This window comes from Rhodoferax sp. U2-2l, assembly GCF_020594515.1.
GTDB lineage: Bacteria > Pseudomonadota > Gammaproteobacteria > Burkholderiales > Burkholderiaceae_C > Rhodoferax.
The window spans coordinates 57,293-114,530 of record NZ_JAJCTH010000002.1 but is presented as its reverse complement, the minus strand read 5'-3'; the positions used below and the strand labels follow the sequence as shown (position 1 = coordinate 114,530).

At 61.3% G+C, this 57,238-nt stretch carries 51 protein-coding genes (2 of these 51 cut by a window edge); 28 read left to right on the top strand and 23 right to left on the bottom strand.

Going from position 1 to position 57,238, the window contains the following annotated elements; all coding sequences use genetic code 11:
* Positions 1-235, bottom strand: partial view of a glucose-1-phosphate adenylyltransferase gene (gene glgC / locus LHU53_RS02215; RefSeq protein ID WP_227330445.1) — the 5' end (the start) only. 1,037 nt of this gene lie to the left of the window's left edge; 235 of the gene's 1,272 nt are visible here — the first part of the coding sequence; the start codon lies at positions 233-235; the stop codon falls past the left edge of the window.
* Positions 236-279: 44 nt separating this feature from the next.
* Complete coding sequence (locus LHU53_RS02210) at positions 280-1,941, bottom strand: alpha-D-glucose phosphate-specific phosphoglucomutase (protein WP_227330444.1); 1,662 nt, start codon at positions 1,939-1,941, stop codon at positions 280-282.
* Positions 1,942-2,199: 258 nt separating this feature from the next.
* On the opposite strand from LHU53_RS02210, the gene LHU53_RS02205 reads away from it, so the two are divergent.
* From LHU53_RS02205 to LHU53_RS02185, 5 genes are all read left to right on the top strand, one after another.
* Entirely contained in the window at positions 2,200-3,831 is a 1,632-nt protein-coding gene (locus LHU53_RS02205; RefSeq protein WP_227330443.1) for a peptide chain release factor 3, read from the top strand.
* A gap of 65 nt (positions 3,832-3,896) precedes the next feature.
* Positions 3,897-4,751 (top strand): HAD-IIB family hydrolase, encoded by an 855-nt coding sequence (locus LHU53_RS02200; protein ID WP_227330442.1) that lies wholly within the window; start codon positions 3,897-3,899, stop codon positions 4,749-4,751.
* A 15-nt stretch (positions 4,752-4,766) separates the two neighbouring features.
* The gene (locus LHU53_RS02195) at positions 4,767-5,957 is read left to right on the top strand and encodes an MFS transporter (RefSeq protein WP_227330441.1); all 1,191 of its coding nucleotides are present in this window, start codon (positions 4,767-4,769) and stop codon (positions 5,955-5,957) included.
* Positions 5,958-5,971: 14 nt separating this feature from the next.
* Positions 5,972-6,433 carry a DUF2721 domain-containing protein gene (locus tag LHU53_RS02190; RefSeq protein WP_227330440.1) on the top strand — a complete coding sequence of 154 codons (462 nt, stop codon included), beginning with the start codon at positions 5,972-5,974 and terminating at the stop codon, positions 6,431-6,433.
* Positions 6,434-6,469: 36 nt separating this feature from the next.
* On the top strand, positions 6,470-8,347 hold the full coding sequence (locus tag LHU53_RS02185) for a putative nucleotidyltransferase substrate binding domain-containing protein (RefSeq protein ID WP_227330439.1): 1,878 nt from the start codon (positions 6,470-6,472) through the stop codon (positions 8,345-8,347).
* Positions 8,348-8,384: 37 nt separating this feature from the next.
* Here the strand turns inward: LHU53_RS02185 and LHU53_RS02180 are convergent, their stop codons facing one another.
* From LHU53_RS02180 to LHU53_RS02150, 7 genes are all read right to left on the bottom strand, one after another.
* On the bottom strand, positions 8,385-10,550 hold the full coding sequence (locus tag LHU53_RS02180; protein ID WP_227330438.1) for an exonuclease domain-containing protein: 2,166 nt from the start codon (positions 10,548-10,550) through the stop codon (positions 8,385-8,387).
* Positions 10,547-10,921: a response regulator transcription factor gene (locus LHU53_RS02175; protein WP_227330437.1), complete on the bottom strand. Its 375-nt coding sequence runs from the start codon at positions 10,919-10,921 to the stop codon at positions 10,547-10,549. Before LHU53_RS02175 ends, LHU53_RS02180 begins: the two co-directional genes overlap by 4 nt.
* Before the next feature lie 14 nt (positions 10,922-10,935).
* Positions 10,936-13,656 carry a sensor histidine kinase gene (locus LHU53_RS02170; RefSeq protein ID WP_227330436.1) on the bottom strand — a complete coding sequence of 907 codons (2,721 nt, stop codon included), beginning with the start codon at positions 13,654-13,656 and terminating at the stop codon, positions 10,936-10,938.
* 2 nt (positions 13,657-13,658) lie between these two features.
* Positions 13,659-13,871, bottom strand: coding sequence for a hypothetical protein (locus LHU53_RS02165; RefSeq protein WP_227330435.1), 213 nt, complete (start codon positions 13,869-13,871; stop codon positions 13,659-13,661).
* 27 nt (positions 13,872-13,898) lie between these two features.
* On the bottom strand, positions 13,899-14,252 hold the full coding sequence (locus LHU53_RS02160; RefSeq protein WP_227330434.1) for a hypothetical protein: 354 nt from the start codon (positions 14,250-14,252) through the stop codon (positions 13,899-13,901).
* 163 nt (positions 14,253-14,415) lie between these two features.
* Complete coding sequence (locus tag LHU53_RS02155; RefSeq protein ID WP_227330433.1) at positions 14,416-16,221, bottom strand: sodium:solute symporter family protein; 1,806 nt, start codon at positions 16,219-16,221, stop codon at positions 14,416-14,418.
* A gap of 10 nt (positions 16,222-16,231) precedes the next feature.
* Positions 16,232-16,492 carry a DUF4212 domain-containing protein gene (locus LHU53_RS02150; protein ID WP_227330432.1) on the bottom strand — a complete coding sequence of 87 codons (261 nt, stop codon included), beginning with the start codon at positions 16,490-16,492 and terminating at the stop codon, positions 16,232-16,234.
* A gap of 251 nt (positions 16,493-16,743) precedes the next feature.
* Here LHU53_RS02150 and LHU53_RS02145 point away from each other — a divergent pair, with 251 nt between their 5' ends.
* From LHU53_RS02145 to LHU53_RS02135, 3 genes are all read left to right on the top strand, one after another.
* Complete coding sequence (locus tag LHU53_RS02145; RefSeq protein ID WP_227330431.1) at positions 16,744-17,052, top strand: DUF485 domain-containing protein; 309 nt, start codon at positions 16,744-16,746, stop codon at positions 17,050-17,052.
* Complete coding sequence (locus LHU53_RS02140) at positions 17,049-18,779, top strand: cation acetate symporter (protein ID WP_227330430.1); 1,731 nt, start codon at positions 17,049-17,051, stop codon at positions 18,777-18,779. The genes LHU53_RS02145 and LHU53_RS02140 overlap by 4 nt, the downstream gene beginning before the upstream one ends.
* A gap of 96 nt (positions 18,780-18,875) precedes the next feature.
* Positions 18,876-20,690, top strand: a complete 1,815-nt coding sequence (locus tag LHU53_RS02135) for a putative nucleotidyltransferase substrate binding domain-containing protein (protein ID WP_227330429.1) — start codon at positions 18,876-18,878, stop codon at positions 20,688-20,690.
* On the opposite strand, the gene LHU53_RS02130 is transcribed toward LHU53_RS02135, so the two are convergent.
* Positions 20,650-21,516, bottom strand: a complete 867-nt coding sequence (locus tag LHU53_RS02130; RefSeq protein WP_227330428.1) for an alpha/beta fold hydrolase — start codon at positions 21,514-21,516, stop codon at positions 20,650-20,652. The genes LHU53_RS02135 and LHU53_RS02130 overlap by 41 nt on opposite strands.
* A gap of 10 nt (positions 21,517-21,526) precedes the next feature.
* Positions 21,527-22,573 (bottom strand): histone deacetylase family protein, encoded by a 1,047-nt coding sequence (locus tag LHU53_RS02125; RefSeq protein ID WP_227330641.1) that lies wholly within the window; start codon positions 22,571-22,573, stop codon positions 21,527-21,529.
* 198 nt (positions 22,574-22,771) lie between these two features.
* Here LHU53_RS02125 and LHU53_RS02120 point away from each other — a divergent pair, with 198 nt between their 5' ends.
* Together LHU53_RS02120 and LHU53_RS02115 are read left to right on the top strand one after the other, a co-directional pair.
* A complete protein-coding gene (locus LHU53_RS02120; RefSeq protein WP_227330427.1) occupies positions 22,772-23,032 on the top strand; it encodes a type II toxin-antitoxin system prevent-host-death family antitoxin in 261 nt (86 codons plus the stop codon).
* A gap of 8 nt (positions 23,033-23,040) precedes the next feature.
* Positions 23,041-23,454, top strand: coding sequence for a type II toxin-antitoxin system VapC family toxin (locus tag LHU53_RS02115; protein WP_227330426.1), 414 nt, complete (start codon positions 23,041-23,043; stop codon positions 23,452-23,454).
* A 456-nt stretch (positions 23,455-23,910) separates the two neighbouring features.
* On the opposite strand, the gene LHU53_RS02110 is transcribed toward LHU53_RS02115, so the two are convergent.
* The 4 genes from LHU53_RS02110 to uvrA all read right to left on the bottom strand — a co-directional run bounded on the left by LHU53_RS02110 (position 23,911) and on the right by uvrA (position 32,512).
* Positions 23,911-24,894, bottom strand: a complete 984-nt coding sequence (locus LHU53_RS02110) for a DUF3644 domain-containing protein (RefSeq protein ID WP_227330425.1) — start codon at positions 24,892-24,894, stop codon at positions 23,911-23,913.
* Positions 24,891-25,094 (bottom strand): hypothetical protein, encoded by a 204-nt coding sequence (locus LHU53_RS02105; protein ID WP_227330424.1) that lies wholly within the window; start codon positions 25,092-25,094, stop codon positions 24,891-24,893. Before LHU53_RS02105 ends, LHU53_RS02110 begins: the two co-directional genes overlap by 4 nt.
* A 132-nt stretch (positions 25,095-25,226) precedes the next feature.
* Positions 25,227-26,195 (bottom strand): bile acid:sodium symporter family protein, encoded by a 969-nt coding sequence (locus LHU53_RS02100; RefSeq protein WP_227330423.1) that lies wholly within the window; start codon positions 26,193-26,195, stop codon positions 25,227-25,229.
* Positions 26,196-26,305: 110 nt separating this feature from the next.
* The gene (gene uvrA / locus LHU53_RS02095; RefSeq protein ID WP_227330422.1) at positions 26,306-32,512 is read right to left on the bottom strand and encodes an excinuclease ABC subunit UvrA; all 6,207 of its coding nucleotides are present in this window, start codon (positions 32,510-32,512) and stop codon (positions 26,306-26,308) included.
* Positions 32,513-32,694: 182 nt separating this feature from the next.
* Between uvrA and LHU53_RS02090 the strand changes: the two genes are divergently transcribed.
* The gene (locus LHU53_RS02090) at positions 32,695-33,396 is read left to right on the top strand and encodes a hypothetical protein (RefSeq protein WP_227330421.1); all 702 of its coding nucleotides are present in this window, start codon (positions 32,695-32,697) and stop codon (positions 33,394-33,396) included.
* A gap of 23 nt (positions 33,397-33,419) precedes the next feature.
* On the opposite strand, the gene LHU53_RS02085 is transcribed toward LHU53_RS02090, so the two are convergent.
* Together LHU53_RS02085 and LHU53_RS02080 are read right to left on the bottom strand one after the other, a co-directional pair.
* Entirely contained in the window at positions 33,420-33,695 is a 276-nt protein-coding gene (locus tag LHU53_RS02085; protein ID WP_227330420.1) for a hypothetical protein, read from the bottom strand.
* A 380-nt stretch (positions 33,696-34,075) separates the two neighbouring features.
* Complete coding sequence (locus tag LHU53_RS02080) at positions 34,076-35,116, bottom strand: porin (RefSeq protein ID WP_227330419.1); 1,041 nt, start codon at positions 35,114-35,116, stop codon at positions 34,076-34,078.
* Between the two features lie 296 nt (positions 35,117-35,412).
* Between LHU53_RS02080 and LHU53_RS02075 the strand changes: the two genes are divergently transcribed.
* Entirely contained in the window at positions 35,413-35,649 is a 237-nt protein-coding gene (locus tag LHU53_RS02075; protein ID WP_227330418.1) for an antitoxin, read from the top strand.
* Positions 35,646-36,056, top strand: coding sequence for a type II toxin-antitoxin system VapC family toxin (locus tag LHU53_RS02070; RefSeq protein ID WP_227330417.1), 411 nt, complete (start codon positions 35,646-35,648; stop codon positions 36,054-36,056). The genes LHU53_RS02075 and LHU53_RS02070 overlap by 4 nt, the downstream gene beginning before the upstream one ends.
* Positions 36,057-36,368: 312 nt before the next feature.
* On the opposite strand, the gene LHU53_RS02065 is transcribed toward LHU53_RS02070, so the two are convergent.
* A complete protein-coding gene (locus LHU53_RS02065; protein WP_227330416.1) occupies positions 36,369-37,376 on the bottom strand; it encodes a porin in 1,008 nt (335 codons plus the stop codon).
* A 383-nt stretch (positions 37,377-37,759) separates the two neighbouring features.
* Here LHU53_RS02065 and LHU53_RS02060 point away from each other — a divergent pair, with 383 nt between their 5' ends.
* Entirely contained in the window at positions 37,760-39,088 is a 1,329-nt protein-coding gene (locus LHU53_RS02060; protein WP_227330415.1) for a porin, read from the top strand.
* A gap of 145 nt (positions 39,089-39,233) precedes the next feature.
* Entirely contained in the window at positions 39,234-39,854 is a 621-nt protein-coding gene (gene coq7 / locus LHU53_RS02055; protein WP_227330414.1) for a 2-polyprenyl-3-methyl-6-methoxy-1,4-benzoquinone monooxygenase, read from the top strand.
* 17 nt (positions 39,855-39,871) lie between these two features.
* On the opposite strand, the gene LHU53_RS02050 is transcribed toward coq7, so the two are convergent.
* A complete protein-coding gene (locus LHU53_RS02050) occupies positions 39,872-40,321 on the bottom strand; it encodes an OsmC family protein (protein WP_227330413.1) in 450 nt (149 codons plus the stop codon).
* A 45-nt stretch (positions 40,322-40,366) separates the two neighbouring features.
* Here LHU53_RS02050 and LHU53_RS02045 point away from each other — a divergent pair, with 45 nt between their 5' ends.
* From LHU53_RS02045 to LHU53_RS02025, 5 genes are read left to right on the top strand one after another with little or no spacing between them, the layout of a single operon-like run.
* Positions 40,367-40,663: an Arc family DNA-binding protein gene (locus tag LHU53_RS02045; RefSeq protein WP_370632198.1), complete on the top strand. Its 297-nt coding sequence runs from the start codon at positions 40,367-40,369 to the stop codon at positions 40,661-40,663.
* Positions 40,660-41,085 carry a type II toxin-antitoxin system VapC family toxin gene (locus LHU53_RS02040; RefSeq protein WP_227330412.1) on the top strand — a complete coding sequence of 142 codons (426 nt, stop codon included), beginning with the start codon at positions 40,660-40,662 and terminating at the stop codon, positions 41,083-41,085. The genes LHU53_RS02045 and LHU53_RS02040 overlap by 4 nt, the downstream gene beginning before the upstream one ends.
* Before the next feature lie 51 nt (positions 41,086-41,136).
* Positions 41,137-42,714, top strand: coding sequence for a threonine ammonia-lyase, biosynthetic (gene ilvA / locus LHU53_RS02035; protein WP_227330411.1), 1,578 nt, complete (start codon positions 41,137-41,139; stop codon positions 42,712-42,714).
* A gap of 52 nt (positions 42,715-42,766) precedes the next feature.
* Entirely contained in the window at positions 42,767-43,666 is a 900-nt protein-coding gene (locus tag LHU53_RS02030) for a 5'-nucleotidase (RefSeq protein WP_227330410.1), read from the top strand.
* A gap of 8 nt (positions 43,667-43,674) precedes the next feature.
* Positions 43,675-45,462, top strand: coding sequence for an ABC transporter ATP-binding protein/permease (locus tag LHU53_RS02025; RefSeq protein ID WP_227330409.1), 1,788 nt, complete (start codon positions 43,675-43,677; stop codon positions 45,460-45,462).
* Positions 45,463-45,465: 3 nt separating this feature from the next.
* On the opposite strand, the gene LHU53_RS02020 is transcribed toward LHU53_RS02025, so the two are convergent.
* Positions 45,466-45,966, bottom strand: coding sequence for a hypothetical protein (locus tag LHU53_RS02020; RefSeq protein WP_227330408.1), 501 nt, complete (start codon positions 45,964-45,966; stop codon positions 45,466-45,468).
* A gap of 161 nt (positions 45,967-46,127) precedes the next feature.
* On the opposite strand from LHU53_RS02020, the gene LHU53_RS02015 reads away from it, so the two are divergent.
* Complete coding sequence (locus tag LHU53_RS02015) at positions 46,128-47,018, top strand: alpha/beta fold hydrolase (protein WP_227330407.1); 891 nt, start codon at positions 46,128-46,130, stop codon at positions 47,016-47,018.
* Here the strand turns inward: LHU53_RS02015 and LHU53_RS02010 are convergent.
* The 3 genes from LHU53_RS02010 to LHU53_RS02000 are packed head-to-tail and all read right to left on the bottom strand — an operon-like array spanning position 46,985 to position 50,716.
* A complete protein-coding gene (locus tag LHU53_RS02010; protein WP_227330406.1) occupies positions 46,985-48,265 on the bottom strand; it encodes a Coenzyme F420 hydrogenase/dehydrogenase, beta subunit C-terminal domain in 1,281 nt (426 codons plus the stop codon). The two genes, LHU53_RS02015 and LHU53_RS02010, sit on opposite strands and share 34 nt — an antisense overlap.
* A gap of 53 nt (positions 48,266-48,318) precedes the next feature.
* Positions 48,319-50,067 (bottom strand): alpha/beta hydrolase, encoded by a 1,749-nt coding sequence (locus tag LHU53_RS02005; RefSeq protein ID WP_227330405.1) that lies wholly within the window; start codon positions 50,065-50,067, stop codon positions 48,319-48,321.
* A complete protein-coding gene (locus tag LHU53_RS02000) occupies positions 50,060-50,716 on the bottom strand; it encodes a methyltransferase domain-containing protein (protein WP_227330404.1) in 657 nt (218 codons plus the stop codon). Before LHU53_RS02000 ends, LHU53_RS02005 begins: the two co-directional genes overlap by 8 nt.
* 113 nt (positions 50,717-50,829) lie before the next feature.
* Between LHU53_RS02000 and LHU53_RS01995 the strand changes: the two genes are divergently transcribed.
* The 7 genes from LHU53_RS01995 to LHU53_RS01965 all read left to right on the top strand — a co-directional run.
* Positions 50,830-51,630: an amino acid ABC transporter substrate-binding protein gene (locus tag LHU53_RS01995; RefSeq protein WP_370632208.1), complete on the top strand. Its 801-nt coding sequence runs from the start codon at positions 50,830-50,832 to the stop codon at positions 51,628-51,630.
* A gap of 177 nt (positions 51,631-51,807) precedes the next feature.
* Positions 51,808-52,461, top strand: coding sequence for an amino acid ABC transporter permease (locus tag LHU53_RS01990; RefSeq protein WP_227330403.1), 654 nt, complete (start codon positions 51,808-51,810; stop codon positions 52,459-52,461).
* Positions 52,462-52,465: 4 nt separating this feature from the next.
* The gene (locus tag LHU53_RS01985; RefSeq protein WP_227330638.1) at positions 52,466-53,218 is read left to right on the top strand and encodes an amino acid ABC transporter ATP-binding protein; all 753 of its coding nucleotides are present in this window, start codon (positions 52,466-52,468) and stop codon (positions 53,216-53,218) included.
* A 365-nt stretch (positions 53,219-53,583) separates the two neighbouring features.
* Complete coding sequence (pflB, locus tag LHU53_RS01980) at positions 53,584-55,809, top strand: formate C-acetyltransferase (protein WP_227330402.1); 2,226 nt, start codon at positions 53,584-53,586, stop codon at positions 55,807-55,809.
* A 14-nt stretch (positions 55,810-55,823) separates the two neighbouring features.
* Positions 55,824-56,627 carry a pyruvate formate-lyase-activating protein gene (pflA, locus tag LHU53_RS01975; protein ID WP_227330401.1) on the top strand — a complete coding sequence of 268 codons (804 nt, stop codon included), beginning with the start codon at positions 55,824-55,826 and terminating at the stop codon, positions 56,625-56,627.
* A 10-nt stretch (positions 56,628-56,637) separates the two neighbouring features.
* Entirely contained in the window at positions 56,638-57,105 is a 468-nt protein-coding gene (locus LHU53_RS01970) for a cyclic nucleotide-binding/CBS domain-containing protein (protein WP_227330400.1), read from the top strand.
* Positions 57,102-57,238: the 5' portion of an OFA family MFS transporter gene (locus LHU53_RS01965; RefSeq protein WP_227330399.1), read on the top strand. Its footprint extends 1,102 nt past the window's final position; 137 of the gene's 1,239 nt are visible here — the first part of the coding sequence; the start codon lies at positions 57,102-57,104; its stop codon lies off the right edge, out of view. Before LHU53_RS01970 ends, LHU53_RS01965 begins: the two co-directional genes overlap by 4 nt.

The window sequence follows — 57,238 nt, the reverse complement described above, 5'->3', positions numbered from 1 at the left end:
TCAAAGAATGAGATTTGTACTGGGTCACCACCGCCATGCGGCGAATGCCCGAGTTCAGGCAGTTGGACAGGGCGAAGTCGATGATGCGGAACTTGCCCCCGAAGTACACGGCTGGCTTGGCGCGCGAATCCGTCAACTGCTTCAGCCTGGAACCCCGACCACCGGCCAGCACCAACGCTACCGTGTGTCGCACCAACTGGTGGGTCTCGGGGGTCTTCTCAATCTCATTCAGCATGTCTTGTCCTTGCTTAAAGTTTATCGATGTGATTCAGTGATGCATCAGGTGGCCACGGTAGGGCCGGCCATGCCGGTGCGTTGGTGCACGTGCGCCACCTGCTCGGCCACCGCCACCAGCTCGGCCAGGGCTTGCTGCACGGGCGTGTCCTGGCGGGCCGGGTCGGCCTCGTAGCGCTCCAGATAAATGCGCAGCGTGGCCCCTTCGGTGCCGGTGCCGGACAAACGGAAGATGACACGGGCGCCATCGTCAAAAATGAGCCGTACCCCCTGTTTGGCCGACACCGAGCCGTCCACCGGGTCGGTGTAGGCAAAGTCATCAGCCAGCGCCACGCGGCGCGCGCCAAACGGCTGGCCTGGCAAACCGGGCAGGCTGGCCCGCAGGTCGGCCATCAGCGCGTCAGCGACGGCGGTGGGAATGGCCTCGTAGTCATGCCGCGAGTAATAGTTGCGGCCATAGGTGGCCCAGTGCTCCCGCACCAGCGACTCCACCGAGTGACCGGTGGCACCTTGCAAACTCATCCAGAACAAAACCGCCCACAAGCCGTCTTTTTCGCGCACATGGCTGGAGCCGGTGCCATAACTCTCTTCGCCACACAGCGAGACACGGCCCGCGTCGAGCAGGTTGCCAAAAAACTTCCAGCCGGTGGGGGTCTCAAAACAGTCGATGCCCAGCGCTTTGGCGACCCGGTCCACCGCGGCCGAGGTGGGCATGGAGCGGGCCACGCCGAGCAAACCGTTTTGGTAGCCCGGAATCAGCTTGGCATGCGCCGTCATGAGGGCCAGGCTGTCGGATGGCGTGACAACAAAGTTGCGCCCCAGCACCATGTTGCGGTCGGCGTCGCCATCCATCGCCGCGCCAAAATCGGGCGCATCTGCGGCCATCATGTGGGCAATCAGGTCTTCGGCGTTGACCGGGTTCGGGTCCGGGTGCAGGCCGCCAAAATCTTCCAGCGGCGTGGCGTTGACCACGGTGCCCGCTGGCGCCCCCAGTTCACCTTCCAGAATCGCGGTGGCATACGGGCCGCCCACCGCGTTCATGGCATCCACCCGCATGGTGAAGCCTTTTTGGAACATGCCGCGCAGCATGTCAAAGTCGAACAGGCCGCGCATGACGGCGGCGTAATCGGCCACCGGGTCGATCACATCCACCTGCATCTGCTCCAGCTGGCAGACGCCCAGGGTGTTGATGTCCAGGTCTGGCGCGTCGCTCAGGCGCACCTGGGTCAAGACCTGGGTGCGGGCATACACCGCCTCGGTCAACGTCTCGTTGGCCGGGCCGCCGTTGCCGGCGTTGTACTTGATGCCAAAGTCGCCGTCCGGCCCGCCCGGGTTGTGGCTGGCTGATAAAACGATGCCGCCAAAGGCCTGACGCTGCCGGATCACCGCGCTGACCGCCGGGGTCGACAAAATGCCGCCCTGGCCCAGCAGCACACGCTGCACACCGTTGGCCGCGGCCAGCTTCAAAATGGTTTGCACCGCCACGCGGTTGTGAAACCGGCCATCGCCCCCGAGCACCAGGGTCTGGCCGTGCAACGCGGTGCCCACCGAGCCATCTGCCGCCACCCCGTTGAGCACATCCAACAGCGCCTGGACAAAGTTTTCCAGGTACATCGGCTGCATGAAAACCGTCACTTTTTTGCGAAGGCCAGAGGTGCCCGGGCGCTGCCCGGAAAAGACATGGGTGGACAGGGTTTGAATGGCCATGATGAGGATTTTTTCGAGTCTGCTGCTGTGGATGAAGCTACAAAAACAGGTGCACAGAGAGTGGCTTCTGGTTGGGCTGCAAGCTGAACTTGAGCGCTTCGAATTTAGCACCAATACGCTGCGGGGAACAATAGCCACAGCCCTTTAAAATAGACATATAACCCGCCTGCCCTTGACGTGGCTCAATGAAGTCAGCTTTAGCGCTAGCAGCCGGGTCTCCCCCATCAGACCCTGCTTCCCAGACCCGAGACATCCTTTGTGACTTACGCTTTTGAAACCCGCCGCCGCCGCACCTTTGCCATCATCTCGCACCCGGACGCGGGTAAAACCACCCTGACCGAAAAACTGCTGCTGTTTTCCGGTGCGATCCAGATCGCAGGCAGCGTGAAAGCCCGCAAAGCCAGCCGCCACGCCACCAGCGACTGGATGGAAATCGAGAAACAACGCGGCATCTCGGTGGCTTCCAGCGTGATGCAGATGGTGTACCGTGACTTTGTCATCAACCTGCTCGACACCCCCGGCCACAAGGACTTTTCCGAAGACACCTACCGCGTGCTGACCGCGGTGGACTCGGCCTTGATGGTGATCGACGCGGCCAACGGGGTCGAAGCCCAAACCCGCCGTCTGATCGAGGTTTGCCGCCAGCGCGACACGCCCATCATCACCTTCGTCAACAAGATGGACCGCGAGGTGCGCGACCCGCTGGACATCCTCGACGAGGTTGAGCGTGAACTGGGCATGCCCTGTGTGCCGATGACCTGGCCGGTGGGCCAGGGCAAACACTTCGGCGGCATCATCAACCTGCGCACCCAGACCATGACGGTGTTTGAGTCGGGCTCGGAGCGGCTGCCGCAAGACTTTGATGCGATGCCGCTGTCCGACCCCGATGCGTTGCAAAAACGCTTTGGCCATGACTGGGACACCGCGCTGGAGAGCATGGAACTGGCCACCGGCGCCTCCCCCGAGTTTGACCGCGAGGCCTTTTTGGCAGGCAAACAAACCCCGGTGTTTTTTGGCTCGGGTGTCAACAACTTCGGTGTGATGGAGGTGCTCGACGCGCTGGTCGACCTGGCGCCCTCACCGGGCCCGCGCACCAGCAGCTTTGTGGTCAACAAACAGCCGGTCGTCAAACAGGTGCAGCCCGAAGACGACGCCTTCAGTGGTGTGGTGTTCAAGGTGCAAGCCAACATGGACGCGAATCATCGCGACCGCATCGCTTTTGTGCGCATGGCCAGCGGCAAATACACGCCGGGTATGAAGCTCAAGGTGATGCGCACCGGCAAGGAGCTGCGCCCGACCAGCGTGGTCACCTTCATGAGCCAGCGCCGCGAGGCGGTGGAAGAAGCCTACGCGGGCGACATCGTCGGGTTCACCACCCACGGCGGTGTGCAGCTGGGCGACACCATCACCGACGGCTCGGTCAACCTGTTGTTCACCGGTCTGCCGTTTTTTGCGCCCGAAATGTTCAACACCGTGATCCTGAAAAACCCGTTGCGCACCAAACAGCTGCAACAAGGTCTGGCCCAGCTCGGTGAAGAAGGCGCGATCCAGGTGTTCCGGCCCGAAATGGGCGGCAACATGCTGCTGGGCGCGGTGGGCCAGCTGCAGTTTGAGGTGGTGCAACACCGCCTCAAGAGTGAATACGACGCCGATGTGCGGCTGGAGAGCAGCCAGTACACCGGTGCACGCTGGATCACCGCTGACACGCCGCAGGAACTCAAGGACTTTGTCAACGCCTACCCGCAGCGCATGGCGCGGGATGCCGCCGACACGCTGGCATTTTTGTGCACCAGCCCCTACGACGTGCGCCTGGCGCAGGAGCGTTTCCCCAAAATCCATTTCCACCCGCTGCGCGAACACGCCGGGCTGGCGCTGCAAAGCGCGCTCTGACGGATGAGGCGCGGCTTGCCCCTGCACTTGGCTGCGTGGTGGGTCGTCGCCCGCCATGACGCAGCATGAAACCCCTGTCTGACTGGCCGCTGGCCGAGCGCCAGCGCATCATCGGCGTCTTCACCGACATCGACGACACCCTCACCACCCACCAGGCCATCACCGCAGACGCGCTGCAGGCGCTGGCCCGCCTGAAGGCGGCCGGTCTGACGGTGATCCCGATCACCGGGCGACCGGTGGGCTGGTGTGCACCGCACGCGCGGGGCGATGCCGCGCGGGGGGCGCCGCCGTGGCCGGTGGATGCGATGGTGGCCGAGAACGGCGGCGTTGCCTGGGCGCCCGCTGGCGCCAGCACGGGCAGCCCGTCAGCCCACCCCGACGCCCATCACCCCCTGATCAAGACCTACTTTGCCCCAGCCGCCGAGCGCGCTGCCAACACACTCAGGATGCAGCAGGTGGCGCAGCGCATCCTGCGCGAGATCCCGGGCACGGCACTGTCGCGCGACTCAGCCGGGCGCGAGACCGATGTGGCCATCGATTACGCCGAGCACGTGCTGCTCGCGCCAGCGCAGGTGGCGCAGGTGGTGGCGTTGATGCAATCCGAGGGCATGCAAGCCACGGTGAGCAGCATCCACATCAACGGCTGGTACGGCAGCCACAACAAGCTGGAAGCCGCCCGCTGGATGGTGCGCACGCTGTTTGGCCGCGCGCTGGACGCCGAGTTGGACCGTTGGGTCTATGTGGGTGATTCGACCAACGACCAGGTGATGTTCGCGCAGTTCCCCCACAGCGTGGGCGTGGCCAACATCCACCACTTTGAGTCGCAATTGGTGCACTGGCCACGGTATGAAACACCCTCTGAGCGCGGCGCCGGGTTTGCCGAAGTGGCACGCGCCCTGCTGGCTGCCCGCGCTGCATGATGACAACGGCTGTCCATGACTGACGCGACCACACAGACCAAGCAACCCCAAGGCTCCCCGGTGGGCCTGTTGGCGGTGTTTGGCTCGACATTTTTTGAGCTGTGCGGCATCTTCATGTTGTCGCCGCTGCTGCTGTTGATGCTGAAAGACGCGCAGGTCTCCACCACCGTGGCCGGGTTGTTTGCCGCCACCACCTGGGGTGGGGTCTTCCTGATCACACCGTTTGCCTCCGGGTTGATTCGCCGCATCGGACGGCGCCAGACCATGTGGCTGGCATCCGCCGCGCCGCTGGTATCGGCCCTGGGGTTCATGCTGACCGAGGTGCTGTGGCTCTGGTTTGCGCTGCAGCTGCTGGCCGGTGTGGCCGGTGGCCTGCGCTGGGTGCTGGCCGAGGCCTTCATTGCCGAGTTTGCCCCGCCCCGCCACCTGGGCCGCACCATCGGCATCTACGCCACCCTGGTCGGGCTGACCTTTGTGGTCGGCCCGGCGCTGCTGGCCTGGGTCGGCACCAACAACAGCCACGCGTTATGGTGGGTGGTGGCGCTGTTGGGTGTGGGCCTGGCCTGGACGGCACTGATACCGCGCCTGCCACCCGACCACGACAGCCACACCGCCAGCGTCGGTCTGCCCGGGCTGTGGCGGGCGGTGCTGGCGCACCCGGTGATCATGCTGGCGGGTTTTCTGGGCGGCTTTTTTGAGCTGGGCCTGGCGTCCATCCTGCCGCTGTATGGTTTGTCGCTGGGCCTGAGCGCTTCTGCTGCCACCCTGCTGGTGGCAGTCAGTGGTGCAGGCGGCACCTTGGCGGCGCTGCCCTCGGGCATGGTGGCCGACCGCTTTGCCAATCCGGCGCGAGGGCGGCGCACCCTGATGACGGTGTGTGCCGCCTTGATATTGCTGTCCACCCTGGTGACGCCGTGGGCCGCAGAAGCTGGCAGCCTGATCTGGCCGATGGTGGCAGTCTGGGGCGCCGCCGGTGGCGCGCTCTACACCCTGGCCATGATCGACATTGGCGCCCGCGAAAAGGGCCTGACCCTGATCAACAGCACCGCCGTGCTGGTGCTGACCTACACTTTGGGCGGGCTCATGGCTTCGGCCTTGTCGGGCGCGCTGATCGAATGGTCGAGCGCGCTGGCGTTCCCGCTGCTGCTGACCGCCCTGGCGCTGGCAGGCTGTGCGGCCTTGCTGCGCCACACCCGGCGGTTTTAACAACTGGAGTCCACATGTTTTTTGCAACTGACGTCAGCACCGTCTCCCACGGCATCCAGCTGGCAGTGGCGCCGGTGTTTTTGCTGACCGCGGTGGCCGGCATGATCGGCACCGTGGCTGGCCGGCTGGCACGCATCATCGACCGCGCCCGCGCGCTCGAGGGGCGAATCGAGGCCGCACCCTTGGACAACCCGATGCACCACGCCTTTGACGAGCTCAAGCAGCTGCGCCTGCGCGGGCGGCTGGTGAACATTTGTATTGCCCTGCTGACCCTGTGCGCGATCCTGATCGGCCTGACCATCGTGGCGCTGTTTCTTGGTGAAACCACCGAGATCCAGAGTTTCAAGGTGGCCACCATCCTGTTCCTGGCGGGCGTGGGCAGTTTTCTGCTGGCGCTGGTGGGCTTTTTCACCGAGACGGTGATCGCCACCCGCATCCTCAAGTTCGGCCACGCCAGCCGACAAGCCAGGCCCTGACCGACCTCACACCCGCTTGCCACCCGTTGCGTCATCATGCCCCACAGCACCGCCAAAGCCACCTCCCTTTTGACCACCGCCCTGGCGCAGCACCCCGTCTGGCAACAGCTGCCAGCCAAAGAGCTCAAAAATCTCGAAGCCCAAGCCAGCCACCAAACGGCGGCCAGTGGCACCGTGCTGCTGGCGCAGGGCCAGCTGGCCAGCCGACTGGGGTTGGTGCTGCGCGGTGAACTGCAGCTGCACGACCCGGACCTGGGCCACGCGGTGCGCTTGGGTGCCGGTCAATTGTTGGGGTATGGCGCCACGCCGGCGCGCCAGTTGACGACCTGGCAGGCCACCACGCTGACTGACGTTGAGGTCGCCTGGTGGTCACCGGACGTGCTGCAGGCCGTGTGCGCCAAACACCCGGCGCTGCTGTGTTTTTTCCCCTCAGTCACGCCGCCAACCGCCCCATCGGAAACCCGGCCTGCAGAGGGTGACGCAGCCACCGCGCTGAACCTGATCAGCACCCCCATTCGCACACTGATCAAATGCGCCCCCATCACCCTGCCCCCGAGCAGCAGCATTCAGGCCACCGCGCAGCTGATGCGCGAGCGGGGCGTGTCGTCGGTGCTGCTGATGGACGCGGACCAGCTGGTGGGCCTGGTGACCGACCGCGACCTGCGCAACAAGGTGGTGGCCAACGCGCTGGACGTGACCCAGCCGGTAGCCAGCATCGCCACCCGCAGCCTGCTCACCGTGCAGGCCAACAGCCCGGCGTTTGAAGCCCTGTTGCTGCTGGCGCGCCACCACATCCACCACCTGCCGGTGCTCGATGGCAGCGAGTTGGTCGGCATGATCACCACCACCAACCTGACCGAACAACACGGTGCCTCGCCGGTGTATCTGGCCAGCGACATCTACAAACAGACCACGCTCGACGGGCTGCAAACCCTCAGCGGCCGGGTCAAACAACTGCAGCAGCAGCTGGCCGCGGCAGATGCCAGCGCCTACAGCACCGGCCACATCATCACCGCCATCACCGACGCGCTGACCGTGCGGCTGATCCAGCTGGCCGAGCAGCAGCTGGGTCCGGCGCCAGTGCCTTACCTGTGGGTGGCGGCGGGCAGCCAGGCGCGCAACGAACAAACCGCCAAGTCTGACCAGGACAACTGCCTGATCCTGGACGACAGTTATGACGAGGCGGCACACGGCGCCTATTTCAAGGCCTTTTCCAAGCTGGTGTGTGACGGCCTGGCCGCCTGCGGCTATGTGCATTGCCCCGGCGAGATGATGGCCATGACCGACACCTGGCGCCAGTCGCGCCGCGTGTGGGCCGAGTATTTCCGCAAGTGGATCGAGCAGCCCAAACCCAAGGCGCTGATGCTGACTTGCGTGTTTTTTGATCTGCGCGGCATTCACGGCCACACCGAGCTGCTGGAGAGCCTGCGTCAGGACGTGCTGGTGCACACCCAGGGCAACAGCCTGTTTCTGGCGCACATGGTCAGCAACGCACTCAAACACCGCCCGCCGCTGGGTATGTTTGGCAACATCACGCTCAGCAAAAACGGCGACAAGCCGCGCACCATCGACCTGAAACACAGCGGCATCGTGCCCATCGTGGACTTGGCGCGCATCTACGCGCTGGCCGCCGGGGTGCCGGTGGCCAACACGCATGACCGGCTGGAGGTGTCAGCCAACGCCGGTCAGGTCAGCGAACAAAGTGCCCGCGACCTGCGCGACGCGCTGGAGTTTCTGGCCAAGTTACGCATCGCCCACCAGGCCCGCCAGACGGCGCAGGGCCAGGCGGCCGACAACTTTTTGGCGCTCGAGGAGTTGTCCAACTTTGAACGCAGCCAGCTCAAAGACGCATTCGGCGTGGTGCAGACACTCCAAGAGGTGCTGAGCAAGCGGTACTCTGGCGGGCGGTTCTGAGACCAAGGTCGCGGGCAGGCTGACAGCCCGGGCACCCTCAGTATTTCAACCGGGCGTAATAGGTTTTTTGCGCCGCTTCACGCGCCTGGCGCAGGGTGTGGATGCCCATGGCCTGCAGCAGCGGGATCAGCCGCAGCCACACCTCGGCGGTGACCAGCGCGTCACCCAGCGCGGTGTGGCGGCCCAGCACCGTGATGTTGAAGCGCTCGGCAATGGCTTCGAGCCGGTGGGATTCCTGGTTCGGGTGCACCACCGCGGACAGCAGCAAGGTGTCGAGCACCGGGTGGTCAAACTTCAGGCCGGTGGCTTTTTCCTGCAGTTGCAGAAACTTCATGTCAAACGCGGCGTTGTGCGCCACCAGCACCGTGTCCTGGGCAAAGGCATAAAACGCCGGCAGCACCTCGGTGATGCCGGGTTTGCCGCTGACCATGTCTTGAGTGATGCCGTGGATCGGGATGGTGGCCGCCGGGATCAGGCGCCCGGGGTTGACCAGCTGCTCAAAACTTTCCTGGCGCAGCAGCTTGCCGTTGACACAGCGGGTGGCGCCCATCTGGATGATCTCGTCACCCTCCGACGGGTTCAGGCCGGTGGTTTCGGTGTCAAACACGGTGTAGGCCAGCTCGCTCAAGCGGCGGTCGTCCAGCGCACTGCTCTGGTCACTGGTCTGGAACAGGTCGAAGTCGTAATACTCGGGGCGGCTGTCGTTTTGCAGGATCTGTGTCGCTTCCAACTGCTCCTGGGCGCTGGCCAAGGGCAGCAGAAACCGGAAGAACGCCTCGTGGCGCACCCGCTCCCGCTCGAACCACATTTCGCCCCCATGGCGGGCCACCACATCGCGCACGGTCAGCGGGGTGCTCTCGTCGCCAAAGCGCATGCTGTCCATCTCCCAGCTCATCACTGTCTCGGTGCTCATGACCTGGCCGGTCCAGATCAGGTCGAGCTGGGCGCGCTGGCCGCTGGTCTGCAGGCGCAGGCGGAAAAACCGCACATCAAACTCGTCCACCAGCCGCATCGCCAGGTAGTCCAGCGCCTGGGTCAGGCTGAAGCTGTCCACCTTGAGCCAGAGGGCGGGGTCCAGGTTTTCCAGCGTCACCGGGCGCTGGTTGCGGGCCTCGATGCGCCGCTGGGTCGCCAGCAACACGTCGGCGCCCAGCATTTCTTCCAGCGGCCAGCGCGTCCTGAGGCCTTCGGTGGCCTTTTGGGTCATGCCGGTGATCCGGCTGCTCATGCTGGTGACCTCTTCGCGCACCACGCCCAGAAAACGCTCCCGCACGGCATCGTCCAGGTCGGGGTAGGCCAGCATCTCAACGGCCGCCTGGATGTTGGCCAAGGATGAGCGGCTGCCCTCGGTCAGGCCGTGCAACAACTGGTCGCGCACATGTTCTTCTTCAAAGGCCCGGGTCACGTTGTCGAGCATCAGCACAAAACCGCTGATCTCGGTCGCCCCCACCGACGCATCACCGCTGCGCACCGGCGCCATCTGCACCTTGAGCAATTGCCCGGCCTGGGTGGTGGTCACAAACTGAGCCGACGGGCTGGCCGCGCCCCGGTTGCAGCGCTGCTGGATGCTTTCCAGCGCGTGCGCCACCAACTGGCGGTCAAACACGGCGTAAATCGAGCGCCCGATACCCACCAGCTCAGAGCCACCGGCCAGCGCGGGGGCACTCGACATGGCCTTGAACTGCAGCCGGGCCCGGCTGTTGTAAAGAATGATGCGGCCGTCCAGGTTGCACACCACCACACTCTGGGTCAGCTCGGCCATCAGCGCAGCGAGCCGGTTTTTTTCCTGCTGCACACTCTGGCTGGCCTGGGCGATTTGGGCCGCCACGTCGGCGCGCAAGGCATCGCGCTGCGTGGCGAGTTCAAAAATGGCGTTCGCCAGCGCTTTGGTCTCTTTGGTGCCCTGGTGGTTCATTGGCGCGGCCTGGGGCGCGGCCAGCAACACCTGGGTCTGCTCCAGCAAGCGGGCCGGTGCCGTGGCGTAACGGCGGAACAACCAGCGCAAGGTCGCGGCAATGCAAAAGAGCCCGGCCACCCAGGTCAAGCCGATCAAGGCCATGCGCGGCGCCAACTGCTCGGCCACCAGGGCGCGCTGTTCTGGTGCCAGCGTCGAGGTGATCAACCCGATGGTGACCAGCAGCCAGACCAGCGTGGCGGCACCAATGACACCAATCGCCAGCAACAGGCGACGATCCACTTTCATGGCGCGCTGCCCAACATCGACGCCACTTTCTGCACCAGATCGCGGGTGGAGAAGGGTTTGGTCATGTAGGCATCGGCCCCCAAGGCCAGGCCCTTGGCCACGTCGGTGTCACGTCCTTTGGCAGTGAGCATCAAAATTTTGGTGGCTTGCAGGGCGTCGTTGGTGCGGACGTCCTGGCACACCTCAAAGCCGGTCTTTTTGGGCATCATCACATCGAGCAGCACCAGGTCGGGGCGTTCGCGCTCAATGGCCTCGATGGCTTCCTGGCCATCGCGCGCAATCACCACGGTGTAGCCCTCGCGCTTGAGCAAAAACTCCAGCGAGATCACGATGTTGGGCTCGTCGTCGACGACGAGTATTTTTGCTGTCATGTCTGTCTCCTGATTTATCGTTGCTTTGGCATGGAAAAACAAAACCGTGCCCCCTGCCCCGGCTCGGACGCCAACCACAGCCGCCCCCCAAAGTGTTCCACAATTTGGCGGCTGATTGGCAAACCCAGCCCGGTGCCTTGCGGACGGTTGGCGGCATCACCGCCCTGGCGGAACTTCTCGAACACCAGCGCCTGCTGCGCCGCCGGCACGCCGGGGCCGTTGTCTGCCACACACACCGTCACCTGTACATCGTCGTGGCTCAAGCTGACATCAACCCGACCACCCGGCACCGGCACAAACTTGGCCGCATTCGACAGCAGGTTGAGCATCACCTGCGTCAACCGGTCCGGGTCCGCCCAAAGCAGCAGCGGCTGATCGGGCGCGTTCACCGTGACCTGGGCTTGACGTTCACGGAATAACTCTGACGTGGTCACCACCGCCTGCTGAACCAGGGCCGCCAGATCCAACGCCTCGGTGTGCCAGTCGGCATGGCCGGACTCAATTTTGGCCATGTCCAGCACCTGGTTCACCAGCCGCGACAGGCGCTCGGTTTCACTCACGATGATGTCAATGAACTGGCGCCGCTGGGGGAGATCAATTTTCGGGTCGTCCCGCATCAGTTCAGCCAAGGCCCGGATGGAGGTCAGCGGCGTGCGCAGCTCATGGGTCACCGACGACATAAAGTCGTCTTTCAAGCGATCCAGGCCTTTGAGTTGCTCATTGGCCGCGCGTAACTGCAAGGTGGCGCGCTCCAGCGAGGCGGACTTTTCCTCCAGCTCCAGCGAATGGGCCCGCAGCTGGGACGTTTCTTCCAGGATGCGCAACACATCGTCCGGGGTCAGGGTGTCTTCTTCAACACTGCTGGCCACCAGCGCCCGGGCCGAGGCGCTGCCCACCGCACCGGCCAATTGGGTTTCCACAAATTGCACCAAGCGGGCATCGGGCGCCATCGTCTCGCGCCCACTGGCGCCGACCTGGCGGGCATAGTCGTCAAATATCTTGCCAGCACGCTCTGCCCCCAAAAACCGTTCGCACAAACGCAACAGGTCAGGCACCGTGGCACGGCCCCGCCAAAACACCGGTCGGGCGTGGCTGGTGCGCTCAAACACATCCACAAACAACAGCGCCTGGCTGGCTTCCTGACCTGAGGGGGCGCGCCACAGCGACACCCCCACATAGGCGCCCACATTCACCAGCAAACTCCAGAACAGCGAATGGGTCAGATGATCCAGCCCTTGCAAGCCCATCAACTGTTCGGGTCGCAGCCAGGCCCAACCCCAGAGGCCGTGCGTCAAAAAGGCATCACTGAGCCAACCAGACTTGGCCAAGGAAGGCAGCATCAGGGTGTAGCCCCACATCACAAAACCGGCCAGCAAGCCCGTCAACGCACCCAGACGTGTGGCCCCTTTCCAGTACAGGCCACCCAGCACCGCGGGGGCAAACTGCGCCACCGCCGCAAAGCTGATCAGGCCAATGCTGACCAGCGCATAGGCCTCCCCCGCCAGATGGAAATACGCATAACCCAAGACCAGCACCACCAGAATGGCAAGCCGCCGGATGGTCAACAGCACCCGCGTCAGGTCATGCCCGGCTTCCGAGCGAAACTGGGGGGTGCGCAGCAAGAGGGGCATCACCAGTTCGTTGCACACCATGGTCGAAACGGCGATGGTCTCCACAATCACCATGCCGGTAGCTGCCGACAAGCCCCCGATGAAGGCCAACAAGGCCAGGGCCGGCTGCCCCGCGGCCAGGGGCAAGGACAGCACAAAGTTGTCGGCATTGCTGGGGCCCGGCCCGGCGAGCAACAACCCGGCCAGGGCAATCGGCAGCACAAACAGGTTGATGGCCAGCAGGTAGAGCGGAAACACCCAGATCGCACGGCGCAAATGGCTCTCGCGCACGTTTTCCACCACCATGACCTGAAACTGCCGGGGCAGAAAAATCACCGACAGCATGGACAACATCGTCAAGGCAAACCACTGCGTCCAGGCAAACGGCGCGCCCTGCTCCAGCCGCAGCAATTTGGCCAGTTCGGGCACCGCCAGCGCTTGCCCGAACAAGTCACCCAGCCCGTTGAAGAGGCCATACACGACAAACAGCCCCACCGCCAGAAACGCGACGAGTTTCACCACCGACTCGAACGCGATGGCGGCCACCATGCCTTCATGGCGTTCCGCCGAATCCAGACGCCGGGCCCCAAACACCATGGTGAACCCGGCCAGCGCCAAGGCCATGTAAAACGTGCTGTCCTGCATCCAGTGCGCAGGCGTCACGGCGGCCCCATCGGGCCCGGCGGTGAGCAAGCCGTAACCAGCCGACACAGCCTTGAGTTGCAGGGCAATGTAGGGCACGATCCCCACCACCGTGATGACGGTCACCAGACCGGCCAGCAAGGGGCTTTTGCCATAGCGGCTGCCGATGAAGTCGGCGATCGAGGTGATGCGGTAGGTTTTGGCAATACGGATCATCTTGCGAATCACCAGCCAGCCCAGCACCATGGCCAGGGTTGGCCCCAAATAGATCGGCAAGAACCAGATGCCCCCCGAGGCCGCCCGCCCGACACTGCCAAAGTAAGTCCATGCGGTGCAATACACCGCCAGCGACAAGGCGTAGGTCCAGGGGTTGGCAACGATGGATCGCCCTTGCGACGCCCTCACATCGCCATAACGGGCCACCGCAAACAACACCATCAGGTAGGCGAAAGAAACCCCCATGACCAGCGCAGGTGACAACATGCTCAGTCGTCCCCCCAGTCAGCGGGGTGGCGCTCCATCAGCCAGGCCAGCACCGCAATCAGCACCCCCCACAGCGTGAACAAGGCCAACGGCAACAGGGGCACACCCAGCACCCACACTGCCACATCCCACAAGCCCAGCAACGGGAAATTCAGCAGCATCCAGCCGCAACAAAACAGCGCCACCAGGCGCTGTTTGATCAAGGTGCTGCCCATGGACGCTCGGTCAAACGGCCCACGCGCTCAGGCCTTGCCTTTGCGCCAACTGGCATGGGCGTGGCGGCTGAGGGCAAAACTGGCGAAAAACTTGCACCAGATGGTGCTGCCAGCCACCGCGCTCCAGGTGCTGTAGTCCCACGCCCCCAAAATCACGGCACCGATGACACAGACGATGACGGTACCCGCCACCAGATTGATGGCCATCTCGTAGGGGGCGAATCGTTGCGGGTCGGCAGGGGGCTCGCCGCGTTTGGTGGCCACCTCGGAAAAATCGCGCTTCATGACGATGCGCCAGGCGCGGCGCAGCCAGAAAAAGCCGATGGGAAAAAGTGCCAGGAACAAAATCCAGGTCATGGCCACACTGATGTCAAAAACCATTCACACACTCCAAGGTCAGTCAAACCACACACCAACCGACAAGCCCCGTTGGCGTCCGTCGTGAAAAAAAGCCCTGCCAGCATGGCTGACAGGGCCGGTCTTGTCAACCTGGTCTGCGCAACACACAGACCAGGCAGCCAGAGGGTGTCAACAACACACGCGTTCAGTGCGCGCCGTCCACCAGCTTGGAGCCACGGGGCACACGCACGGCTTCCACCATGTGCTGGATGTGCTCCGGCGGCTCAGCCGTGACCTTGTCGACCAGGAAGGCCACGGCAAAGTTCACCAAAGCACCCACTGCGCCAAAGGCTTCCGGGGTGATGCCGAAGAACGGGTTGGCGCCACCAATCAACGGCAGGAAGTCCGTGCCCTTGATGAAGAAGATGCCCTTGTGCGCAAACACATAGAACAAGGTGACGAACAGACCCGCCAACATACCGGCCATGGCGCCTTCCTTGTTCATCTTCTTCGAGAAGATGCCCATCATGATCGCCGGGAACAACGAGGACGCCGCGATACCGAAGGCCAGCGCCACCGTGCCCGCCGCAAAGCCCGGCGGGTTCAAGCCGAGCCAGCCAGAGATCACAATTGCCACCGCCATCGCCACCTTGCCTGCCAGCAGTTCACCCTTTTCCGAAATGTCCGGCACAAAGATGTTCTTGATCAGGTCGTGCGACACCGCGGCAGAGATGGCCATCAGCAAACCGGCAGCCGTTGACAGCGCAGCAGCCAAACCACCCGCGGCCACCAGACCAATCACCCAGTTGGGCAACAAGGCGATTTCCGGGTTGGCCAGCACGATGATGTCGGCGTTCACGGTCAGCTCATTGCCCTTCCAACCCGCTGCGTCGGCCTTGGCTTTGGCGGCTTCGTTCTTGGTGGCGTCGTTGTAGTACTGGATGCGGCCGTCGCCGTTTTTGTCCTCAAATTTCAGCAAGCCGGTCTTTTCCCAGCGCTTCATCCAGTCAGGACGCTCTTCCGCTTTGATGGACGCTTCAGGCGCATACAGGTCGCCGCCCTGGACCACGGCGGTATTCACCGTCGAGTGCAGGTTCAGCTTGGCCATGGCCGCCACAGCAGGTGCTGTGGTGTACAGGATGGCGATGAACACCAGCGCCCAGCCGGCGCTGGAGCGTGCGTCCTTCACAGTGGGCACCGTGAAGAATCGCATGATCACGTGGGGCAAGCCCGCCGTTCCGATCATCAGCGACAAGGTGTACATGAACATGTTGAGCGTGCTGCCCGCTGTGGTGGTGGTGTATTTGCCAAAACCGAGGTCAGTCACCACGGAGTCCAGTTTGGCCAACAGGGTCATGTCGGTGCCGCTCATGGTGCCCCCCAGCCCCAACTGCGGCAGGAAGTTGCCGGTGAGCTGCAGCGAGATGAAGATGGCCGGGATGGTGTAGGCAAATATCAACACCAAGTACTGCGCCACCTGGGTGTAGGTGATGCCTTTCATGCCGCCAAACACCGCGTACAGGAACACGATGCCCATCCCGACGTAAATGCCGACTTCGCTCGACACGCCCAGGAAGCGCGAGAACGCCACGCCCACCCCCGTCATCTGACCAATGATGTAGGTCAGCGAGGCGGTCAGCAGGCAGATCACCGCAATCATGGCCGCACCCTTGGAGTAGAAGCGGTCGCCAATGAACTGTGGCACGGTGAATTTGCCGAACTTTCGCAGATACGGTGCCAGCAACATGGCCAGCAACACGTAGCCGCCGGTCCAGCCCATCAGGAACAAGCCGCCGCCGTAACCCATGTTGGCAATCAAGCCGGCCATGGAGATGAAGGACGCGGCCGACATCCAGTCGGCGCCAGTGGCCATGCCGTTGAGCACCGGATGGACTGAGCCGCCCGCCGAGTAGAACTCGCTGGTGGAGCCGGCACGTGCCCAGATGGCAATGCCGATGTAGAGCGCAAAACTTGCGCCCACGATCAAATAAATGGTGGTTTGAAGATCCATGGTGTCGCCCTCAGTCTTCGTGAACGTCAAACTTGATGTCCAGATTGTTCATACGCCAGGCGTAATAAAAAATCTGGGCCACAAAGAAGTAGATGGCGCCCTGGTGTGCAAACCAGAAACCCAGCGGGTACCCACCCAGGTGGAACTGGTTGAAAAAGTCCACAAATAAGATGCCGGCCCCGAAGGACACCAGAAACCAGAGGATCAGCACATTCCTCAGCAGTTTCAGGGTTTCCTTCCAGTAGGCACCACTGTCGTAGTCGTGCTTCATGAAGTCTCCTCGATTGATTTAAGTCACGCAGCAGCGAGGCTGCGCACATACATGGCCCGGGGTGTTTTTGGGCCTCTGCGAGGGTGAATGTCGTGACCGTTCCTTACAGTTTTCTTATGAAAAATCTTTGAAAACCAATAACTTAGGGTAAACACCGACATACATTTTTGAGTTCGGGGAAACGGGGTCAGGAGTTGGTAAGCACCGCCTCTTAGCCTTGCTCGGGTCAACATTTACCAGGAGATCAGTGCATGCAAGATGACGTTATCAGTCGGGTGATCAACAACCCGAAATACCAGGAACTCAAGGCCAAGCGCAGCGGCTACGGCTGGTGGCTGACACTGGCCATGATGGTCGTTTACTACGGCTTCATCATGCTGGTGGCATTCAACAAAGAGTTCCTGTCGCAAAAATTGGGCGACGGCGTCATGACCATCGGGATTCCGATCGGTTTTGGCGTGATCGTCTTCACCGTGGTGATCACCGCCATTTATGTCCGACGCGCCAACAGCGAGTTTGACGACCTGACCGCAGAAATCACAAAGGCAGCACTCAAATGACTTTCAAAAACAATACCTCGCGTCAACTGCTGACGCTACTCGCGCTGTTTGGTGTTTCCGCTGCTGCCTGGTCGGCGGGTGCTGACCTGGGTCAGGCTGTGCAACAGCCCACCAACTGGACGGCTATTGGCATGTTCGCGGCCTTCGTGGTGTTCACGCTGTTCATCACCAAATGGGCCGCTGCCAAGACCAAGTCTGCCGCTGACTTCTACACCGCCGGTGGTGGTATCACCGGTTTCCAGAATGGTCTGGCGATTGCCGGCGACTACATGTCGGCCGCGTCCTTCCTGGGTATTTCCGCCGCCGTGATGGCCAGCGGCTTTGACGGCCTGATCTACTCCATCGGCTTCCTGGTGGGCTGGCCGGTCATCACCTTCCTGATGGCCGAGCGTCTGCGTAACCTGGGCAAGTTCACCTTTGCCGACGTGGCGTCCTTCCGCTTCGAGCAAAAACCGATCCGCATTTTTGCGGCTTCAGGCACGCTGGTGGTGGTGGCGTTTTACCTGATCGCCCAGATGGTGGGTGCTGGTCAGCTGATCAAGCTGCTGTTTGGCTTGGAGTACTACATCGCCGTGATCATTGTGGGCGCGCTGATGATGGTCTACGTGTTATTTGGCGGCATGACCGCCACCACCTGGGTGCAAATCATCAAGGCGGTGTTACTGCTGGGCGGGGCGTCGTTCATGGCGCTGTCGGTGTTGTGGCACTTTGGTTTCAGCCCTGAAGCCATGTTTGCCTCTGCCGTGCAGATCAAGACCGACCTGGCTTTGAAAGACGGCAAGATCGCCGAAGCAGCCATGGCAGCTGGCCAGTCCATCATGGGCCCGGGCAACTTCGTGAAAGACCCGATCTCCGCCATCAGCTTCGGCATGGCGCTGATGTTTGGTACCGCTGGTTTGCCGCACATCCTGATGCGCTTCTTCACCGTGCCGAGCGCCAAGGCGGCTCGTTCGTCCGTGATGTGGGCCACAGGCTGGATCGGTTACTTCTACCTGCTGACCTTCATCATCGGCTTTGGCGCGATCACCTTTGTGTTGACCAACCCGCAGTTCATTGACCCGCTCAAGGGCGGTCTGCTGGGCGGCGGCAACATGGCAGCGATCCACCTGGCCAACGCCGTGGGCGGCAACGTGTTCCTGGGCTTCATCTCTGCCGTGGCTTTTGCGACCATTCTGGCCGTGGTGGCTGGCTTGACGCTGTCGGGCGCATCGGCTGTGTCGCATGACATCTACGCCACCGTGATCAAACAGGGCAAGGCCAACAGCGCGGACGAACTGCGTATCTCCAAGATCACCACCATTTGCCTGGGCATTCTGGCGGTGACACTGGGCATCGTGTTCGAGAAGCAAAACATCGCCTTCATGGTGTCGCTGGCCTTCGCGATTGCCGCCTCGGCCAACTTCCCCGTCTTGTTCATGAGCGTGTTGTGGAAAGACTGCACGACCCGTGGCGCGGTGATCGGTGGCTTTTTGGGCCTGATCTCTTCCGTGGCCTTGACCGTGGTGTCGCCATCGGTGTGGGAAGCCACGCTGGGTAACCCCAAGGGCTCGGCGTTGTTCCCGTACACCTCACCGGCACTGTTCTCGATGACCATCGGTTTTGTTGGCATCTGGCTGTTCTCGGTGCTGGACAAGAGCGCGCGTGCCAAGCAGGACCGTGCTGGCTTCTTGGCGCAACAAGTGCGCTCTGAAACCGGCATTGGCGCCGCGGGCGCATCCGGTCACTGACCGCTTGAACAACAGCCCCCCCGGGTGGCTGTTGAGATAATCCAAAGGGCTGCAGGCACACCGCTTGCAGCCCTTTTTTAATGGACGGGGCTTGTTGTGGCTGATGTTTTTTCGTTCGATGTTTCCCCCTTCAACACCCTGAGCGCCACCGAGCAGACCCTTCTGGCTGACGCGGCGGTGCCGGTGCGCTGCTTGGCCGGGCAAGCCCTGGAGGCCGACACCGATGGCCTGTGGGTGGTGCACAGCGGCCATGTTCAGTTGGACGAAGATGGCCATGTGCATGTACTGGGTGCAGGCGAGTCGGCGGGCTGGCGCCATGTGTTGACCGGCGGCCCCGTGCCCGGCACCACCGCGCTGGATGAGGTGCTGGCCTGGCGCCTGCCCAAAGGTGTTTTGCTGGGTCTGCTGGCGGGCAATGCACGCTTCAGTGGCCTGGTGTTTGCCGAAGTGGCCCGCAACCTGGCCAGTGATTCGGAGGCCGACCACAACCGTGAAATGACCTCACTGATGTTGGTGCGGGTAAAAGACGCCTACCTGCAAAAGCCGTTGTATGTGGACGGCGACCTGGACCTGGTGTCGGTCTGCCGCATTCTGTCAGACAACAAGCGCAGCCATGTGCTGGTGCGCGACGAGCCGCACGGCGCAGCGCCGCGCGTGGGCATGTTCACCACCACCGATCTGCGCGAGGCGCTGTTGCAACCGGTAGCGCCCAACGTTTTGCCCATCCGGTCTGTCGCCCGCTTTGACCTGGTGGCGCTGTCACCCGACGCCGAGCTGTTTGACGCCCTGCTGATCATGCTGCGCCACCGCATCCACCGGGTGCTGGTGCGAGACGGCGACACCATTCTGGGCGTATTGAGCCAACTGGACCTGATGAGTTTCATGTCCAACCACTCGCACCTGATCACGCTGCAGGTGGAGCACGCCCACACGGTGGACGAGCTGCGCTTGGCTGCGCTGCAGGTGGACGATGCCATCAAGATGCTGCAGCGCGGCGGCATGCGCATCGAGATCATCTCGCGGCTGGTAAGCGAGCTCAATAGCCAGATTTTTTCCCGCCTGTGGGCGCTGCTGGCCCCGCCCGAGCTGGTGCACAACAGCTGCCTGCTGGTGATGGGCAGCGAAGGCCGCGGTGAACAGATTCTGAAAACCGACCAGGACAACGCGCTGCTGCTACGCGACGGCTTCACCTGCCCCGAGCTGGCCGACGTCACCCGCCAATTCAGCGCGGCGCTGCTCACCTTTGGTTACCCGCCCTGCCCCGGCCACATCATGGTCACCAACCCGCTGTGGTGCCAGAACCTGGCGGCGTTTCGCGAGACCGTGGGCCGGTGGCTGTTTGGCGGCGAGTTGGATGGCACCATGAACCTGGCGATTTTTCTGGACGCCCGCGCGGTGGCGGGAGACGCCAGCCTGCTGGCCAATGCGCGCGAACACGCCTTCCAACTGGCCATTGGCAGCAATAGCTATCTGGCACGCATGGCCAGCGCCATCCAGCAGTTTTCCGAACCCGCCAGCGGCTGGTGGGGCCGCATCACCAAGCTGCAGACCAGCGAGCCGGACACGTTTGACCTGAAAAAAATTGGCACCTTCCCCATCGTGCACGGCGCCCGCGCGCTGGCGCTGGAACACCGCCTCGATGCCCTGGGCACCGCCGACCGGCTGCAGGCACTGGCCAACCTGCAAGCCTTGCCCGCGCCGCTGGTGCGTGACCTGATCGAAACCCTGCACCTGCTGATGGCCTTGAAACTGCGCAACAACCTGCGGCAACGCTCGCTCGGTCAGCCCGTCAGCAATCTGGTGCTACTCAGCAGCCTGGGCACGCTGGACCGCGACATGCTCAAGGACGCACTGAGCATCATCAAACAGTTCAAGCAGCATTTGCGGCTGCATTACCGGCTGGAGGCGTGAGCAACGCGGCCAGCTCCGCTGCAAACCGCACCGGGTCAGCCAGATGCGGGCCGTGGTCGGCGTCGTCGTACAGGCTCAAGCGCGCCTGCGGTAGCTGGGCCGCCACGTAGCGGGCCGTCTCTGGCGTGTAGAAGTTGCTGGCCGTGCCGTAGGCCAGTAACGTGGGCACCTGGATGCCGGGCAACACGTCGCGGTAGTCGGCGGCCACCAGACTTTTCCAGATGGCGATGACCGGGGCCGGGTCGATGGCACCCAGCACCTCGCGCGCGGCGCGCCAGCCGGAGCTATTGCGCAGGTAGGTGGCGCGGGCCTTGTCGTTCAGGCCAAAAGCAATCAGCCGCAACACGGCTTCGACAAAATCCTGTTCCAGATCATCGATCAGCCGCTGCGAGGCGACGGCATCGAAGTCGCCATAAATGCCACAGCGCCAGGCGGCATCGGTCACCAGTTTCGGTGACTGGTCAATGAACACCAGGTGCGAAAACCGATCAGAGCCAAAGTCGCGCAGGCACTGCCACAGGGTGAGCGCACCCATCGAGTGCCCCACCGCCACCACCTGCGCCAGGCCGACATGGTCCAGCAGGTTGATCACATCGCGCGCCAGGCGCTGCACATCGGGCGCCGGGTTGACGCGCAAGGCATGCCCGCCGTGACCGCGCGCGTCGGGCCGCAGCAAGTGGTAGTGCCCGGCCAGCGGCTGCAACAACGGCGACCAGGCGGCGTGGCTGGCGGTCCAGCCGTGTAACAACAGCAGCGGCGTGCCGCTGCCCGACCGGTGAAGGTGCAGCACCTCGCCGTCATCCGCATAAAACGTGTCGTGCTGCATCGGCCTGCCTTCAGGCTGCCGCGGCCATGAAACCCTGCAGCACATTGACCGCGTTGATACCCACCTCGGCCACCGCATAACCGCCTTCAAAGACGAACACCGTAGGCAGGCCTGCGGCGGCGATGTCGGCTCCCATACTCAAGTAGTCATCACTTTGCAGGTGAAAGCCCGCCACCGGGTCACCGTCAAAGGTGTCCAGGCCGAGCGACACCACCAGCGCCTGCGCGCCAAAAGCGGCGATGCCTTGCAGGGCCTGCTGCAAGGTGGCGCGCCACAGCTCAAAACCCGTGCCGCGCGGCAGCGGCCAGTTGCGGTTGAAACCCAGCCCGGCACCCGCGCCCAACTCATCGGCGTAGCCCAGGTAAAACGGGTACTCGGTCTGCGGGTCGCCGTGCAGGCTGGTGAAGTACACATCCGCCCGCTCATAAAAAATGGCCTGCGTGCCGTTGCCATGGTGGTAGTCGATGTCCAGAATCGCCACGCGCTCCAGGCCTTGGTCACGCAGCGCCTGCGCCGCCAGCGCGGCGTTGTTCAGAAAGCAGTAACCGCCAAAAAAGTCGGCTCCGGCGTGGTGGCCGGGCGGACGCGTCAGGGCAAAGGCAGCCCTTTGCCCGCTGCCAACGGCTTGCGCCGCGCTCAGGGCGCAGTCGGCACCGGCACGCGCGGCGTCCCAAGTGCCTTCGGTGAGCGGCGTGCCCGCATCCATGGAAAACAGGCCGAGGCGCGCGGCAAAGTTGGTGGGCAGCACATCACTGCGCAGGGTGCGCACCGGCCACACCGACGGCAACACATCGCGCCAGGCGTTGGCCGCATCCAGCGCCACCCACTCGTCCCAGGCACCGGCCAGAAAGTCCAGGTAACGCTGGCTGTGGATACCCAGCAAGGCGCTGTCGTCAAAACTTTCAGGCGGCACGATGGCGCCAAACTTGCGCTTTTTGAGTTCGGCCAGCACGTGGTCGACCCGCGCCGGAACTTCAAAGCACGGCACCAGTTCGCCGCGGTACATCTCCAGCTTGCCGTGGTGCTGGCTGTGGAGGTGGTTGTAATAGGTCAACATTGGACGTTCTTTCAATTCTGTTTGTCGGTGGCGCGGCCATCCGGGCACGGGTCTGACCGGGTATTTTGCCGGGCGCGCCTGGCCCCAAAGGGCATGCTCTGGCAAAAAAGAATGTCCAGGCTGTCAGTCCAGAACAGATCTGGACCGCAATGCCTAATTCGTCATAACATTCAAACAATTTTTCAAAAGGAGGTCCACATGTCCGTTCACACCTTCTCCAGCCGTGATTTCACCCGCGATGTATCCAGCGCCAAACGCGCCGCAGCAGATGGCCCCGTGTTCATCACCGACCGCGGCCGCCCCGCCTATGCCCTGCTGACCATAGACGACTACTACCGCATGGTCGGGCAAGGCGAGCCTTCGTTGCTGGCGGTGATGGACGATATTGTTGGCGGAGACGGCATCGAATTTGACGCACCACGCCTGAACATCACCACCCGCGCAACAGAGCTGGAATAGGCGGCTGCATGTACCTTCTGGACACCAACGTCATCTCGGAACTGCGCCAGGGCAAGCCCAACCAGTCAGCAGAGGTGCGCAATTGGGCGGCGCAACACCGCGCCAGTACGCTGTACCTGAGCGCCATCACCATTCTGGAGCTGGAGAAAGGCGTGCTGCTGCTGGAGCGACGTACCCCGCCGCAAGGCGCCTCGCTGCGCGTGTGGCTAACAGGCGTACGTGCTGCCTTCGCCGGGCGCATTCTGCCGTTCACCGAGCAGGCCGCCAGCTTATGCGCCGCATTGCACGTGCCTGATCCAAGATCTGAGCGCGATGCAATGATTGCCGCCACCGCGCTGGAGCATGGCTTTACCGTGGCCACGCGCAACACCCAGGACTTTGTGAATACCGGCGTCCGGCTGGTGAATCCTTGGGGCCAATAGCCCATCTTCGCTGTTGAACAAACAGCTATCACAAGTGAAGCAAAACTACTGCCCCGCCTCAACCTCTTGCAATGCCTTCAGCGTGCGCCCGTTCGCATCCTTCCACTCGATACGGCCATTGGCGCTTCGGCCATGAATCAAGCTGGAACCACTCGAAACTACCTTCGGTCACATCGACGGGCGAAAACAACCAACGGCCACTCTCTCGCCATAAACACAGCAAGCCACCTCATCACGAGTAGCAAACAATGCCAGAGGTAGTGAATTCCTTGCAAGCAAATGCATAGGCCACTTACCCTGAAGCATTCCAAAATAAGACGCCTCTATCGCAAGTAGAGGTTCAATCACATTAACCGACCAGACTCAGCAAATAGCGGACAAGCTCTCCCAAAATCACACCACGCATTGCAGGCGCAAGCAACACTGTCCCCCTTTATATTGAACACAGTCAAAAGGTCACTTCAACGTGTAATGTTTATCAAAAAAGGCCAGCACGTTCGTGCTGTAAAACGGCTTCTTGATCCCTTTAGGATTCGTTGGATCAAGTAAACGAAGTCGATATAACTTTGAATCTTCAGCCAAAACTTTTCGCAGGTCGTGATACTTCTTCGCTGCTTTGAAATCAGAGTACCGAGCTTTGCAACGCGCAGTCACTTCGTCATAGGTCCAAGGATAGTTCTGAGCAAGATTTTCCTCGGTCAAGAATACTGGTATTGCCGTTGGATCGTTCGTGATCTTCACGGTCGGCGTGTTCTCTGCACCTGTCTTCTTGATTTGCACCTCAATTGACGTCTGAAAGTGAAGATCATTTGTTTCAGTCGCTGCTGACGACTGTGCGAGATCGCTGATACAAGCCAACAGATTTTTTTCCTCGGCAGAGGAAACCACTAGTGAGCCACCCGTATTCACAAAGCCGATAGGCAAAAGAATTTGAAGGTGCTCCGACAAGTCTTTCTTAAACCATCGCCGCCCATACCAAACAAAATTCCGTACCGCCGCAGTACCGACCTCCAGCAGTTGCCTACGTAGCGCCATGGAGGGTGAAAAAAAGTGAGCTGAGCAATCCCGGACTTCCATCAAGGCTTCGATGTTGTTCTTTACCGCATCAGGCAACTTGGACGGTGCATGGGCATCCAGCTTTTCAATTGCCTTGCGTATCCCTATGGTTTTCGGATTTCCAGAACGCCCGCGCTCCAAGTACTCTTTTGTGCCCAGAACACCCGACTTTGTTGGTCTGCGCTGATAGACGTGAATCGCCTTCTGTTTGTTTGGATCGACTTGGACGACCCGCGCTTTAAGGATCAGTTCCCATGCGTTCAGCGCCAACAGTGCAAACGTTTCATCCCTGTACTGAAAGCCCGGTTTGTTATAGATCTCAACCGCTGACGTAATAGCCGCAACGGATTTGTCGAAAAGCTTGAGATAGATTGGCGGTTTCATGTGGCTGCGAGCGTTTTAGCAAGAGTGGCCTGTTGCAACGCCTGCGCGCGCCGAGGTTTGGGGTCGACGTCGGCTTCAACTTCGCGGATGGCCACGCCAGTGGCGGCATGGAGGTTGGTGCTGGAGACGTTGCAGACGTGCCAGCCTGCCGCAGCTAGCAGCGTGTCGATGCTGACTCTGGCTTTCTGCTCTGGCGTCATGCCCCGGCTTCCTCCTGTGATTTCCATTCTAGGTCACAAGAAGTACCGGGCAGCAGCCCTTATGCTGCATCCACTTGCAGCTTTGTAATTGATAGCAATTGCCACCGCATGCCGGTAGGCAGCAGCCTGGATTTAGCCGCCCCTCTTGGCGTAGCGCTGCGCCAGCACGGCGCAGACCATCAACTGAATCTGGTGGAACAGCATGATCGGCAACAGCATCACCCCCACGGTGTGGGCTGCGAACAGCACCTTGGCCATCGGCACACCGCTGGCCAGGCTTTTTTTGGAGCCGCAGAACACGATGGCGATCTCGTCCTCTTTGCTGAACCCCAGTGCGCGGCTGGCCCAGGTGGTCATGGCCAAGGACAGCGCCAGCAGCACACAACAGGTGACCGTCAGGCTGAGCAAGGTCGGCAGCGGCACCTGCTGCCACAGGCCCTCGATCACCGCCGCGCTGAATGCGGTGTAGACCACCAGCAGGATGGAGCCCTGGTCCACCAGCTTGAGGCCGCTGGCGTGGCGCCGCACAAAGTAGCCAATCCAGGGCTGCAGCAACTGCCCCAGCACAAAAGGCAGCAGCAGCTGCAGCATGATGCGGCCCACGGCGTCCAGGTTGCCAGTACCCGATACCCCGCCCGACACCACCAGCCAGCTCACCAACAACGGCGTGATGAACACCCCAAGCAGACTGGACGCCGAGGCGCTGCACACGGCAGCCGCCACATTGCCCCGCGCCATGGCCGTGAACGCAATCGCCGACTGCACGGTGGCGGGCAAGGTGCACAGAAACAACATGCCCACCGCCAGGTCCGGCGTCAGCACGGTGCCAAACAATGGCTTGAGCAGCAAACCAAGGATGGGAAATAACACAAAGGTGCAGGCAAACACCAGCACATGCAGCCGCCAATGGCTCATGCCCGCCACCACCGCCGCACGCGACAACTTGGCCCCGTGCAAGAAAAACAGCAGGGCAATGGCCGCAGTGGTCAGCCACTCAAAACCCTGCGCCGCATAACCGCGCACAGGCAAAAAGCTGGCGAGGCCAATGCTGCCCAGCAGGGCCAGGGTGAAGTTGTCGGGGAGGTAACGTGGACGAGTCATTTGGAAAAGTGCAATCGCTACTCTTTCGATAGCTTCATGATCAATAAAAACATGGACTCAAGCGGGTTTACGGCCGTTTTCTTGAGCTTCTCCCCTGCTGGCGCAAGCTCTCACCGCGCCAGCACCGCTTTGAGCGCCTTGCCGGTGTGGGTGCCGAGCTTGACCACCTCTTCGGGCGGCGCCGCAGCCACCACCTGGCCGCCAGCGGTGCCACCGTCCGGGCCCAGGTCAATCACCCAGTCGGCTTCGGCGATCACATCCAGGTCGTGTTCGATGACCACCACGCTGTGGCCACCGTCGACCAGGCGGTGCAGGACCTTGATGAGCTTCTCGACGTCGGCCATGTGCAGGCCCACCGTGGGTTCGTCCAGCACGTACAGGGTGTGCGGCGCCTTCTGGCCGCGCCGGGTAATGTCGTCGCGAACCTTGGACAGCTCGGTCACCAGCTTGATGCGCTGCGCCTCGCCACCACTGAGCGTCGGCGACGGTTGGCCCAGCGTCAGGTAACCCAGGCCCACGTCTTTGAGCAATTGCAGCGGGTGCGCAATCACCGGCATGGCCGCAAAGAAGTCCACCGCCTCGTCCACCTCCATGCGCAACACGTCGCCAATGTTTTTGCCGCGCCAGGTGACAGCCTGGGTTTCGGGGTTAAAACGGGCGCCCTTGCAGGTTTCACACAGCACCTTCACATCGGGCAAAAAGCTCATGGCAATGGTGCGGATGCCCTGCCCTTCACAGCTTGGGCAACGGCCCTCGCCGGTGTTGAAGCTGAAGCGGTTGGCCGCGTAACCGCGTGCTTTGGCCTCCAGCGTGTCGGCAAAGAGTTTGCGGATGGTGTCCCAGAAACCAATGTAGGTGGCCGGGCAACTGCGTGGTGTTTTGCCAATCGGGGTCTGGTCAACTTCGAGCACGCGGTCCACGGGCTCGTAACCGCTGACCTGTTCACAACCGGTCCAGGCAATGGTTTCACCCGCTTCCAGTGCGTCCCGACCAGCTTTGGTGCTGCGTTTGTGGACCGCTGTTTGCACATTGGCCAGCAACACATCCCGCGCGAGCGTGGACTTGCCGGAGCCCGACACACCGGTCACCGCCACCAGGCGTTTGAGTGGCACCTGGACGGTGACGTTTTGCAGGTTATGCAGATGGGCACCGGTCACGGTGATCCACTGCTGGATGTAGGGCTCAACCACGTTCGGGTCCACGGGCAGCCGTTTGGCCGTCTTCGTTTTCTTGGGCGCAGGCACAAACACAAATTTGGCATCGCCAGCTACAGCCGCCAAGGCGCTGTCAGCAGACGCTGGGTCGCCGGGCAACGGAGTGGCGTCAACCGCCAAGGCTTCCGGCGCATTGGCATTCAATTCGACGCCAATAGATGCATCAGCATCAAATTGGCCTGCAGTCCTCGTATCCAAAGGGCTAGCAGCTATTGATTCAGCAGCAAACACCACCCGCCGCGCCTGCACCGGGTGGCGCATCGCGTGCAACAGGTAGCGCCCGGTCTGAGACTCGGCGGCGTCCTGGATGTCGGCCACCGAGCCTTCGGCCACCAGCCGACCGCCGCGTTTGCCCGCACTCGGGCCGATGTCGATGATGTGGTCAGCGTGGCGAATGGTGTCTTCGTCATGCTCCACCACCACCAGGGTGTTGCCCTGGTCGCTGAGCGTTTGTAATGCACCCAGCAGGATCTGGTTGTCACGCGCGTGCAGGCCAATGGTCGGCTCGTCCAGCACATAACAGACACCCTGCAAATTGCTGCCCAGCTGCGCCGCCAGGCGGATGCGCTGCGCCTCGCCGCCGCTCAGGGTCGGTGCACCTCGGTCCAGCGTCAGGTAACCCAGGCCGACCTGTTCCAGAAACTTGAGTCGCCCCAGAATCTCGGGCACCAAGTCACGCGCAATCTCGCTCTCGCGCTGGCTCATACGGCCCAGCACCTGCAAGGTCTCGACCCACGCGCGCATGTCACTCACGCTCAGGCGCGCCAGCTCGGTGATACCAATGCCGTCGATGGCGGTTTTGGCCGCTGCGCTGGCCGTGCCCTCGCTGGCCAGCTGCAGGCCAAACTTGACGGCGCGTGCGGTGGCGTTCAGGCGGGTGCCGTTGCAGCTGGGGCAGACCACATCCACCAGGTCTTCCACATCGGCCTCAACAAAGGTCTGTTCACGACCTTTGGTTTCATCGTCGCGCACCGAGTCGTCAAACACCTTGCGCTGCTCACGGCTGAGTTTGAGACCGGTGCCCACACAGTCCGGGCACCAGCCGTGTTTGCTGTTGTAACTGAACAGGCGCGGGTCCAGCTCGGCGTAGCTGGTGGCGCAGACCGGGCAGGCACGCAGGGTGGAAAACACGCTCAAACGGCCAATGCCCGCCGTCGATGTACCCGCCTGCATCGCCTCCGACAACCCGTCCAGGCCGGACAACACATGCAGCACACCCTTGCCATGCTGCAAAGCATCGGCCAGGGCTTGGCGCAGCGTAGTTTCGTTCTCAGGCGTCACATCCAGGCTGAACACCGGCAGCTCGATGGTGTGTTCCTTAAAGCGGTCCAGGCGCGGGAATGCCGTGGTCGGTAAAAAGTTGCCATCGACCCGCAGATGGGTGAAACCACGCGGGCGAGCCCAGTCGGCCAGCTCGGTGTAGACACCCTTGCGGTTCATCACCAGCGGCGCGAGCAGGCCGATGTGCTGGCCACGATAGGTTTTCATCAACTGCGCGGCGATGCTCTCAGGCGTTTGCGGCGCCACCGGCGTGCCGTCGTGGATGCAGTGTTGGGTGCCGAGTTTGACAAACAGCAGCCGCAAAAAGTGCCAGACCTCGGTGGTGGTGCCCACCGTGGACTTGCGCCCGCCCCGGCTCAAGCGCTGCTCAATCGCCACCGTGGGCGGGATGCCGTAAACCGCGTCCACCTCAGGCCGCCCAGCCGGTTGCACGATGCTGCGCGCGTAGGCGTTGAGGCTTTCCAGATAACGGCGCTGGCCCTCGTTGAACAAAATGTCAAACGCGAGCGTCGACTTGCCCGAGCCGCTGACCCCGGTGACCACGGTGAACTGACCACGCGGGATATTCACACTCAGGCCCTTGAGGTTGTGCTCACGCGCATTGATGATCTGGATGGCATCGGCCCCTGCGGCAGGCACCGCGCCCAGCCTCGAAACCGCTGCGAGTGGGCTTGCGCCGGGTGACGATGTCGAGGCAGCGAAGCTGACGTCTGAGGAGCCCGGCGCAAGCCCATTCGCAGCAGCGCGCACCACAGACAAATACTTAGCCGAGACCTCAGCCACCTCATGCACCACCCCCATCTGCGCCGCGTACTCGCGCAGCGCTTGACCCGTGTGGGAACTGGCATGCAGCATCACATCCTCAGGCGTACCAAAGGCCACCACCTCACCCCCGGCGTCTCCACCCTCGGGCCCCAGGTCGATCAGCCAATCCGAGGCGCGAATCACGTCCAGGTTGTGCTCAATCACCAGCAGCGAATGGCCTGCATCAAGCAGCTTTCGCAACGCCCGCATCAGCTTGGCAATGTCGTCAAAGTGCAGCCCGGTGGTGGGCTCGTCAAACATGAACAATACCCCTTTGCGCGCCAAAGCCTGGCGGCTGGCGCTGCTGCTTTTGGCCGCCTCAGCCAGGAAACCGGCGAGCTTCAAACGCTGGGCCTCACCACCACTGAGCGTAGGCACCGGCTGACCGAGCTTGACGTACTCCAGCCCCACATCCACGATCGGTTGCAGGGCACGGATGACCTCGCGGTCGTCCTTGAACAAGGCTGCGGCTTGACTGACGGTGAGGTCCAGCACATCGGCCACATTGACGATGCGCCCGCCACGCTCGATGCTGATCTCCAGAATTTCGGGGCGGTAACGTTTGCCGTCGCAGTCCGGGCAACGCAGGTAGACGTCGCTCAGGAACTGCATCTCCACATGCTCAAAGCCTGAGCCACCGCAGGTTGGGCAACGACCGTCGCCGTTGTTAAAGCTGAACTTGGTGGCGGTGTAACCGCGTTGCTGCGCCAGCGGCGCGTTGGCAAAAATCTCGCGGAGGGTGTCCCAGGCTCCCACATAACTCACCGGGTTGGAACGCGCGGTTTTGCCAATCGGCGACTGGTCCACAAACACCACGTCACTGAGCTGCTCGGCACCCAACAGGTGCTCGAAGGCGCCGGGCGTGTCGGTGGCTTTGCCAAAGTGGCGCAACAGGGCCGGGGCCAGGGTGTCCTGGATCAGCGTGGATTTGCCCGAACCTGACACGCCGGTGACACACACCAGGCGCTGCAGCGGGATCTCGACCGAGACGTTTTTCAAGTTGTGGTCAGACGCCCCTTCCAGAATCAGGCGCGGCGTGTTGGCCGCCACCAGTCGTTTTAAGCCCATACCCACCTGTTTGCGCCCACCGAGGTAAGCGCCGGTCAGGGTGTCGGCATTGCGCAGATCAATGGTGCTGCCGTCAAACACAATTTGCCCGCCCAGTTGGCCGGGGCCGGGGCCCATGTCGATCATGCGGTCGGCGGCAAACATCACCGCCGGGTCATGTTCCACCACCACCAGAGTGTTGCCCGCGTCGCGCAGGCGCTGCATGGCCACGATGATGCGGTGCATGTCACGAGGATGCAGGCCGATGCTGGGCTCATCGAGCACAAACAAGGTGTTCACCAGCGAGGTGCCCAGCGCCGTGGTCAGGTTGATGCGCTGCACCTCGCCGCCACTCAGGGTGCGGCTCTGGCGGTCCAGCGTCAGGTAACCGATGCCAACCTCGCTGAGGTACTGCAGGCGGGTGCACATTTCTTCAAGCAGCAGTTTGAGGGTTTTGGCATCGGCCTCGTTGCCTGAGTCCGCGCCTACCTGGGCCTGCTGCATGCTGTCAAAAAAGCGGCGCAGCCGGTCAATCGGCAGCAGCATCAGGTCATGCAGGCACAAACCCGGCAGGGCCTCCAGCTGGGCGCGTGACCATTGCACACCAGCGGGTAGAAACCGCTTGGCGGGGTCCAGCACCGCGTCGGCCTGGGCCTGGGTGCCGATGCGCCAGAGCAGGCTCTCGGTCTTGAGGCGGGCACCGGTGCAGGTCGGGCATTCGGTGTAGCTGCGGTATTTAGACAGCAGCACCCGGATGTGCATCTTGTAGGCCTTGGTTTCCAGGTACTCAAAAAAGCGTTTGACGCCAAACCACTTCTTGTTCCACTGGCCGTCGCGGTAGCCGGGTTCACCATGGATCACCCAGTGCTGCTGCTCTTGGCTGAGTTTGTTCCAGGCGGTGTCGCGCGGAATACCGTGGGTTTCGGCATGGCGCATCAGGTCGTCCTGGCATTCAGTCCAGGCCGGGGTTTGGAACGGTTTGATGGCGCCAGCGCGCAAGGTCAGCTTGTCATTCGGGATGACCAAGCCGTAATCGACCCCGATGACCCGGCCAAAACCGCGGCAACTGTCGCAGGCACCGACCGCCGAGTTGAACGAGAACATCGAGGCAACTGGCTCGGTGTAACGCAGGTTGCTGTCCGGGCAATGCAGGCCGGTGGAAAAGCGCCAGATCTCGGGCGTGGCATCCACTCCTGAATCTGCAGCTACCGGCCCTTGATTGATAAGGGCCAGAGGCTGATTTAACACATAAACACTGAGGCGACCCCCGCCGTGTTTGAGGGCGACTTCAATCGCCTCCAACACGCGGGCGCGCTCGGCAGCACCCAGGCGGAAACGGTCGGCCACCACGTCGAGCAGCTTGCGCTGTTCCACATCACGCTGCGCCTGCACCTTGGTGAAACCACTCACCGACAACCATTGCTCCACCTCTTCGGGTGTGGCGCTGGCGGGCAGCTCCACCGGGAAGGTGATGGCCAGCCGCACATCGTCTGAACCTTGAACTCCTTCATAGCCACCGGAGTCAACCAGCGCCTGGGCGCGGGCCTGGATGTCAAGGTAGATCGTCTCAGGCGTGTCATGGCGCACCGCCTGGGCGGTGGCGCTGTCAAACAGCTGAGCGGCGCGGGCGAACAAGAGCTTCAGGTGGTCGTTGAGCTCGGTCATCGTGCCCACGGTGGAGCGGCTGGAGCGCACCGGGTTGGTCTGGTCGATGGCGATGGCGGGCGGCACACCATCGACCTTGTCGACCGCGGGTTTGTCCATACGGTCCAGAAACTGGCGCGCATAGGCGCTGAAGGTCTCCACATAACGACGCTGGCCTTCGGCAAACAAGGTGTCAAACACCAGGCTGGACTTGCCCGAGCCACTCGGCCCGGTGACCACCGTGAGTTCACCGGTACGGATGTCCAGGTCCAGGTTTTTGAGGTTGTGCTGGCGTGCACCGCGAATGCGGATGGTTCCCTGGGTCATAACAAATGGCGTGAAAGTGGTCGGTGGATGGGACTACAGCGCACAGGCTGGCACTGCGGGGCGGACAGTTTAGGCCACCTGCTTCTGCGCCGGGCGGGCACGGGTATCGTGCATGGCGAGTCATCCCCCTAAAGTCGCTGCGCAGCGCCCTTAACGCTGCGCCAAAGACCTACACTTTGCTGATGGAAGCTTCCCGCTGCATCCGTGAATCATTGAATAGCGTGGCCGCTTTGCGCGCTGAGGCCGCTGGGTCGCCGCCCCTGGCCAGCGCCCTGCACGACGTGAAAAAAACCCAGGCCAGGCGTTTTACCCAAACCTACGCTGACCTGCTCGCCAGCCCCACCTATGTCGGCTGCGCCACCTTTTTTCTGGAAGAGCTTTACAGCGAGCGCGATTACAGCGCGCGCGACGCGCAATTTGCCAAAGTGGCCAGTGTCATCGAGCTGAGCTTTCCGGCGCCAGTCATCACGCTGGCCCTGACCCTGGCGCAACTGCACGAGGTCACCGAACAACTCGACATGGCCATGGCACGGGCCTGGCTGCAAACCAGCGCCGCGGCACCCGGGCAACGCTACGCCACCAGCTGGGCCACCGTGGGGCAGCCCGACCAGCGGCAGTGGCAACTGGAAACGGTCCTCGGCATCGGCAGCGAGTTGTCACGCGTCACCCGCAAAAAGGGGCTGCGGCTGATGCTCAAAGTCATGCGCCGGCCCGCCGAGTTGGCCGGCTTGGGCGCACTGCAACAGTTTCTGGAAAGCGGGTTTGACCACTTCAGCACGCTGACACACACCCCCGGCGCCACCGAATCGTTCCTGGCCACCATTCAGGAGCGCGAGAGCGAATGGCTGCGTAGCATGTTTGCACCTGTGTCGGCTGGCGGCTGACCGCCATAAGACTTCAAGGCTGGCTACGACGACAAACGTCCGCTGACAAACTTGTGCAACAAACTGGCTGCAAAAGTTTGATAGGGCACACCCTCTTCCAGCGCGCGCGCCTGCAAATTTTTGAGGTCTCGGGTGGATATCCGAATATTCAGCCGCTGATCTTTCTTGAACGTGGCTTCAGCCGCCACGCGATGCGACGCAATCTGTTCCACCATGGCATCGACGGGCTTAAGCGTACCCGCCTCCCACGCCTGCAGAATTTCCAACTCTTCCTCGTCATAGCTGGCTTTGGTTGTCATGGCTTACTCCTGAATTGCTTGGTTGCCTTTCGGCTTGGAATGATGGTCTTTAAAAAAATTTCACTGTCAGTCTCAACAAATGGCACCGCATACACATGGTCTTCAACTTGAATCATTGAGATTTTTTGACCAGGATACTTCTCCTGATTGGGGTGCTCAAGTACCCCAGTAACGCCCTGAATGTGTTGGCGGCTATTCAGGCTGCGACCGGCCAGCCATGACGCTGAACGCACGGCGCCCCGGATCGTGGCCCGGCGTGCGGAAAACAACGAAGTCCGACAGGTGTGCGCCCATGCTGGACGCACCATAAGAAAACCCCGCCAGGTTGCCCGGGCGGGGTTGTGAGTTTTAACCGTCAGCTGGCTTGCGCCAGCATCAGATTAGAAACGGTGTTGCATGCCAACAGCAAACACGTTGTGCTTGGAGTCAGCAGCTGCGTTGTTGGTGGCTTTGTCAGACTCGTAACCACCGTACAGGAACGTACGCTTGGACAATGTGTACGAAGCTCCGATACCGTAACCGGTACGCTTTTGCTCAAAGCCAGTAGCTTTGTCGTCCTTGGATGACGCATAGCTGGCTGACAGCGTCAGAGCAGAAGACAAGGGAACGTCCACACCCAACTGGTATTCCTTGGCGTCGTAACCATTGACGCTGCCAACGTTATCTACATTGCCGTAAGTAACCTTGGCCTTCGCCACGCCAAAGTCATAAGAAGCGCCCAAACGGGTGAACTTGGCGTCAGCAGACGTTGGGACTGCGTTCACGACGTCTTGCACTTGGTAACCAAACTGCAAAGCCAACGGACCAGCGCCATAGGTCAAGTTCAAGCTGGTGGTGTCCGTTGCGCTGGTGGCCGCAGTCTTGTCTTCACCCAATGCGTAGCTGATGGCACCGCTGAAACCGCCCATCGTGGGAGCCTGGTAAAACATCATGTTGTTTTGACGGGCAGAGTAACCTGTGCTCTTGAACACATAGCCTGCGGGGGCCAGAGCAGAGTCAAACACGGCATTAGAGGTGCCGCTCACATCATCAAACGGGGTCGTGGTGCGACCCAGGCGAACGGATCCAAAACCACCAGACAAACCAACCCATGATTGACGAGAGAAGGCTGTAGCAGAAGTACTGGTGCCCGAGCCGTCATCCAATTTGATACCAGCTTGAAGGTCAAAGTTGGCTTTCAAACCGCCGCCCAGGTCTTCCGAACCCTTCATGCCCCAGCGTGAGCCATTCACACCACCGCTCTCGAGCACTGCTTGCCTGATCGAGCCAGCACCAGCACCAGCGGCAACTGATGCGGCGTTGTTTGTGTTCTTCACGCTACCAACCCATACGTCAGCAATACCGTACAAAGTCACAGAAGACTGGGCCATAGCGGCGCCGGAAGCGGCCAAAACGGCCAATGCGATCAACGATTTTTTCATTTGAAAATTCTCCAAGGTTTAACAAAGGGCTCCGGAACTAATGGGCTTCAGAACCCTGGCCAACCTCCTGTTTCAGGAAGTTAGAACGCATTGAACCAGACAACCATGTCAAACCACCCCCCTGAAGACCCTGAACATGCCCAAATAGGGTGCGTTCGTTGCGGGAATGCCACATTTTGATGCCTCGGGAGCAGTCGGGCGAATGGTAAGCACATCATGACGTCGATGTACATCCATGTGTTTACGAGTTCAAGGTTTTGCAGTAGCATGCACGATTTCATCATGAAAGACCATGCATGGCCACCACCAAAATTTTCAAGAACGGCAACTCGCAAGCGGTGCGGATACCGGCAGAGCTGGCTTACAGCACCCTGGACATCGACTTGGTCATTGACCGTGATGGCGACGAATTGCGCATTCGCCCAATGCAACGGCGCCTGGGGGATGTTTTGGGCAAGCTCGCCCGGTTCTCGCCGAATTTCATGTGCGAAGGCCGCGGTAGCAACCAAGAGGGCGAGCGCGAGGCACTATGAAACCCAAGTACATGCTTGACACCAACATTTGCATTTACTTGATGAAGCATCAGCCAGTTGAAGTCAGAAAACGCTTTGACCAATGTTTTGTTGGCGAAGTGGTGATTTCGGCCATTACCTTGGCCGAGCTCGAGTTCGGAGTCACCTGTTCTGGCGAGAGCGCGGTCGCCAATCGGGCGCACTTAAGCAGTTTTCTGGAAGACGTTCCCGTTGCTGCCTTTGAAGCTGCAGCGGCCCGTGCCTATGGCCCTGACCGCTATGCCCATCGAGAACGCAGCAAGGACACACTGGATAAATTGATCGCCGCGCACGCCATCTCACTTGGCGTGACACTGGTCACCAACAATGAGGCCGATTTTTCGGCCTACCCGAACCTGATGGTGGAGAACTGGGTCAGCAAGCACTGACACGGTGCTGGCCACATTGCGGGCCTTGATGATCCAAGGCGGACGTTGTTACGAAAACATGTTTTTTGAATACATGGAAACCAATTCTATTTTTTCTGAATTGGAGCCACCTTCCGATTCCCCCAACGATCGGGCCTTACAGGCAAACCCGTTCGCAATTGTGGCCAACTGCCTGACACGGCAGCCCGTGCGTCAGACCATGCCGCACGACGGGTAGACAACGCATCAAAGCGCAGGCATTAAAAAACCCCGCTTGGTTGCCTAAGCGGGGTTGATGGTTTTCATCTTTAACTGACTTGCGTCAGCGTCAGATTAGAACGCGTGCTTGACGCCAACAGCGTAAATGTTTGCTTTGGAATCGTAGCCAGTCGTATCGTACTTGGTGTTGTTCAGACCAGCGTAAGCAGTTGTACGCTTGGACAGGCTGTAAGCCACAGCGATACCAAAACTCTTACCGGTGATGTCAGGCAGACCAGTGACTTTGCCCTTTGAACGAGCATAACCACCAGACAACGTCAAAGCTGGAGACAAAGGCACATCAGCGCCGATTTCGTATTCAGTAACTTTGTCATTACCTTCTTTCACGCGGCCATAAGTTGCCAACAGTTTGGCAACGCCCAAGTCGTAGCTACCAGCGAGGCGGGTTGCCTTTGCGTCATAGACATCGCCAGGAACTTCAGACTTTTCCTTGGCATAGGCGAGGCCAATTGCCAAAGGACCAGCTGCGTACTTGCCGCTGATGGAGTAAATGCTGTCAGCGCTGTAGTTAGCGCCTTTGTTCTCGCCCAAGGACATGCTCACAGCACCGCTGAAACCACCGAAGCTAGGTGTAGCGTATTTGATGGTGTTGTCATAAGCGTTTGCGAAAGCCGTAGACACAAACACGTTGTTGATGGCGGCCAAATCAGAGTCAAAGGCCGAAGCAGCCAAGGCGCTCACGTCGTCAAATGCATTGTTGGCCTTGCCCAACTGCACTTCACCGAAGCCGCCGGAGACACCAACCCAAGCTTCACGGCTGAATGCTTTACCGGCGGCAGCTTGGGCGCCAGTATCAATGTTGAAACCTTGTTCCAGTTTGAAATTGGCCTTCAAGCCGCCGCCCAAATCTTCAGAACCTTTCAGACCCCAACGGCTATTGCTCACGCCGCCATCTTGCAAAACGGTTTGCGAAGGCGCCTTGGTCGTCACGCCGTTGACGGTTTCTTCAAAGCTGGTACGGCCAAACCAAATGTCAGCAATGCCGTACAGGGTCACAGAAGATTGGGCCATTGCGGCGCCGGAAGCTGCCAGAACAGCCAAAGCAATCAGACTTTTTTTCATGAGAAAAACTCCAAAAAATTAACAGGAACGTTTGAAGGCTAGCAACTAACTTCTTCAAACGGGCGGATGAAACATCGCGGAATTGATTTAACCACCGGACCGCCGTCAAATGGCCAACTCAACCAGTTTTAGGCCAGTTAGATGGGTAAAGAAGGCGACTCTGTCGTCAAATTGCAACAAACCGGCCATAGGCGCTGGTTTGTGGCGCTCGGGGCGGATAGCGGTTTTTTTGTTTTAAATCAGTGATTTACCGAATATTCCCAAAGTACCGTCAATGCACCACAACAGGGAAAACCCCTGCAATAAAAGGCGCCAGCACCGGGCATCATTCCTCAAAACTGCACGACCGTCCTTTTTTATCCACTACAACGAGGCAAACCACCATGACAACGACCCACAAGATTTCGTCCAAACACCGCGCCGCCCGCGCTATCGCCTTGGCCAGCGCACTGTGCTGCGCAGCGTTTGCCCATGCCCAGACTGGCGAGGGCGTCACGCTGTATGGCCTGGCTGACGTGGGCATCACATCCACCAGCGGCCTGAAGGCTGGCCGTGTCACCCAAGTGGCCAGCGGCATCATGGAAGGCTCGCGCTGGGGTATGAAGGGCACCGAGGATCTGGGTGGCGGGTACAAGGCGATTTTTACGCTGGAAGCGCGGGTGGAGTTGGATACGGGGTCGAACAAGAGCTCGCCAATCTCTGGTGGCCAGTTATCGGATCGGTATTCAAAATCTGATTTGCTTGGGTTGCCCGCATCTATTCCCACTGGACCAACAACAACACTCTCCACCCAAGCACTACTCAATCAGTTGGTACCGGGCTTAGCTGGCCAAAAATTTGGCGTTAATGTTGGTCCGTACGGCGACCGTTTTTTCGACCGGCAAGCTTTTGTAGGACTGATCACGCCGGTGGGCGCAGTACTTGCCGGGCGCATGTACACGCCAGCGTTTGAAACCAATGCCATGTTTGACATCATGGAAACGCAGTCAGGTTTGGCCGCAGGGCAAATTGTGACCTTCCCTTCCATCCTTGAAATTCGTCAATCCAACTCGATTGCTTACAGGATTGCAAAGGATGGTTTTGCGGGTGCGTTGATGTATTCAATGGGTGACCGGGGCGAAGCAGCCAACGACGCCAGTAAGATGATTGCTTTCAATGCCAGCTACAAGACTAACGGTTTCGCGGTTGGCCTGGGCCACAACGCGACTAAAAATGAAGCCGGTCAAGACTCTTTGAAGTCAACGGTCATCGGTGCCTCCATGACCACAGGCCCACATAAGTTCTCGGGCATGGCCATCCAGATTTCCGATGACAACCCGGCAAATATGGGAGATATTGGGGCAGCTGTTTTGGGCGCCACGAAATCGGCTGATCTAGCCAAGCTCATCCAAGGCGCCTACACCCAAGCCCTCAAGCAGGACGGGCGCCTGTACCACATTGGCTACCGCTACACCACCGGCCCACACACTGTTTCGGTGGCCTATAACACGTTCAACGACAAGCGGCCGTACAACGCTGATGTGGACTCCTATGGCGCGGCTTACACCTATGCGCTGTCCAAACGCACCGACTTGAACGCCGTGCTGGTTCGCTACGACAACGGTAACAACGGTCAGGTGGCTCCCGGCGGCAATGGCTACATTGGCGGCGTGACGGCTTCGGCCGGCACCGACTCCACCGCCGTGCAGCTGGGCATTCGCCACCGGTTCTGATCTGCGGGCACTGCCCACCACGCCAAAAAAGCCCCTCTCGGGGCTTTTTTGTTAGTCAGACCTGGCCTGTCAGAAATTTTGTGTGCAACCCTACAATTTGTCACTCCCCGCACACAGTTCAGCAAAAACCACAGGACACCCCACCATGATCGACCGCTTCCTTATCGCTGCTGACTCCGCCTTGCGCACCGTGTTTGCATCGCACGCGGCCGCGCAGGCCTGCCCAACTTTGCCGGGTGAGGTGACCGAGTTGTCTGAATCAGAGAAAAAGGAAGCCGGGGCGCTGATGCGCGTCAACCATGTGGGCGAGGTGTGCGCCCAGGCGCTGTACACGGCGCAGGCTTTTGCGACCAAAGATGCGGCGCTGCGCGCCCATTTCACGGCCGCTGGGGCCGAAGAAACCAACCATCTGGCGTGGACCGAGCAGCGCTTGAAAGAGCTGGGTGACCGCACGTCGCTGCTGAACCCGCTGTGGTACGCCGGGGCGTTTGGGCTGGGGCTGATTGCGGGCAAGCTGGGCGACGCGGTGAGCCTGGGCTTTGTGGTGGAGACCGAAAACCAGGTGGAAGCACACCTGGAAAGCCACATGAACCGCCTGCCCGCGGGTGACCACGCCTCACGCGCGATCGTGGCGCAAATGATGGACGACGAAGCCCGCCACGCCTACAACGCGATGGAACTGGGCGCCATGGATTTACCCGCGCCCGTCAAGGGGTTGATGAAAGCCGCCGCCAAGGTGATGACGACGGTGGCGCACCGGGTCTGAAGCACAGCGATTTCGGCCTACGCCTCCAGCACCTCAAAGCTGGTGGTGATGGCGGCGGTTTTGCCCAGCATGACGCTGGCTGAGCAATATTTGTCGTGGCTCATGGCGATGGCGCGCTCTACTGCGGCGGCGGGTAATGCCTTGCCGGTCACGGTGAAGTGCATGTTGATGGTGGTGAATACCTTGGGGTCGGTCTCGGCGCGATCGGCGCTGAGCTTGACGCTGCAGCCGCGCACGTCATGCCTGCCGCGCTTGAGGATCAGCACCACGTCATAAGCGGTGCAGCCGCCAGCGCCGGCCAGCAGCAACTCCATCGGGCGCGGGGCCAGGTTCTGGCCGCCGTTGTCGGGCTTGGCGGCATCGGGGGCGCCGTCCATCATCAGCGTGTGGCCACTGCCGGTCTCGGCAAGAAAGCCCATGTTGGAGCGGGTGGCCAGGGCGCCTGTCCAATTGACGGTGCATTCCATGTGGGGGTTTCCTTTCAGTGTGTGATGCCAGCAGGATTGTGCTGCATGCCCATAATTGATATCAAATACCTAGCATGCTATCATTCAAATCTCATCAGGAGAAGCACGATGCCTGCAGTCACCATCCGAAATTTGCCAGAGGAAACCCACCGGGCACTTAAATCGCGCGCTGCGCAACATGGCCGCAGCACCGAATCAGAGATCAGATTCATCCTGGAAGCCGCCGTTCGCCCCAGGGTGGCGTTCGGAACCCAACTGGCCCAAATTGGCCAAGACCTGGGCGGGATCGAACTTGATTTCAAACGCGACAAAACGCCTGTAGCCGCCGCGAGCTTTGAATGATCATTCTCGACACCAACGTGGTGTCCGAACCACTGAAGCCAGCGCCAGACCCAGCCGTGCTGGATTGGCTCAATGCCCAAGAGCCTGAAACGCTGTTCCTGACCACCATCAGCCTGGCTGAACTGCTCGCCGGGATAGAAGCGCTGCCCGCTGGAAAGCGGCGCACAGCGCTGGGGCAATCGCTGGTCGCACGTATGCTGCCGCTGTTTGAAGGTCGCCTGCTTTCCTTTGATGCCAGTGCTGCCCAGGCGTTTGCGCTTGTTCACGCCAAGGCTCAGGCAGCAGGAAACCCCATCAGCTTTGCCGACGGTGCCATTGCCGCCATCGCTGCCGCCAATGGTTTCAAAGTGGCCACCCGCAACGTGCGGGACTTCAAGGGAACCGGTATTGACATCCTGAATCCTTGGGCCTTGACCCGCTGACAGCAACAATTTCGCGCCTGAATTTCTCACACCTGAAACGAAACCCTCATCATGACCGCCACCCCTCGCGCCCACGCCGACCTCACCCCGCTGGACTACCTGAAAAAAATCCTCAACGCCCGTGTGTATGACGTGGCGATTGAATCTGCGCTGGAAACCGCGCCATCTTTGAGCGAGCGACTGGGCAACACCGTGCTGCTCAAGCGCGAAGACCAGCAACCGGTGCACAGCTTCAAGCTGCGCGGCGCCTACAACAAGATGGCGCATTTGAGCCCGGCGCAGTTGAAAAAAGGCGTGATCTGCGCCTCGGCCGGTAACCATGCACAAGGCGTGGCCTTGAGTGCGCAACGGCTGGGCACACGTGCAGTGATCGTCATGCCCACCACCACGCCGCAGGTCAAGGTGGATGCGGTGCGCGGTTTGGGCGGTGAGGTGGTGCTGGCGGGTGAGAGCTACTCCGATGCTTACAACCACTCGGTGACGCTGGAAAAAGAACAAGGCCTGACCTTTGTGCACCCGTTTGACGACCCGGACGTGATTGCCGGTCAGGGCACCGTGGCCATGGAAATCCTGCGCCAGCATCAGGGGCGGCTGGACGCGGTGTTTGTCGCCATTGGCGGCGGCGGGCTGGTGTCGGGCGTGGCCAATTACATCAAGGCGGTTCGCCCGGACATCAAGGTGATTGGTGTGCAAATGAACGACTCGGACGCGATGGTGCAGTCGGTGGCGGCGCACCACCGGGTCACATTGAGCGATGTGGGCCTGTTCTCGGACGGCACCGCGGTGAAACTGGTGGGCGCGGAAACCTTCCGCATCGCCAGCCACTTGGTCGATGACTATGTGCTGGTGGACACCGACGCGGTGTGCGCGGCCATCAAGGACGTGTTTGTGGACACCCGCAGCATCGTCGAACCGGCCGGTGCCCTGGCGGTGGCGGCCGTCAAGAAGTACGTAGCCCAGCACAAAACCAAGGGTGAAACCTACGCCGCTATTTTGTGTGGTGCCAACATGAACTTTGACCGCCTGCGCTTTGTGGCCGAGCGTGCCGAGGTGGGTGAAGAACGCGAGGCCCTGTTTGCGGTGACCATCCCCGAAGAGCGCGGCAGCTTCCGGCGTTTTTGCGAGCTGCTGAGCACCCTGCCCGCCTTTGGTGGCGCCAAGACCACCCGCAACGTGACCGAGTTCAACTACCGCATCAGCGACGCCCACAAGGCGCACGTGTTTGTCGGCCTGACCACCACGACCAAGGGCGAGTCGGCCAAGATTGCCGCACACCTGTGCCGCCATCACTTTGAGACGCTGGACCTGACGCACGACGATCTGGCCAAGGAGCACATCCGGTACATGGTGGGCGGGCACTCGGCGCTGGCCAAGGACGAGCGGCTGCTGCGTTTTGTGATTCCCGAGCGACCCGGCGCGCTGCTGAAGTTTTTGAGCCTGATGCGCCCGGGCTGGAACATCAGCCTGTTCCATTACCGCAACCAAGGGGCCGACTACGGGCGCATTCTGGTCGGGCTGCAGGTGGCGGCGGCCGATGATGCCGAATTTGCCGAGTTTTTAACCACGCTGGGCTACCCCTACGTGGAAGAAACCGCCAACCCGGCGTATCAGATGTTTTTGCAGCAATGACGCGCCGGCCCTGACAGGGGTCTTGTTTTCTTGATCTGACAGGAGGCTCACAATGGCCAAGACGCTGGACGGCAAACTGGTGGTGGCCATCAGCAGCCGTGCGCTGTTTGATTTTGAGGAAGAAAACCTGGTGTTCGAGCAAGGCGACGACCGTGCCTACATGGCGCTGCAGTTGCAGCGGCTCGACATGCCAGCCAAGCCGGGCGTGGCGTTTTCACTGGTGAAAAAGCTGCTGGCGTTTAACCAGGCAGTGCGGGATCAGCCGGTGGAGGTGGTGATCCTGTCGCGTAACGACCCGGTGTCGGGCATGCGGGTGTTTCGTTCGGCCCGGCACTACGGTCTGCCGATTGAGCGCGGCAATTTCACACGCGGCCAGTCACCCTGGCGCTACCTGAAACCCTTGCACGCCAACCTGTTTTTGAGCACCCACCTGAGCGACGTGCGCGCCGCACTGGACGCCGGTGTGCCCGCCGCGCAGGTGTACCCGCAATCGGTGCACGCCAGCGACGCGCACCCGTATGAAGTGCGCATTGCCTTTGACGGTGATGCCGTGCTGTTTTCCGACGAGGCCGAACGCGTGTACCAGTCACAAGGTTTGCAAGCCTTCCAACAGCATGAAGTGGACAAGGTGACCCAACCCTTGCCTGACGGGCCTTTCAAGCCCCTGCTTGTCGCGCTACAAAAGCTGCAGCAATCGGGCACCCCGGCCATGCGCATCCGCACCGCGCTGGTCACGGCGCGCAGCGCGCCGGCGCATGAGCGCGCCATCCTCACCCTGATGAACTGGAACATCGAGGTGGATGAAGCCATGTTCCTGGGCGGCCTGGCCAAGGGCGAGTTTCTGCGCGAGTTTGAACCCGACTTTTTCTTTGACGACCAGACCGGCCACATCGAATCTGCCGCGCAGCATGTACCCGCCGGTCACGTGGCCAGCGGTGTGGCCAACGGATGAACCCCGCCATGACCTTGACCCAAAAGTACACCGCCTTCAGAACCTTCACCAGCCGGGCCTGGGCGCTGACCCAACCGTACTTTGTCTCTGAGCAGAAATGGCAAGCGCGCGGCCTGCTGGCAGCCATCGTGGCGCTGAATCTGGCGCTGGTGTACATGGCGGTGCTGTTCAACGACTGGAACAAGCTGTTTTACGACGCGCTGCAAGAGAAAAACGCGGACGTGTTCTGGCAGCAACTGGGCCGCTTTGCCTGGCTGGCGGGCATCTTCATCGTGCTGGCGGTCTACAAGTTTTACCTGACCCAGCTGCTGGAGGTGCGCTGGCGCGCCTGGATGACCAGCCACTACCTGACGCGCTGGCTCGCCAACCACGCTTTTTACAAGATGGAGCTGACGCGTTTTGCCGCCGCGCCCAACACCAGCGGCCACAACCCGGACAACCCCGACCAGCGCATTCAGGACGACATCAACCAGTTCACCAGCTACACCGTGTCGCTCACCATGGGGCTGCTCAACGCGGTGGTGACGCTGGTCAGCTTTGTCGGCATCTTGTGGGGCCTGTCGGGTGGATTTGCCTTCAGCCTGGGTGGCTCGGCGTACAACATTCCCGGCTTCATGGTGTGGATGGCGGTGCTGTACTGCCTGGCCGGCAGCGTGCTGACCCACTACATTGGCCGCCCGCAGATTGCGCTGAACTTTGAGCAGCAACGCCGCGAGGCCGACTTTCGCCACCACATGGTTCGGGTGCGTGAATACAGCGAAGCCATCGCGCTGGACCGCGGCGAAGCGGTGGAGCGCGGTCAGCTCGACCAGCGTTTTGGCCTGGTGCTGGGCAATTATCTCGACCTGATCCGGGCGCAAAAGCGGCTGGTGTGGTTCACCAGCTTTTTTGGCCAGGCGGCGGTGGTGTTTCCGTTTGTGGTGGCGGCACCGCGCTTTTTCAGCGGCGCCATCCAACTCGGTGAGCTGATGCAGATCGCCAGCGCCTTTGGCCAGGTGCAAGGCGCCTTGAGCTGGTTTGTGGACAACTACAGCAGCCTGGCGACGTGGCGCGCCACCACCGACCGGCTCACCAGTTTTGAAGCCTCATTTCAGGCGCTGGCCCATCAAGGAAAAGGGCCAGAAGCGACGGATTCGGAAGCACTTTCCAGCCAAGACCTGCATCTGGAACTGCCCAACGGCGCGGTACTGCTGCACCAGGCCAGCCTCCACGCGCAGGCTGGTGACCGCATCTTGTTGCGCGGACCATCCGGTGCGGGCAAGTCAACGTTGTTTCGGGCGCTGGCGGGCATCTGGCCGTTTGCCAGTGGCCACGTGGCGCGGCCAGCCAACAGCATGTTCATCCCGCAGCGGCCGTATTTTCCGAACGGACCGCTGCGCAACGCACTGGCCTACCCCCAAGAGGCCACGCTGTACAGCGATACCGAGTTGCAGGACGCCTTGCGCCGCGCCCTGCTGCCGGGCCTGGTGGATCGGCTTGACGAGCCCGGCGCCTGGGGTCAGACGCTCTCGGGCGGTGAGCAACAGCGCCTGGCTGTGGCGCGTGTGCTGCTGAAGAAGCCGCGCTGGGTGTTTGCCGACGAGGCCACCAGCGCGCTCGATGAAGCGGCCGAGCAATCGATCTATCAAACCCTGTTGAACCATGTGCAACAAGCGCAAGGCGCTCTGATCTCAATCGCGCACAAGCCCAGTGTGGCTGAGTTTCACACGCAACAGTGGACACTGGAGAAGTTGCCGCAGGACACACCGGCGCGGTTTGCGCTGCGCAACAGCGCGGTAGGGCAGCAAGGCGCCTGACACTCAGGTCTGGGTCTTGTCGGTCTTGTTGATTTTGGTGGGGGAGTAGGTGTAGACCTCGGTGGCGATGACACCGGTATTGGTGTTGGTCACCGGTTTGGTGGGGTCCACCTGGTTTTTGACCTGCTCTTGCACCTGCACCGCACTGGCGCTGGCCAGCCATAAGGACTTGATGTGGTCCATCAACATTTTGGACAAAGGCTCAGGCGGCGGCTCTTCCGCCTTTTCAGGCACCGGGCGTTTGATGGTCCAGTCTTTGGGGGCGGCTTCTTCGGGGGTTTGGCGCACCGGGTCGGCCACGCTGCTGTAAACACCCTCACCCGCATTGGGCTTGTCACCCGTGTTGATCTTGTTGATCACGCTGGGCTGCACCTCGGCAGGCGCTTCGACCCGCTGGGGTGGATTGACCGGCACCACGGGCACCACCCGGCCTGTTGCCAACGCAGCGGCCTCGGCGGCAACAGGCCGCACGCCCTGGATTCGATCAATGGATGGTTGTGACATGGTGTTTCAGGCGACAGAACTGGTCTGGGTCTTTCCTCCGTTCGTAAGTTGTTAACGGCAGAAATGAAGGGTAATTAAGGCCTATTTAAAAATATTTGGTCTTTTGATAAAAAAATCGACGCGTAAGATGGCGCCCATCTTCACGCCCGGACCCGATCTCCATGAACACCCCCCTGCCACAAGCCCTTGACGGCGCCCTGTCGACCCTTCCCCATGATGGCGGCCAGCTGGCCGTTTACAGCGGGGGCACCGGTGCCCCCCTGCTGCTGGTGCACAGCATCAACGCCGTGGCGTCTGCCGCCGAGGTGTGGCCGCTGTTTGAGCATTACCGCACCAGCCGCAGCGTGGCGGCGCTGGACCTGCCGGGTTATGGCCTGTCAACCCGCGCCAACCGGCCCTACACCGTGCGCGTGATGACCGACGCGATTGTGAAAGCCGCCCGCTGGCTGCAAGCCAAGCACGGTGGCGCGCCGGTGGATGCGGTGGCGGTGTCGCTGTCCTGCGAGTTCCTGGCGCGTGCGGCGGTGGAGAACCCGGGCCTGTTTAAAAGCTTGACCCTGGTCAGCCCAACCGGTTTTCGGGGCGGGCAGGTCTTGCAAGAGGCCCCTGGGCAAACGCGTTACATGCCTGGTCTTGACAAATTTCTGCGCGGCCCGGGCTGGGGCGGTTTTCTGTTCAGGCAACTGACCCGCCCGGGGGTGATCCGCTATTTTCTGGAAAAAACCTGGGGCGCCAAAACGATTGACGAGACCTTGTGGGCCTACAACTGCCTGAGCGCGCGGCAACCCAACGCCGAATGTGCGCCGCTGGCTTTCCTGAGTGGCATCCTGTTCAGCGCCGACATCCACACCATTTACCGACAAGTCACCCTGCCCACCCTGGTGGTGCACGGTGTACGCGGCGACTTCACCGACTACAAGATGTTGAGCATCGTCAGCGGCCAGCCCAACTGGCAGGTGCAGGTGTTGCCCACCGGGGCCATGCCTTACTTTGAGGTGCCGCAGGCGTACGTCGCGATTCAGGACAAGTTTTTGGCCGCCGTGGCGGCCTGAGACGGCAGCTCTTGTGGGGCCGGTGTCATGCCGTACGGCTTGACCAGCGCCCACACATGGGCCGGAACCATCGACTTGAGGCGGCGCGGCTCTTCGCGGCGCAGGTGGATGATGGTCTCCACCGCTTTCATCTCCAGCCGCGCCCGGGCAAACTCCAGCCCGCGCGGCCCCACCCGAGGCATCAGCCAGCCCACCACCGGGCGCAACCACTGCGGCATGCGGCGCAGCGGCAAGCCACCGGCAGCCCGCTCGGTGTTGGCCAGAAAACCCTTGACCGGGCCCTGGCGCTTGCCGGCACTGCCCGGTGCGCTCACCTTGACGTCGTCACCCAGTAGCTTCAGCAGTTCTTCACCACGCGCGTTGCGCACCAGCAGCCACTGCTGGCCTTCGCCGCCCATGTAGCCCACGGTCATATCGGCCAGCGCGTTGGTGTAGTCGACACAGGTGCGACAGGTCAGCGGGAAAAAGTCGCGCGGCAAGTCGGACAGCGGCAGCATCAAAAACGGCACCTTGCGGTGGCGGCCATCTTGGTAACGCAGCTCCACGTGGTAGTCGGCCAAAAACTCCAGGTAGGTGATGTCTTCCGGCTTGTCATTCGTCTGGGCGGCCACCAGCGCCAGAAATTCGTGAAAACGCTCGGTGGTGGTGTTGTCGGAGCACGGCGTGCCAATCACATACAGGCGCTCCAGCCCCAACTGTTCTTCCAACGCCCGCAGCGCGTACACCTGGCACGGGATGCCGATGACGGCCAGGCGTTTGTAACCTTGTTGCAGCGCGGGCTCCAGCAGCGCCAGCAGCGGCGCATAACCCATGCGCATGCCGCGGCACTGCGCCATGCCTTCAGGCTTGGTCACCAGCACGGGCACCGGGCGCCAGCGGTCGTTCGGATCCGGCGCCATGGTCAGCACCGCGTCCACCGCGCCGGTTTCCAGCAGGCGCTGGGCCAGCCGGGTGGTGATACCGGTCCACTGGGCGCCGGGTGAGGCCGGTTGCAAGGCCGCACGCAACATGCGCTGGTGCACCCCAAAATAAAGCTCATCACCTTGTTGCGGGTCACGCACACGCCCATGCACACGCGCCTCCAGTGCGGGATAGTCGGGCTGGATGAATTGGCAGGCTTCGCCACAACGCTTGGGCGCGCTGGAGCGTGAAATGCCGCAATCGGTGCACAGGTCGCGGTGGGGAGCGGGGCCCGGCAGCGGGCGCCAGACGGCTTGGGTCGGAGGGAAATCAGGGGGAATCTGCATCAGTCGGTCACCTAGTCACGCCGGATGATAGCGGCGACGCCGTGGCCCTCTGGCTATTTCTCCATGACGTAGGTGCCGGGGGCGTCGGCCAGTGCCGGGTATTTGCGGCTGGTGGTGGCGTAGGCCTTGACCATCTCACCGGTGCGCTGATGCAGCCAAGTCGCCCAGTCATCCCACCAGGTGCCGGGTTTTTTGTCGGCCCGGGCCAGCCATTGCTCGGCGTCCTCAAGGTGCGTGGGCTCAGCCACCCAGTAAGCCCGCTTGGGCGGGTTCACCGGCGGGTTGACGATGCCCAGGATGTGGCCCGAGGTGGAACGCACAAATCGCACCGGTGCATCCGGGTGTACATATTGGCGAACCTGGTAGCAGGACTTCCAGGGCGCGATGTGGTCTTCTTCCGCCGTCACCGCGTACAGCGGCTGATGGATGCGGCCCAGGTCGATCGACTCGCCGCCGATGGTCAGGGCATCGGGTTTGATCAGGTTGTTGTGCAGGTACATCTGGCGCAGGTAATACGAATGCATGGCCTGCGGCATGCGGGTGGCGTCCACGTTCCAGAACAACACGTCAAACGGCGGCAGCTTCTCGCCCAGCAGGTAGCTGCTGACCCAGTAGTTCCAGATCAGGCTGTTGGAGCGCAGCAGGCGGAAAGACGCCGCCATCTCGTTGCCGTCCAGATAGCCTTTTTTGGCCATCAACTCGTCGAGCGCGTCCAGGCAGGCTTCGTCGATGAAGATGTTGATCTCGCCGGGCTGCGAAAAGTCGGTCAGGCTGGTGAACAACGTCCAGTGGGCGACCGGTGATTTGTCGGCCCCGTAGCGCTTGTTGGCCCAGGCCATGTAGGTGGCCGCCAGCGTGCCGCCAATGCAATAACCCACCAGGTGCAGTTGCGGCACCTTGCAAAACTCGGTGGTGACCCGCACCAGTTCACTGACACCTTCCGTCAAATAGTCGTCAAAACGCACATCGTGCATCTCTTGCGGCGGGTTCTTCCAGCTGGAGATAAAGACCGAAAAGCCCTGGTCGGTCAAATATTTGACCAGGCTCTTTTTCTCGGTCAGGTCCAGGATGTAAAACTTGTTGATCCAGGGGGTGACGATCAGGATCGGCATGGCGCGCACCTGGTCGGTGGTGGGTGCGTAATGAATCAGCTCCACCAGGCGGTTGCGAAATATCACCTTGCCAGGGGTGGTGCCCAGGTCTTTGCCAACGGTGAACGCATCGGGTTCGACCATCAGGATGTTTTTGGCCTCGACATCGCGGGCAAAGTTCTTCAAGCCCTTGCGCAGACTCTCGCCCTGGGTCTTGGTGTACTGATCAATGGCCTGCGGGTTAAGCCAGAAGAAGTTGTTGGGGGCCAGCATGTTGAGGAAGTTGCGCTGCCAGAAAGCGGCACGATGGCGCTCATGCTCAGACAAACCTGGTGCTTCCAGCGACAACTTTTGCATCCGGCTGCTGACCGTCAGGTACCACTCTTTCAGAATGTCCCACGGGGCGGATTCGGTCCAGACCGGGGCGGCAAAACGGGCGTCTGCCGGGTTGGAGACGTACACCTCGTCGGCGGGCAGACCCAGCGTACGGCGCACAGCATGGGTGTACAGCGCCATCATGTCGGCGGTGAATTCGTCAGCCGCGCGCATCACATCCTGCGGGTGCTTGAGCCAGGCCAGCTGGGCGTCGAGCTGCGAGGTCATCATGCTGTAGGGGTCAATCGACTTTCTGAAGGCCGAAACCGCGGCCTGCAGGGGGGTGACAGCTTGGGGCAGAGTCTCGGTGCCACCCGAATTTGAACGCTCAGACATGATCAACAACCTCACTTCCTTTAGGTAAAAAATGGCCACTCACGATAAAAACTCCAGGCATCGGTGACGGCACTTGCCGCATCTCGCCCACCAGTTCGGTCAGGTGACTCCAGGGCTGCGCCAACCCCTCCAGCGAGGTGGTTGAGTACAACGCCGCCATCAGCACCAGCCAATTGGTGGGCCAGTTCCACGGCGCGCTCCACTGCAGACCGGCCGCCACCAAGCGGGCGCCAGGCTTGAGGTGGGCCAGCACATGCCGAATCTCGGCGGGCTGGCGAAGGATGTCGTGGGTGAAATGAAACAGGGCCGCATCCGCCTGGCCGATGAGGGTGGCGGACTTGACCGGTGCATTCAGCAGTGTCACGTTGCGCCACTGGTGTTGCAAGACACGTTGCTGCGCAAGGTGCAACATGTCGGGCGACTGCTCGATGCCCACCAGCTGCCCCTGCTGCCCAACGCCGTGTTGCAGCAGCTCAAAACTCAAGCCGGTGCCGCAACCCACATCCAGCACGGTGTCGCCAGGCTGCAGCGCCAGACACGCAATCGCCCGGCGCCGAACCGGCTCAAAGGCGGCCAGTTCCGCATCGTAGAACCGGGCGCGCAGCCGGTATTGGTCAAGCGCCAACTGACGGTTGGGTTGGTCATGCACGGGGGTGACTCCGGTGAAGCCTTTTGGCGGGGATCAAGGGTGTCAATCTACACCACTTTGGCGGCCTGTCAACGCACCGATAATTCATGCTTTTCACAACTCTGGACGAAGCAATGAAAAAGCGTGTTTTATGGACGGTGGCAGGGCTGATGGCAGCGATGGTGCTGGCAGGCTGTGGCAAAAAAGAAGAGCCGGTGGTCGCGGCCCCAGCACCGGTGGCAGCCAAAGCCATCGTGATTGGCCTGGACGACAACTTCCCGCCGATGGGTTTTCGCGATGAAAAAAACGAGCTGGTCGGCTTTGACATCGACCTGGCCAAAGAAGTGGGCAAGCGCCTGGGCGTGGAAGTCACCTTCAAGCCGATCGACTGGAGCGCCAAGGAGTCCGAGCTCAACGGCAACCGCATTGACGTGTTGTGGAACGGTCTGACGATCACCGAAGAGCGCAAGGCCAACATCCTGTTCACCAAGCCTTACCTGGAAAACCACCAGATTGTGGTGGTGACCGACAAGTCGCCCATCACCAACAAGGCGGCGCTGGCGGGCAAGGTGGTCGGTGTGCAAGACGGCAGCAGCGCGGTGGACGCGGTGCAAAAAGACGAAGCCACCGCCAAGTCGATCAAGGAACTCAAGAAGTTTGCCGACAACGTGACCGCGCTGATGGACCTGTCCGCAGGCCGCCTGGATGCGCTGGTGGTCGATGAAATCGTGGGCCGCTATTACACCGGCAAGAAGCCCGGCGAATACCGCGTGCTGGAAGAAAACTTCGGCACCGAAGACTATGGCGTGGGCACCCGCAAGGGCGACACCGAACTGGCCGCCAAGCTCGACAAGGCGCTCGACGACATGAAGGCCGACGGCACCGCCGCGAAAATCTCCACCCAGTGGTTTGGCAGCGACATCGTCAAGAAATAAGCTGACGCCCCACCGGCTGTCATGGCGGGCTCCGGCCCGCCATCCATGACCCCGAAAGCATGGATGCCGGGTCAAAGCCCGGCATGACAGCCCGTCCAAAACAACCGATGACCTTCACATTGACACGCCCAAGTTGCCCGGTTGGATGTTGCCTTCAGAGGCTCTGACACTTTCCCCATGGATTACATCGCCACCATCTTGCCGCCCCTGTTGCAGGGCAGCGCGGTCACACTGCAGGTTTTCCTGATCACGCTGGTACTGGCCGTGCCGCTGGGGCTGGGGCTGGCGCTGGTCCGCATCTCCCGTTTCAAATTTTTGGGTGGCTTGGTGAACGGCTACATCTGGCTGATGCGCGGCACGCCGCTGATGCTGCAGATGCTGTTCATCTACTTTGCCCTGCCGTTCATCCCGATCATCGGTGTCCGGCTGCCGGATTTTCCGTCGGCCATTCTGGCCTTTGTGCTGAACTATTCAGCCTACTTTGCCGAGATCTTCCGCGCCGGCATCCAGTCGATCGACCGCGGCCAGTACGAAGGCGCCAAGGTGCTGGGTTTGAGCTACCCGCAGACCATGCGCCGCATCGTGCTACCGCAGGTGATCAAGCGCATCCTGCCGCCGATGAGCAACGAGACCATCACGCTGGTGAAAGACACCTCGCTGATTTACGTGCTGGCCATGAACGACTTGCTGCGCGCTGCGCGCGGCATTGTGCAGCGCGACTTCACCACCTCGCCATTTGTGGTGGCGGCGGCTTTTTACCTGATCATGACCCTGGTTCTGACCTACGGGTTCCAGCGCCTGGAAAAGAAATACGCGGTTTATGACGAATAGCCTGATGATCCGTGCGCGCGATGTGCACAAGCGTTTCGGCGCGGTGGAGGTGCTCAAGGGCGTCTCGCTGGACGTTGACAAGGGCGAGGTGATCGCCGTGATTGGCCCGTCCGGCTCAGGCAAAAGCACGTTCCTGCGCTGCCTGATCCACCTGGAAACCATCCACCGTGGCACCATCGAGATCGAGGGCGAAACGCTGGTCAGCACCGACGCCCAGGGCCATTGCCACTATGTGCCGCCCGCCGAGATCAGCCGGGTCTGCCGCAAGATGGGCATGGTGTTCCAGCACTTCAACCTGTTCCCGCACCTGACGGTGTTGCAGAACTTGATCGAGGCGCCGCTCACAGTCAAGGGCGCCCCCCGGGACGAGATCGTGCCCAAGGCCGAGGCGCTGCTGCGCAAGGTGGGCCTGTATGACAAGCGCGACAGCTACCCGTCGCGCCTGTCAGGCGGGCAAAAACAGCGCGTGGCGATTGCCCGGGCGCTGGCGATGGAGCCCGACATCATGCTGTTTGACGAGCCCACCTCGGCGCTCGACCCCGAGCTGACCGGCGAGGTGCTGAGCACCATGCGCGAACTGGCAGAAGAACACATGACCATGCTGGTAGTCACCCACGAGATGGCCTTTGCCCGCGAAGTGGCGGGGCGCGCCGTGTTCATGGACGGCGGCGTGGTGGTGGAAGCGCGCCCGGCGCGTGAGCTGTTTGCCGCACCACAACACCCGCGAACCCGCGCGTTTCTCGAAAAAATGCTGTAAGGGCGCAGCGGCATTGCCCCACATCAAGCTGGGCAGCCCAAAACCACCGTCGGCTGACAAAAAACCATCGCCCAGCGAGATGTTGGAAATCCGATACAAATTGTGCGAATTTGATCGAAATTCGATAATTATTTTTCAAATATTGTTGATGTCGATCAATTGGAACGGTGTTTCATGAATTTCGCGTGTGCGTTCTAGAATCCATTTAGCGACAATGCTGTTCATACGGTGAAATATTTAGACCGTTGAATCAGCCTCATAGAACCGTTCCGAGTCCGCAGGTCAACGACACTTTGACGTGTGATCCTGGAGCCTTCGCCCAGGCTGATATCTCAGACCTTCATTTTTTTGAAAAGGAGCTAACAATGGGTTCAGCTTGGGACGGGTTCAAACAAGGCAAATGGGCGCGCGAAATCAACGTGCGCGACTTCATTCAGGAGAATTTCACACCTTACACCGGCGACAGCGCCTTCCTGGCACCCACCACGCCGCGCACCGACGCGCTCTGGGGCCAAGTCAAAGAGTTGATGAAGGAAGAGATCAAAAAAGGCATTCTGGATGTGGAAACCCGCATCATTGCCGGCATCGACGCCTCGGGCGCGGGCTACATTGACCAGAGCCTAGAGCAAATCGTCGGCCTGCAGACCGACGCGCCTTTGAAACGCGCCATCATGCCGTTTGGCGGCATCCGCACGGTGCAAAGCGCCCTCAAGGCCTATGGCCGCGAGATGGACCCGGAAACCGAGCGCGTCTTCAAATACCGCAAAACCCACAACGACGGCGTGTTTGACGCCTACACCAAGAAGATGATGGCCGTGCGCAGCTCCGGCATCATCACCGGCCTGCCCGACGCTTATGGCCGTGGCCGCATCATTGGTGACTACCGCCGCGTGGCGCTTTACGGTGTGGACCGCCTGATTGAAGACAAACAGGCGCAACTGACCTCGCTGGACTTTGACGTGATGGACAGCGACACCATCCAGAAACGCGAAGAAACCGCCGAACAGATCCGCGCGCTCAAAGAGCTGATCACCATGGCCAAGAGCTACGATTTTGACATCCGCCAGCCTGCCAGCAACGGCAAAGAAGCCATCCAGTGGACGTATTTCGCCTACCTGGGCGCGATCAAGGAGCAAGACGGTGCGGCCATGTCGCTGGGCCGGGTTTCGACCTTCCTGGACATCTACCTGCAGCGCGACATTCTCAGCGGTGCGCTCGACGAGTCTGCTGCCCAGGAGCTGATTGACCACTTCGTCATGAAGTTGCGCATGGTGCGTTTCCTGCGTCCGCCAGCATACAACGCGCTGTTCTCGGGCGACCCGACCTGGGTCACCGAAGCGCTGGGTGGCATGTCGCAAGCCGGTGTGCCGATGGTCACCAAGACCAGCTTCCGCTTCCTGCACACCCTGTACAACCTGGGTGCCGCGCCCGAGCCAAACCTGACCGTGTTGTGGTCCGAGCGTCTGCCGGCCAACTTCAAGAAGTATTGCGCCAAGGTGTCGGTCGACACCAGCTCGCTGCAGTACGAAAACGACGATCTGATGCGCCCGCTCTACACCGACGACTACGGCATTGCCTGCTGCGTCTCGGCCATGACGATTGGCAAGCAGATGCAGTTCTTTGGCGCCCGCGCCAACCTGGCCAAGTGCATGTTGTACGCGATCAACGGCGGTATTGACGAAAAATCCGGCGAGCAAGTTGGCCCGCCGTTCTCACCGATCACCGGTGACTACCTGGACTACGACGAGGTGATGTACCGCTACGAGCAGTTCATGAAATGGCTGGCTCGCCTGTACGTCAACACGCTCAACGTCATCCACTACATGCATGACAAGTATTGCTACGAGCGGCTGGAAATGGCGCTGCACGACCGCGACATCCTGCGCACCATGGCCTGCGGCATGGCCGGCCTGTCGGTGGTGGCTGACTCGTTCTCAGCAATGAAATACGCCAAGGTCAAGATCATCCGCAACGAAGCGGGCTTGGCGGTGGACTACGAGATTGAAGGCGAGTACCCGCAATACGGCAACAACGACGACCGCGTGGACCAGATTGCGGTGGACATCATGACCCGTTTCATGACCGAAATCCGCAAACACACCTGCTACCGCAACGCGGTGCCGACCCAGTCGATCCTGACCATCACCTCCAACGTGGTCTACGGCAAAGCCACCGGCAACACGCCGGACGGTCGCAAAGCGGGTGAACCCTTCGCGCCGGGTGCCAACCCGATGCACGGGCGGGATCACAACGGCGCGGTGGCTTCGATGGCCTCGGTGGCCAAGTTGCCCTACGAATACGCAGCGGACGGCATCTCGTACACCTTCTCGATCGTGCCCAAAGCCTTGGGCAAGTCCGACAAGGAGCGGGTCGACAACCTGTGCGGCATTCTGGACGCCTACTTCTCCGATGGTGGTCACCACATCAATGTGAACGTGTTCAATGTCGAGACGCTCAAGGACGCGATGGAGCACCCCGAGCAGTACCCGCAGCTCACCATCCGCATCTCGGGCTACGCGGTCAACTTCATCAAGCTCACGCGTGAGCAACAGCTTGATGTGATCAACCGCACCCTGCACGAGCGCATTTAAGCGGGGCCAGTCCGATGTCCACGCAGCACCTGGTTGACATGCGGGCCAGGCTGGCGCCACGCGATGTGGCGCCGTCCGAAGCCCCGCCGCTGAGCGGCCGCATCCATTCGCTGGAAAGCGGCGGCATGGTGGACGGCCCGGGCATCCGCTTTGTGGTGTTCACGCAGGGCTGCCCGCTGCGCTGCCTGTATTGCCACAACCCCGACACCCAGGCCCTGTGTGACGGGCGTGAGATCAGTGTCGACGCGCTGATGGCGGAGATCACCAAATACCGCTCTTACATGAAGTTCACCGGTGGTGGCGTCACCATCACCGGGGGTGAACCGCTGATGCAACGCGACTTCACCGCCGAGGTGTTTCGCCGCTGCCAGGCTTTGGGCATCCACACCACGCTGGACACCTCGGGTTTTGCCAGCCAAAGCGTGGCCGCCACCGTGCTGGAACACGTGGACCTGGTGATGTTGTGCATCAAGGCGTTTGACCCTGACATCCACACCAAACTCACCGGCGTGCCGCGCGAGCCCTCGCTGCGCTTTGCCGAGTATTTGCACAGCATCCACAAGCCCACCTGGATCCGGTTTGTGCTGGTGCCGGGCATCACCGACCAGCCGCAAAACGTGGAAGGTCTGGCGAAGTTCCTCGCCCCCATGAGCAACATCGAGAAGGTGGAGATCCTGCCGTTTCACAAGATGGGCGAATACAAGTGGGAACGCATGGGCTTTGACTACGAGCTCAAGGACACCCCCTCCCCCACCGCGGCGCAGGTGCAACAAGTGGTGGACACCTTTCGCCAGTACAACTTGACGGTCGAGATCTAGAAGGACACCCATGAACGCGATGAAGCTGGGCACCGTGGCCGCACTGATGAAAACGCGCTTGACCACCGCCACCCCCTATGAAACCGTGGTGACGGCCGCCACGCGCATGGTGGACGCCAATCTGGGCGCGCTGCTGGTGGTGGACAACGACCGGCTGGTGGGCATCCTGTCCGAGCGCGACATCCTGCAACGTGTGGTGGCACGCCGTCGCGATCCCGAAACCACCACGGTCGGCAGCGTGCTCACGCCCAACCCCACCGCGGTGACCGCCGACACCCCGGTGGCCGAGTGCATCCAGATCATCCGCACGCGCGGTTTCCGGCACCTGCCGGTGATCAACGCCCGACGCAACCCGATTGGCGTCCTGTACTCGCGAGACTTGCTGCAGCACGTGCTGACCCTGATCGAAGACTCGCACCACCAGGAAGGTGACCTCACCGACATTCTGGGACCGAAGAAAAACAAGGACAAACCATGAACCGCTGGTGGATGGCCCTGATGGGCACGGCCTTACAGATGTGCATTGGCACGGTGTACGCTTGGAGTTATTTCCAGAACCCGCTGGCCCAGACCTATGGCTGGAACAACACCCAGGTGGCCTGGGTGTTCAG

What these genes read in the sequence shown, in the direction of transcription:
- LHU53_RS02210 (WP_227330444.1), bottom strand. Translation starts at nt 1,941, where the DNA reads ATGGCCATTCAAACCCTGTCCACCCATGTCTTTTCCGGGCAGCGCCCG.
- LHU53_RS02200 (WP_227330442.1), top strand. Translation starts at nt 3,897, where the DNA reads ATGAAACCCCTGTCTGACTGGCCGCTGGCCGAGCGCCAGCGCATCATC.
- LHU53_RS02195 (WP_227330441.1), top strand. Translation starts at nt 4,767, where the DNA reads ATGACTGACGCGACCACACAGACCAAGCAACCCCAAGGCTCCCCGGTG.
- LHU53_RS02190 (WP_227330440.1), top strand. Translation starts at nt 5,972, where the DNA reads ATGTTTTTTGCAACTGACGTCAGCACCGTCTCCCACGGCATCCAGCTG.
- LHU53_RS02185 (WP_227330439.1), top strand. Translation starts at nt 6,470, where the DNA reads ATGCCCCACAGCACCGCCAAAGCCACCTCCCTTTTGACCACCGCCCTG.
- LHU53_RS02180 (WP_227330438.1), bottom strand. Translation starts at nt 10,550, where the DNA reads ATGAAAGTGGATCGTCGCCTGTTGCTGGCGATTGGTGTCATTGGTGCC.
- LHU53_RS02175 (WP_227330437.1), bottom strand. Translation starts at nt 10,921, where the DNA reads ATGACAGCAAAAATACTCGTCGTCGACGACGAGCCCAACATCGTGATC.
- LHU53_RS02170 (WP_227330436.1), bottom strand. Translation starts at nt 13,656, where the DNA reads ATGTTGTCACCTGCGCTGGTCATGGGGGTTTCTTTCGCCTACCTGATG.
- LHU53_RS02165 (WP_227330435.1), bottom strand. Translation starts at nt 13,871, where the DNA reads ATGGGCAGCACCTTGATCAAACAGCGCCTGGTGGCGCTGTTTTGTTGC.
- LHU53_RS02160 (WP_227330434.1), bottom strand. Translation starts at nt 14,252, where the DNA reads ATGGTTTTTGACATCAGTGTGGCCATGACCTGGATTTTGTTCCTGGCA.
- LHU53_RS02155 (WP_227330433.1), bottom strand. Translation starts at nt 16,221, where the DNA reads ATGGATCTTCAAACCACCATTTATTTGATCGTGGGCGCAAGTTTTGCG.
- LHU53_RS02150 (WP_227330432.1), bottom strand. Translation starts at nt 16,492, where the DNA reads ATGAAGCACGACTACGACAGTGGTGCCTACTGGAAGGAAACCCTGAAA.
- LHU53_RS02145 (WP_227330431.1), top strand. Translation starts at nt 16,744, where the DNA reads ATGCAAGATGACGTTATCAGTCGGGTGATCAACAACCCGAAATACCAG.
- LHU53_RS02140 (WP_227330430.1), top strand. Translation starts at nt 17,049, where the DNA reads ATGACTTTCAAAAACAATACCTCGCGTCAACTGCTGACGCTACTCGCG.
- LHU53_RS02130 (WP_227330428.1), bottom strand. Translation starts at nt 21,516, where the DNA reads ATGCAGCACGACACGTTTTATGCGGATGACGGCGAGGTGCTGCACCTT.
- LHU53_RS02125 (WP_227330641.1), bottom strand. Translation starts at nt 22,573, where the DNA reads ATGTTGACCTATTACAACCACCTCCACAGCCAGCACCACGGCAAGCTG.
- LHU53_RS02120 (WP_227330427.1), top strand. Translation starts at nt 22,772, where the DNA reads ATGTCCGTTCACACCTTCTCCAGCCGTGATTTCACCCGCGATGTATCC.
- LHU53_RS02115 (WP_227330426.1), top strand. Translation starts at nt 23,041, where the DNA reads ATGTACCTTCTGGACACCAACGTCATCTCGGAACTGCGCCAGGGCAAG.
- LHU53_RS02110 (WP_227330425.1), bottom strand. Translation starts at nt 24,894, where the DNA reads ATGAAACCGCCAATCTATCTCAAGCTTTTCGACAAATCCGTTGCGGCT.
- LHU53_RS02105 (WP_227330424.1), bottom strand. Translation starts at nt 25,094, where the DNA reads ATGACGCCAGAGCAGAAAGCCAGAGTCAGCATCGACACGCTGCTAGCT.
- LHU53_RS02100 (WP_227330423.1), bottom strand. Translation starts at nt 26,195, where the DNA reads ATGACTCGTCCACGTTACCTCCCCGACAACTTCACCCTGGCCCTGCTG.
- uvrA (WP_227330422.1), bottom strand. Translation starts at nt 32,512, where the DNA reads ATGACCCAGGGAACCATCCGCATTCGCGGTGCACGCCAGCACAACCTC.
- LHU53_RS02090 (WP_227330421.1), top strand. Translation starts at nt 32,695, where the DNA reads ATGGAAGCTTCCCGCTGCATCCGTGAATCATTGAATAGCGTGGCCGCT.
- LHU53_RS02085 (WP_227330420.1), bottom strand. Translation starts at nt 33,695, where the DNA reads ATGACAACCAAAGCCAGCTATGACGAGGAAGAGTTGGAAATTCTGCAG.
- LHU53_RS02080 (WP_227330419.1), bottom strand. Translation starts at nt 35,116, where the DNA reads ATGAAAAAATCGTTGATCGCATTGGCCGTTTTGGCCGCTTCCGGCGCC.
- LHU53_RS02075 (WP_227330418.1), top strand. Translation starts at nt 35,413, where the DNA reads ATGGCCACCACCAAAATTTTCAAGAACGGCAACTCGCAAGCGGTGCGG.
- LHU53_RS02070 (WP_227330417.1), top strand. Translation starts at nt 35,646, where the DNA reads ATGAAACCCAAGTACATGCTTGACACCAACATTTGCATTTACTTGATG.
- LHU53_RS02065 (WP_227330416.1), bottom strand. Translation starts at nt 37,376, where the DNA reads ATGAAAAAAAGTCTGATTGCTTTGGCTGTTCTGGCAGCTTCCGGCGCC.
- LHU53_RS02060 (WP_227330415.1), top strand. Translation starts at nt 37,760, where the DNA reads ATGACAACGACCCACAAGATTTCGTCCAAACACCGCGCCGCCCGCGCT.
- coq7 (WP_227330414.1), top strand. Translation starts at nt 39,234, where the DNA reads ATGATCGACCGCTTCCTTATCGCTGCTGACTCCGCCTTGCGCACCGTG.
- LHU53_RS02050 (WP_227330413.1), bottom strand. Translation starts at nt 40,321, where the DNA reads ATGGAATGCACCGTCAATTGGACAGGCGCCCTGGCCACCCGCTCCAAC.
- LHU53_RS02045 (WP_370632198.1), top strand. Translation starts at nt 40,367, where the DNA reads ATGCCCATAATTGATATCAAATACCTAGCATGCTATCATTCAAATCTC.
- LHU53_RS02040 (WP_227330412.1), top strand. Translation starts at nt 40,660, where the DNA reads ATGATCATTCTCGACACCAACGTGGTGTCCGAACCACTGAAGCCAGCG.
- ilvA (WP_227330411.1), top strand. Translation starts at nt 41,137, where the DNA reads ATGACCGCCACCCCTCGCGCCCACGCCGACCTCACCCCGCTGGACTAC.
- LHU53_RS02030 (WP_227330410.1), top strand. Translation starts at nt 42,767, where the DNA reads ATGGCCAAGACGCTGGACGGCAAACTGGTGGTGGCCATCAGCAGCCGT.
- LHU53_RS02025 (WP_227330409.1), top strand. Translation starts at nt 43,675, where the DNA reads ATGACCTTGACCCAAAAGTACACCGCCTTCAGAACCTTCACCAGCCGG.
- LHU53_RS02020 (WP_227330408.1), bottom strand. Translation starts at nt 45,966, where the DNA reads ATGTCACAACCATCCATTGATCGAATCCAGGGCGTGCGGCCTGTTGCC.
- LHU53_RS02015 (WP_227330407.1), top strand. Translation starts at nt 46,128, where the DNA reads ATGAACACCCCCCTGCCACAAGCCCTTGACGGCGCCCTGTCGACCCTT.
- LHU53_RS02010 (WP_227330406.1), bottom strand. Translation starts at nt 48,265, where the DNA reads ATGCAGATTCCCCCTGATTTCCCTCCGACCCAAGCCGTCTGGCGCCCG.
- LHU53_RS02005 (WP_227330405.1), bottom strand. Translation starts at nt 50,067, where the DNA reads ATGTCTGAGCGTTCAAATTCGGGTGGCACCGAGACTCTGCCCCAAGCT.
- LHU53_RS01995 (WP_370632208.1), top strand. Translation starts at nt 50,830, where the DNA reads ATGAAAAAGCGTGTTTTATGGACGGTGGCAGGGCTGATGGCAGCGATG.
- LHU53_RS01990 (WP_227330403.1), top strand. Translation starts at nt 51,808, where the DNA reads ATGGATTACATCGCCACCATCTTGCCGCCCCTGTTGCAGGGCAGCGCG.
- LHU53_RS01985 (WP_227330638.1), top strand. Translation starts at nt 52,466, where the DNA reads ATGATCCGTGCGCGCGATGTGCACAAGCGTTTCGGCGCGGTGGAGGTG.
- pflB (WP_227330402.1), top strand. Translation starts at nt 53,584, where the DNA reads ATGGGTTCAGCTTGGGACGGGTTCAAACAAGGCAAATGGGCGCGCGAA.
- pflA (WP_227330401.1), top strand. Translation starts at nt 55,824, where the DNA reads ATGTCCACGCAGCACCTGGTTGACATGCGGGCCAGGCTGGCGCCACGC.
- LHU53_RS01970 (WP_227330400.1), top strand. Translation starts at nt 56,638, where the DNA reads ATGAACGCGATGAAGCTGGGCACCGTGGCCGCACTGATGAAAACGCGC.